The organism is Planococcus sp. NCCP-2050 (assembly GCF_023708025.1).
Taxonomy (GTDB): Bacteria; Bacillota; Bacilli; order Bacillales_A; family Planococcaceae; genus Planococcus.
In genome coordinates this window covers 114,288-171,958 of sequence record NZ_BRCX01000003.1, presented here as the reverse complement: position 1 = coordinate 171,958, position 57,671 = coordinate 114,288, and the positions used below count along the sequence as shown (strand labels likewise).

At 44.8% G+C, this 57,671-nt stretch carries 56 protein-coding genes, 1 riboswitch and 2 other annotated features (2 of these 59 cut by a window edge); of the genes, 3 read left to right on the top strand and 53 right to left on the bottom strand.

Annotated features, from left to right (window positions below):
- Both sdhA and NFU07_RS12395 read right to left on the bottom strand, forming a co-directional pair.
- A protein-coding gene (gene sdhA / locus NFU07_RS12400; RefSeq protein ID WP_235198952.1) for a succinate dehydrogenase flavoprotein subunit crosses the window boundary here: on the bottom strand, positions 1 to 801 show its start. Its footprint begins 948 nt before the window's first position; 801 of the gene's 1,749 nt are visible here — the first part of the coding sequence; it begins with the start codon at positions 799 to 801; its stop codon lies off the left edge, out of view.
- Between the two features lie 45 nt (positions 802 to 846).
- Positions 847 to 1,437, bottom strand: a complete 591-nt coding sequence (locus NFU07_RS12395) for a succinate dehydrogenase cytochrome b558 subunit (RefSeq protein WP_285835962.1) — start codon at positions 1,435 to 1,437, stop codon at positions 847 to 849.
- Between the two features lie 222 nt (positions 1,438 to 1,659).
- Between NFU07_RS12395 and NFU07_RS12390 the strand changes: the two genes are divergently transcribed.
- Entirely contained in the window at positions 1,660 to 2,061 is a 402-nt protein-coding gene (locus NFU07_RS12390; protein WP_251478583.1) for a YslB family protein, read from the top strand.
- A 71-nt stretch (positions 2,062 to 2,132) separates the two neighbouring features.
- Here the strand turns inward: NFU07_RS12390 and NFU07_RS12385 are convergent, their stop codons facing one another.
- The 13 genes from NFU07_RS12385 to zapA all read right to left on the bottom strand — a co-directional run bounded on the left by NFU07_RS12385 (position 2,133) and on the right by zapA (position 16,976).
- Complete coding sequence (locus NFU07_RS12385) at positions 2,133 to 3,347, bottom strand: aspartate kinase (RefSeq protein ID WP_251478581.1); 1,215 nt, start codon at positions 3,345 to 3,347, stop codon at positions 2,133 to 2,135.
- A 144-nt stretch (positions 3,348 to 3,491) separates the two neighbouring features.
- Positions 3,492 to 3,665, bottom strand: a riboswitch (Lysine riboswitch).
- 40 nt (positions 3,666 to 3,705) lie between these two features.
- The gene (gene uvrC / locus NFU07_RS12380; RefSeq protein WP_251478579.1) at positions 3,706 to 5,499 is read right to left on the bottom strand and encodes an excinuclease ABC subunit UvrC; all 1,794 of its coding nucleotides are present in this window, start codon (positions 5,497 to 5,499) and stop codon (positions 3,706 to 3,708) included.
- A gap of 49 nt (positions 5,500 to 5,548) precedes the next feature.
- Positions 5,549 to 5,863 carry a thioredoxin gene (gene trxA / locus NFU07_RS12375; RefSeq protein WP_036806063.1) on the bottom strand — a complete coding sequence of 105 codons (315 nt, stop codon included), beginning with the start codon at positions 5,861 to 5,863 and terminating at the stop codon, positions 5,549 to 5,551.
- Positions 5,864 to 6,261: 398 nt separating this feature from the next.
- Positions 6,262 to 7,227 carry an electron transfer flavoprotein subunit alpha/FixB family protein gene (locus NFU07_RS12370; RefSeq protein ID WP_251478577.1) on the bottom strand — a complete coding sequence of 322 codons (966 nt, stop codon included), beginning with the start codon at positions 7,225 to 7,227 and terminating at the stop codon, positions 6,262 to 6,264.
- A gap of 124 nt (positions 7,228 to 7,351) precedes the next feature.
- A complete protein-coding gene (locus tag NFU07_RS12365) occupies positions 7,352 to 8,125 on the bottom strand; it encodes an electron transfer flavoprotein subunit beta/FixA family protein (RefSeq protein ID WP_251478575.1) in 774 nt (257 codons plus the stop codon).
- A gap of 20 nt (positions 8,126 to 8,145) precedes the next feature.
- Positions 8,146 to 8,919, bottom strand: coding sequence for an enoyl-CoA hydratase (locus tag NFU07_RS12360; protein WP_251478573.1), 774 nt, complete (start codon positions 8,917 to 8,919; stop codon positions 8,146 to 8,148).
- A 16-nt stretch (positions 8,920 to 8,935) separates the two neighbouring features.
- Positions 8,936 to 9,520 (bottom strand): fatty acid metabolism transcriptional regulator FadR, encoded by a 585-nt coding sequence (locus tag NFU07_RS12355; RefSeq protein ID WP_251478571.1) that lies wholly within the window; start codon positions 9,518 to 9,520, stop codon positions 8,936 to 8,938.
- A gap of 146 nt (positions 9,521 to 9,666) precedes the next feature.
- Positions 9,667 to 11,358, bottom strand: coding sequence for an AMP-binding protein (locus NFU07_RS12350; protein ID WP_251478569.1), 1,692 nt, complete (start codon positions 11,356 to 11,358; stop codon positions 9,667 to 9,669).
- Positions 11,359 to 11,598: 240 nt separating this feature from the next.
- The gene (locus NFU07_RS12345; protein ID WP_235198942.1) at positions 11,599 to 12,012 is read right to left on the bottom strand and encodes a DUF350 domain-containing protein; all 414 of its coding nucleotides are present in this window, start codon (positions 12,010 to 12,012) and stop codon (positions 11,599 to 11,601) included.
- 22 nt (positions 12,013 to 12,034) lie between these two features.
- Entirely contained in the window at positions 12,035 to 14,395 is a 2,361-nt protein-coding gene (locus tag NFU07_RS12340; protein WP_251478567.1) for an endonuclease MutS2, read from the bottom strand.
- A 12-nt stretch (positions 14,396 to 14,407) separates the two neighbouring features.
- On the bottom strand, positions 14,408 to 16,111 hold the full coding sequence (polX, locus tag NFU07_RS12335; protein WP_251478565.1) for a DNA polymerase/3'-5' exonuclease PolX: 1,704 nt from the start codon (positions 16,109 to 16,111) through the stop codon (positions 14,408 to 14,410).
- 62 nt (positions 16,112 to 16,173) lie between these two features.
- A complete protein-coding gene (locus tag NFU07_RS12330) occupies positions 16,174 to 16,710 on the bottom strand; it encodes a CvpA family protein (protein ID WP_251478563.1) in 537 nt (178 codons plus the stop codon).
- A 5-nt stretch (positions 16,711 to 16,715) separates the two neighbouring features.
- Complete coding sequence (gene zapA, locus NFU07_RS12325) at positions 16,716 to 16,976, bottom strand: cell division protein ZapA (protein WP_235198939.1); 261 nt, start codon at positions 16,974 to 16,976, stop codon at positions 16,716 to 16,718.
- 84 nt (positions 16,977 to 17,060) lie between these two features.
- On the opposite strand from zapA, the gene rnhC reads away from it, so the two are divergent.
- Positions 17,061 to 17,993: a ribonuclease HIII gene (rnhC, locus tag NFU07_RS12320; protein ID WP_251478561.1), complete on the top strand. Its 933-nt coding sequence runs from the start codon at positions 17,061 to 17,063 to the stop codon at positions 17,991 to 17,993.
- Positions 17,994 to 18,145: 152 nt separating this feature from the next.
- Here the strand turns inward: rnhC and pheT are convergent, their stop codons facing one another.
- From pheT to NFU07_RS12275, 9 genes are all read right to left on the bottom strand, one after another.
- Positions 18,146 to 20,548, bottom strand: coding sequence for a phenylalanine--tRNA ligase subunit beta (gene pheT / locus NFU07_RS12315; protein WP_251478559.1), 2,403 nt, complete (start codon positions 20,546 to 20,548; stop codon positions 18,146 to 18,148).
- Between the two features lie 14 nt (positions 20,549 to 20,562).
- A complete protein-coding gene (pheS, locus tag NFU07_RS12310; protein ID WP_235198933.1) occupies positions 20,563 to 21,600 on the bottom strand; it encodes a phenylalanine--tRNA ligase subunit alpha in 1,038 nt (345 codons plus the stop codon).
- A 37-nt stretch (positions 21,601 to 21,637) separates the two neighbouring features.
- Positions 21,638 to 21,866: a binding site (T-box leader), on the bottom strand.
- 43 nt (positions 21,867 to 21,909) lie between these two features.
- Positions 21,910 to 22,677 carry a TrmH family RNA methyltransferase gene (locus NFU07_RS12305; RefSeq protein WP_251478557.1) on the bottom strand — a complete coding sequence of 256 codons (768 nt, stop codon included), beginning with the start codon at positions 22,675 to 22,677 and terminating at the stop codon, positions 21,910 to 21,912.
- Between the two features lie 190 nt (positions 22,678 to 22,867).
- Positions 22,868 to 23,317 carry a small multi-drug export protein gene (locus tag NFU07_RS12300; protein ID WP_251478556.1) on the bottom strand — a complete coding sequence of 150 codons (450 nt, stop codon included), beginning with the start codon at positions 23,315 to 23,317 and terminating at the stop codon, positions 22,868 to 22,870.
- Entirely contained in the window at positions 23,314 to 23,814 is a 501-nt protein-coding gene (locus tag NFU07_RS12295; RefSeq protein WP_251478554.1) for a hypothetical protein, read from the bottom strand. The genes NFU07_RS12300 and NFU07_RS12295 overlap by 4 nt, the downstream gene beginning before the upstream one ends.
- Complete coding sequence (locus NFU07_RS12290) at positions 23,804 to 24,019, bottom strand: helix-turn-helix transcriptional regulator (protein ID WP_235198929.1); 216 nt, start codon at positions 24,017 to 24,019, stop codon at positions 23,804 to 23,806. Before NFU07_RS12290 ends, NFU07_RS12295 begins: the two co-directional genes overlap by 11 nt.
- Positions 24,020 to 24,265: 246 nt before the next feature.
- Positions 24,266 to 25,222 carry a nuclease-related domain-containing protein gene (locus NFU07_RS12285; protein WP_251478552.1) on the bottom strand — a complete coding sequence of 319 codons (957 nt, stop codon included), beginning with the start codon at positions 25,220 to 25,222 and terminating at the stop codon, positions 24,266 to 24,268.
- Positions 25,223 to 25,437: 215 nt separating this feature from the next.
- The gene (locus tag NFU07_RS12280; RefSeq protein ID WP_251478550.1) at positions 25,438 to 26,526 is read right to left on the bottom strand and encodes a M42 family metallopeptidase; all 1,089 of its coding nucleotides are present in this window, start codon (positions 26,524 to 26,526) and stop codon (positions 25,438 to 25,440) included.
- Positions 26,527 to 26,597: 71 nt separating this feature from the next.
- Positions 26,598 to 27,083 carry a dUTP diphosphatase gene (locus tag NFU07_RS12275; protein WP_251478548.1) on the bottom strand — a complete coding sequence of 162 codons (486 nt, stop codon included), beginning with the start codon at positions 27,081 to 27,083 and terminating at the stop codon, positions 26,598 to 26,600.
- Between the two features lie 90 nt (positions 27,084 to 27,173).
- Here NFU07_RS12275 and NFU07_RS12270 point away from each other — a divergent pair, with 90 nt between their 5' ends.
- Positions 27,174 to 27,554, top strand: coding sequence for a sigma-w pathway protein ysdB (locus tag NFU07_RS12270; RefSeq protein ID WP_251478546.1), 381 nt, complete (start codon positions 27,174 to 27,176; stop codon positions 27,552 to 27,554).
- A 1-nt stretch (position 27,555) separates the two neighbouring features.
- On the opposite strand, the gene NFU07_RS12265 is transcribed toward NFU07_RS12270, so the two are convergent.
- The 29 genes from NFU07_RS12265 to dnaE form a co-directional block, all read right to left on the bottom strand.
- Positions 27,556 to 27,828 (bottom strand): DUF1294 domain-containing protein, encoded by a 273-nt coding sequence (locus tag NFU07_RS12265; protein WP_251478544.1) that lies wholly within the window; start codon positions 27,826 to 27,828, stop codon positions 27,556 to 27,558.
- A gap of 57 nt (positions 27,829 to 27,885) precedes the next feature.
- Positions 27,886 to 28,245 carry a 50S ribosomal protein L20 gene (rplT, locus tag NFU07_RS12260; protein WP_052651989.1) on the bottom strand — a complete coding sequence of 120 codons (360 nt, stop codon included), beginning with the start codon at positions 28,243 to 28,245 and terminating at the stop codon, positions 27,886 to 27,888.
- Between the two features lie 92 nt (positions 28,246 to 28,337).
- Positions 28,338 to 28,538 (bottom strand): 50S ribosomal protein L35, encoded by a 201-nt coding sequence (gene rpmI, locus NFU07_RS12255; protein WP_033541514.1) that lies wholly within the window; start codon positions 28,536 to 28,538, stop codon positions 28,338 to 28,340.
- 28 nt (positions 28,539 to 28,566) lie between these two features.
- Positions 28,567 to 29,073, bottom strand: coding sequence for a translation initiation factor IF-3 (gene infC / locus NFU07_RS12250; RefSeq protein ID WP_235199282.1), 507 nt, complete (start codon positions 29,071 to 29,073; stop codon positions 28,567 to 28,569).
- Positions 29,074 to 29,352: 279 nt separating this feature from the next.
- Positions 29,353 to 31,281 (bottom strand): threonine--tRNA ligase, encoded by a 1,929-nt coding sequence (thrS, locus tag NFU07_RS12245; protein ID WP_235198923.1) that lies wholly within the window; start codon positions 31,279 to 31,281, stop codon positions 29,353 to 29,355.
- 102 nt (positions 31,282 to 31,383) lie between these two features.
- Positions 31,384 to 31,620, bottom strand: a binding site (T-box leader).
- A 58-nt stretch (positions 31,621 to 31,678) separates the two neighbouring features.
- Positions 31,679 to 32,614 (bottom strand): primosomal protein DnaI, encoded by a 936-nt coding sequence (gene dnaI, locus NFU07_RS12240; protein ID WP_251478542.1) that lies wholly within the window; start codon positions 32,612 to 32,614, stop codon positions 31,679 to 31,681.
- On the bottom strand, positions 32,615 to 33,976 hold the full coding sequence (locus NFU07_RS12235; protein WP_251478540.1) for a replication initiation and membrane attachment family protein: 1,362 nt from the start codon (positions 33,974 to 33,976) through the stop codon (positions 32,615 to 32,617).
- A gap of 11 nt (positions 33,977 to 33,987) precedes the next feature.
- Positions 33,988 to 34,464, bottom strand: a complete 477-nt coding sequence (gene nrdR, locus NFU07_RS12230; protein ID WP_235198920.1) for a transcriptional regulator NrdR — start codon at positions 34,462 to 34,464, stop codon at positions 33,988 to 33,990.
- 114 nt (positions 34,465 to 34,578) lie between these two features.
- Positions 34,579 to 34,962, bottom strand: coding sequence for an adenosylmethionine decarboxylase (speD, locus tag NFU07_RS12225; RefSeq protein WP_235198919.1), 384 nt, complete (start codon positions 34,960 to 34,962; stop codon positions 34,579 to 34,581).
- Between the two features lie 315 nt (positions 34,963 to 35,277).
- Complete coding sequence (locus NFU07_RS12220; protein ID WP_251478538.1) at positions 35,278 to 36,297, bottom strand: glyceraldehyde-3-phosphate dehydrogenase; 1,020 nt, start codon at positions 36,295 to 36,297, stop codon at positions 35,278 to 35,280.
- A 221-nt stretch (positions 36,298 to 36,518) separates the two neighbouring features.
- Positions 36,519 to 37,124 carry a dephospho-CoA kinase gene (gene coaE, locus NFU07_RS12215; protein WP_251478536.1) on the bottom strand — a complete coding sequence of 202 codons (606 nt, stop codon included), beginning with the start codon at positions 37,122 to 37,124 and terminating at the stop codon, positions 36,519 to 36,521.
- Positions 37,125 to 37,134: 10 nt separating this feature from the next.
- Positions 37,135 to 38,004, bottom strand: coding sequence for a bifunctional DNA-formamidopyrimidine glycosylase/DNA-(apurinic or apyrimidinic site) lyase (gene mutM / locus NFU07_RS12210; RefSeq protein WP_251478534.1), 870 nt, complete (start codon positions 38,002 to 38,004; stop codon positions 37,135 to 37,137).
- A gap of 14 nt (positions 38,005 to 38,018) precedes the next feature.
- Positions 38,019 to 40,640, bottom strand: coding sequence for a DNA polymerase I (gene polA, locus NFU07_RS12205; protein ID WP_251478791.1), 2,622 nt, complete (start codon positions 40,638 to 40,640; stop codon positions 38,019 to 38,021).
- Positions 40,641 to 40,793: 153 nt separating this feature from the next.
- The gene (gene hflC, locus NFU07_RS12200) at positions 40,794 to 41,774 is read right to left on the bottom strand and encodes a protease modulator HflC (protein WP_251478533.1); all 981 of its coding nucleotides are present in this window, start codon (positions 41,772 to 41,774) and stop codon (positions 40,794 to 40,796) included.
- Positions 41,774 to 42,742 (bottom strand): FtsH protease activity modulator HflK, encoded by a 969-nt coding sequence (hflK, locus tag NFU07_RS12195; RefSeq protein WP_251478531.1) that lies wholly within the window; start codon positions 42,740 to 42,742, stop codon positions 41,774 to 41,776. The genes hflC and hflK overlap by 1 nt, the downstream gene beginning before the upstream one ends.
- Before the next feature lie 219 nt (positions 42,743 to 42,961).
- Positions 42,962 to 44,176, bottom strand: coding sequence for a carboxylate--amine ligase (locus NFU07_RS12190; protein WP_251478529.1), 1,215 nt, complete (start codon positions 44,174 to 44,176; stop codon positions 42,962 to 42,964).
- 14 nt (positions 44,177 to 44,190) lie between these two features.
- Positions 44,191 to 45,588, bottom strand: a complete 1,398-nt coding sequence (gene pnpS, locus NFU07_RS12185) for a two-component system histidine kinase PnpS (RefSeq protein ID WP_251478527.1) — start codon at positions 45,586 to 45,588, stop codon at positions 44,191 to 44,193.
- Positions 45,585 to 46,292, bottom strand: coding sequence for a response regulator transcription factor (locus NFU07_RS12180; protein ID WP_251478525.1), 708 nt, complete (start codon positions 46,290 to 46,292; stop codon positions 45,585 to 45,587). The genes pnpS and NFU07_RS12180 overlap by 4 nt, the downstream gene beginning before the upstream one ends.
- Before the next feature lie 59 nt (positions 46,293 to 46,351).
- Entirely contained in the window at positions 46,352 to 46,810 is a 459-nt protein-coding gene (locus NFU07_RS12175; protein ID WP_251478523.1) for a MaoC/PaaZ C-terminal domain-containing protein, read from the bottom strand.
- Positions 46,811 to 46,976: 166 nt separating this feature from the next.
- Positions 46,977 to 47,915 carry a malate dehydrogenase gene (gene mdh / locus NFU07_RS12170; RefSeq protein WP_251478521.1) on the bottom strand — a complete coding sequence of 313 codons (939 nt, stop codon included), beginning with the start codon at positions 47,913 to 47,915 and terminating at the stop codon, positions 46,977 to 46,979.
- Between the two features lie 65 nt (positions 47,916 to 47,980).
- Complete coding sequence (gene icd, locus NFU07_RS12165) at positions 47,981 to 49,249, bottom strand: NADP-dependent isocitrate dehydrogenase (RefSeq protein WP_251478519.1); 1,269 nt, start codon at positions 49,247 to 49,249, stop codon at positions 47,981 to 47,983.
- Between the two features lie 80 nt (positions 49,250 to 49,329).
- Positions 49,330 to 50,445 (bottom strand): citrate synthase, encoded by a 1,116-nt coding sequence (citZ, locus tag NFU07_RS12160; RefSeq protein ID WP_251478518.1) that lies wholly within the window; start codon positions 50,443 to 50,445, stop codon positions 49,330 to 49,332.
- Positions 50,446 to 50,632: 187 nt separating this feature from the next.
- Complete coding sequence (locus NFU07_RS12155; protein WP_251478516.1) at positions 50,633 to 51,016, bottom strand: FxsA family protein; 384 nt, start codon at positions 51,014 to 51,016, stop codon at positions 50,633 to 50,635.
- 148 nt (positions 51,017 to 51,164) lie between these two features.
- Positions 51,165 to 52,925 (bottom strand): pyruvate kinase, encoded by a 1,761-nt coding sequence (gene pyk / locus NFU07_RS12150; protein ID WP_251478514.1) that lies wholly within the window; start codon positions 52,923 to 52,925, stop codon positions 51,165 to 51,167.
- A gap of 22 nt (positions 52,926 to 52,947) precedes the next feature.
- Complete coding sequence (gene pfkA, locus NFU07_RS12145; protein ID WP_251478512.1) at positions 52,948 to 53,907, bottom strand: 6-phosphofructokinase; 960 nt, start codon at positions 53,905 to 53,907, stop codon at positions 52,948 to 52,950.
- 208 nt (positions 53,908 to 54,115) lie between these two features.
- A complete protein-coding gene (gene accA, locus NFU07_RS12140) occupies positions 54,116 to 55,087 on the bottom strand; it encodes an acetyl-CoA carboxylase carboxyl transferase subunit alpha (RefSeq protein ID WP_251478510.1) in 972 nt (323 codons plus the stop codon).
- Positions 55,080 to 55,952, bottom strand: a complete 873-nt coding sequence (gene accD, locus NFU07_RS12135) for an acetyl-CoA carboxylase, carboxyltransferase subunit beta (RefSeq protein ID WP_285835961.1) — start codon at positions 55,950 to 55,952, stop codon at positions 55,080 to 55,082. The genes accA and accD overlap by 8 nt, the downstream gene beginning before the upstream one ends.
- On the bottom strand, positions 55,927 to 56,589 hold the full coding sequence (locus NFU07_RS12130; protein WP_251478508.1) for a FadR/GntR family transcriptional regulator: 663 nt from the start codon (positions 56,587 to 56,589) through the stop codon (positions 55,927 to 55,929). Before NFU07_RS12130 ends, accD begins: the two co-directional genes overlap by 26 nt.
- Positions 56,590 to 56,702: 113 nt before the next feature.
- Positions 56,703 to 57,671 carry the end of a DNA polymerase III subunit alpha gene (gene dnaE, locus NFU07_RS12125; protein WP_251478787.1) on the bottom strand. It continues 2,088 nt past the right edge of the window, so 969 of the gene's 3,057 nt are visible here — the last part of the coding sequence; its start codon lies beyond the right edge, outside the window; the stop codon is at positions 56,703 to 56,705.

Here is a 57,671-nt window from a genome sequence, read left to right as displayed (position 1 = left end):
TTTGCCGTCTTTGTATGTCCAGATACGACCGCCTTCACCACGAGCCGATTCAGACATCAAACGAAGTTTGTCGTCTCCTGGAATCGCTGTCGGATGAATCTGGATAAACTCACCATTTGCATAGTAAGCGCCTTGCTGATAAACGATCGAAGCAGCAGACCCTGTATTGATAACAGAGTTTGTCGACTTTCCGAAAATGATCCCAGGTCCGCCAGTTGCCATAATCACTGCATCTGCACGGAACGCACGGATTTCCATTGTCGTCATGTTCTGGGCAGTGATTCCTTTGCCGACGCCGTTGTCATCTAAAACTAAGCCAAGGAATTCCCAGCCTTCGTATTTCGTGATCAATCCAGCCACTTCGTGGCGGCGAACTTGCTCATCTAGTGCATAAAGCAATTGCTGGCCAGTTGTTGCACCGGCAAAAGCCGTTCTGTGGTGCATCGTTCCGCCGAAACGACGGAAATCAAGAAGACCTTCTGGCGTACGGTTGAACATAACGCCCATGCGGTCGAACATGCGAATAATTCCTGGTGCCGCATCTGTCATTGCTTTAACAGGTTTTTGGTTGGCCAGGAAGTCACCGCCGTAAACGGTGTCATCAAGGTGAATCGCCGGGGAATCCCCTTCACCTTTTGTATTTACCGCTCCGTTGATCCCGCCCTGTGCACAAACTGAGTGAGATCTTTTAACTGGAACGATTGAAAACAGGTCAACGGGTGAACCAGCTTCTGCAGCTTTAATTGCTGCCATCAAACCGGCAAGGCCGCCGCCTACGATAGAAATTTTGCCTCTCGCCATTTTGGTATTCACTCCTCTTTTAGTTCACCAATAATCAAAACGTTCTTAAACGAACGCAAACAAAGCTCTGATACCAATGATAGTTAGCACCACAAACACTAGAAGCGTGAAGTAAGATGCCATTCGTTGAGATTTTTCGGATTGCGTGATTCCCCAAGTGACTAAGAATGACCAGAAGCCGTTAGCCAAGTGGAAAGTCGCTGCTGTAACACCCACAATATAAAACGCTAACATTAATGGGTTGCTCAAGATATTTTCCATCATATTGAAATCTGCTTCCGCTGCATTGCCGATCGCAACTTGGAAACGAGTTTCAAAGACGTGCCATGCAATGAAGATCACTAGGAAAACACCTGTGTAACGCTGAGCAACAAACAAAATGTTGCGCATGTAGCTGTACTTACCTGGGTTATGCTTAGACGTGAACGCTATGTATACACCGTAGAATGCATGATACATCAACGGCAAATAAATAACGAAGATCTCTAAGAAAATAACAAACGGCAAGTTCGCCATGAAGTGAGAAGCTTTGTTGAAAGAAGCTTCACCTTGTGTAGCAAAATGGTTGACGATTAGATGCTGCGTCAAGAACAGCCCTACTGGAATGATTCCTAGTAATGAGTGTAACCTGCGCATTAAAAATTCACGATTGTCCAAAACTTTTACCTCCCTCAAGCAATAATACGCAGAAAAAAGAGCAAACGATATGTTACGAAAGCATCCATTGACTGCAACCAACATCATGATACAATAATATGACATATTTATTGTACTCCGCCCCAATTGGAGCGTCAAGGCAACTAGCATATTTCTAAGTGATTCTTACTATTAATTTATTATACTGAAAGTGGGTTTGACATGACTGTAAAAGATGCTGAAACCGATCAGGAGTTCGGTTATGAAATTATACGGGACTATGTATTATCAGAAGTTCTAGGGCAGCACGAAGCCGATATCCTTTACTGGGCCGGGAAATCGCTTGCCCGCAAATTCCCTCTTTTCGCGATGGAAGAAGCACCTGATTTTTTTAGCCAAGCGAATTTTGGCCAATTGTCCTTGGAAAAGGCCGGCAAGGATGAAACCACCTATACACTCCACCCCAACAAAATCGAAAATCGTTGCTTTAAGCTTGAAGCCGGATTTCTGGCTGAACAAAAACAGAAATTGGGCGGTTTTTTGACAGAAGCCTACGAAGAAGTCCTTCCAAAAAAGAATTTAGTGCGGATTACTTTGAAAACGGATCTGCGGGAAAAAGCATAATCTCACTTTTCGAACATTCACTTAATCTTTCCATGAGAAAACCCCGATTCCATTTATCGGGGTTTTCTTTTTTATTCATCTAAACCAAAGGCTCTGTGCAAAGCATTGGCTGATTTTTGCATTTCAACAAGCGGCACAACGACCGATACTTTAATCTCTGAGGTGCTGACCATCTTCACTGGAATTTCTTCCAGGCGCAGAATATCGAACATTTGCGCTGCAACCCCCGGATTTGAAACCATGCCAGAACCGACGATGGAGACTTTCGAGAGGCCTAATTCAAATTCGCAAGAGACAAAACCGATTTCCTCTTTGTATTGTTCGAGCACACGGCGCGCTTCTTCCAGACTTTCTTCTTTGATGGAAAAAGAAACGGACGGCGGGAACGCATCCGTGATGCTTTGGACGATGATGTCTACATCGATGTGATGTTCAGCAAGCTTTGTAAAGATATTTGCCAATGATCCATTGAACGGTTTTTTATATGTGACTGTCACACGTGCAATTCCTTTTTCGAATGCGACGCCTCTGACAATAAGATTTTTTTCCACAGTGACCACCTCTTGTATAATTGTGCCGGGTTCATCGGAATAACTTGCTCTGACCGATAGGGAAACCTGGTTGTTTTTCGCAAATTCAACTGCCCGAGGGTGCAAGACGCCAGCACCAAGATTGGCCAGTTCCAGCATTTCATCATATGAAATCTGCTCGAGCTTCCGGGCACCGCTGACAAAACGCGGATCAGATGTATAAACACCGTCGACATCCGTGTAAATATCGCAGCGGTCTGCCTTTAATGCAGCTGCCAGCGCCACCGCTGTCGTATCCGACCCTCCGCGCCCGAGTGTCGTAATGTTGCCGATTTTATCAACGCCTTGGAATCCGGCAACTACACAGAAATAGCCATTGTCCAACACCTTTTCCAACCGATCTGTATGGATCTGTTCAATGCGTGCATTGCGCGGCACTGATTCTGTTTCAATGCCCGCTTGCCAACCGGTAAACGACAAAGCTTCATGGCCAAGCGCTTTAAATGCCATGGCGAGCAGTGAAATGGTCACCTGTTCCCCTGTAGCTAGCAGCATGTCCATCTCCCGCTTCGGCGGTTCTGCTGATATCTCACTTGCCAATCCCAGCAATGTATCGGTCGTTTTCCCCATCGCAGATACGACGATTACGACTCTACTGCCTTTCTCTTTTTCAGCAATAGCTCTTTCCGCGACTCCGATAATTTTTTCCGGAGTTGCGACTGATGTTCCTCCAAATTTCATGACTACCGTTTTCATTCCATTCACTCCCACATTTTTTCGATGTGGCCCTCAACATGAAAAGCAAAGACTGAATATAGCTTTGCCTGCCAATAAAAAAAGGCAGCTCACCGAGTTACCGGCAAACTACCTCTTTAGCATGTACGAATACGAAAAACGTCCATGTGAGATAGCCCTCCAGAGATAAACTCTGACAGCCCTGCACTTATTAAATGCAGGACCAGCATGCGAGTTGCAAACTTCAACACACTTCGGCGGGCGTCCCTTTCCCCATCCTTCATCGATTTTGCAAATCTCCGAATGGCTACTATTGACGTCCGCACCTCTATCATCACTTTTCCAAGTGATTCAATTATTCTTCTACGATAACATGTTACTACTCGGTTGACAATGTCTCATTTTGAAAATGCTGATAAATCGTTTGAGACAAGCCTTCCGGCATCCCCGCCTCTTTTAACTCTTCAATTGACGCTTCTTTGATGCGTTTGACGGAGCCGAAATGCTTCAGCAATTGCTGTTTGCGCTTAGGTCCGACGCCTTGCAGCCCATCAAGCGCTGACTGAATCGAGTTTTTGCCGCGCAGCTGCCGGTGGAAAGTTATGACGAAACGGTGAACTTCGTCCTGAATTCGCTGCAGCAGATAAAAAGCTTCGCTCGTACGTTTCAGCGGCACGACTTCGACTGGATTTCCGTAGAGAAGCTGTGAAGTTTGGTGCTTTGCATCTTTTGCAAGGCCCGCAATTGGAATAGACAAGCCCAGTTCGTCTTCGATAATTTCCCGAGCCGATTCCATCTGCCCTTTCCCTCCATCGATCACGATCAAATCAGGAAGCGGCAGCCCGTCCCGTAAAACTCGCGTATAGCGCCGGCGAATAACTTCACGCATTGCTGCATAGTCATCCGGCTTTGAAGCGCTTCTGGTTTTGTATTTGCGATAATCTTTTTTAGACGGTTTCCCGTCCACAAATGCCACCATGGCAGAAACTGCATCCGCTCCTTGGATATGGGAGTTATCGAATGCTTCAATGCGAAGCGGCGTTTCAATATTCATCGCCTCGCCAAGTTCTACGCAAGCACCGACTGTGCGTTCTTCCTGGCGTTCAAGCAATTGGAATTTCTCTTTGATGGCGATTTCCGCATTTTTCTTTGCCAAAGCCACCAAATCTTTTTTCTTGCCGCGCTGCGGAATAAGGACACGCATATCCAGCCATTCACGCACCAATTCAGCATCTTCGCCTTCCGGCAATAAAATTTCATTCGGCTTTACATGGTTCGATTGTTCATAAAATTGACCGAGGAAAGTCATGAACTCTTCTTTAGGGTCCCGGTAAAGCGGAAATAAAGAAACATCCCGTTCAATCAGCTTGCCTTGGCGGACGAAAAAGACCTGTACACACATCCAGCCTTTATCAATTGCATAGCCAAAGACATCCCGGTTCGTAAAGTCATTCATCGTCATTTTCTGTTTTTCCATGACTGTTTCAATATGGGAAATTTGATCACGGTATTCCTTCGCCCGCTCAAACTCCAAATTTTCAGCAGCTTCGGACATTTTTTCAACGAGGTCTTGCTTCACTTCGCGGAATCCGCCATTTAAAAAGCGTGAAATATCATCGATCATTTCCTGGTAAGTTTCTTTTTCAACCGGTTTTACACACGGTGCCAAGCATTGCCCCATATGATAGTACAGGCAAGCACGGTCCGGCATCGTATGGCATTTGCGAAGCGGATACAGCCGGTCGAGCAATTTCTTTGTTGCACTCGCTGCATACGCATTCGGATAAGGGCCAAAATACTTTCCTTTATCGCGCTTTACTTGCCGCGTAATAATCAATTTTGGATGGCGTTCACTTGTGATTTTTAAATACGGATAAGTTTTATCATCTTTTAACATGATATTGTATTTCGGATCATGCTTTTTGATCAAGTTCAATTCCAAGATCAACGCTTCTTTTTCCGAATTTGTCACAATGTATTCGAAGTCGACAATTTCTCCGACTAAGCGTTGGGTTTTCGCATCATGGCTTCCGGTAAAGTAAGAACGCACACGATTTTTCAGCACTTTCGCTTTGCCCACGTAAATGATTGTGTCTTGCCGGTCTTTCATCAAGTAACAGCCCGGCTGATCGGGAAGAATTGCTAATTTATGTTGGATCAATTCATTTGCCATTATCTCACCCTATTAAAAAACCGGGGCCATCACTGGACCCGGTTAAGAATTATGCGTGTTGGTTAACTAATTCAGCCAAAGCTTCTTTTGGTCTGAAGCCAACAACTTTATCAACTGTTTCTCCGTCTTTCATCAATAGAAGAGTCGGGATTGACATGATGCCGTATTTGCCTGCAGTTTCTTGGTTTTCATCAACGTCTACTTTTACGATTTTAACTTTATCGCTCATTTCAGCGTCTAATTCTTCAAGAACTGGAGCAATCATTTTACAAGGCCCGCACCAAGTAGCCCAAAAATCTACTAATACTAAACCTTCTGAGATTTCTTGTGAAAAGTTCTGATCTGTACCGTGTACTATTGCCATGAATAATTCCTCCTTATAATGTAACCAAACTATGTTCTGATTATAGCATGCGTGAAAAACTGTAGCTATTTATTTGCCTACTTCTTATCTACCCCGTACTCAGGAGAATAAACGGTGGATAAATGCGGCTTCTTTTGTCCAATTTAATACAAAATTTTACGAGGTGCGGAAAAACCGATTTTGGGTGCGAAACTTTCACACCGAGGTGCTTTCGTGTTAATTCCCATAAAAAAACGGACCTCACTTTCGCAAGGTCCGTCGCTTTCGCTTTTCTTTGTCCAGACTCCAGCGGGCAACTCCTCGGGTTATAAGCCAGCCCAGCTATGCGGCCAAGTGCGCCGCTTCGCTGTTCTGTCTTATGCCTTTCGGAGCTGAACGCCCGCTTTCGCTTTTCTTAATTACATTACTTTCTTGAATTCTTCTGTCAGCATTGGGATGACTTCAAACAAGTCTCCGACAATGCCGTAATCCGCTACTTTGAAAATGTTTGCTTCTGGGTCTTTGTTGATCGCAACAATGACTTTTGAGTTGGACATACCCGCTAAGTGCTGGATCGCTCCTGAAATTCCTGCTGCGATGTAAAGGTCAGGTGTTACAACTTTACCTGTTTGGCCGATCTGCAATGAATAATCGCAATAATCCGCATCACATGCTCCACGAGAAGCACCGACAGCGCCTCCAAGAAGATTTGCTAATTCTTGCAAAGGCTCGAAGCCTTCTGTGCTTTTCACGCCGCGTCCGCCAGCAACGATCACTTTCGCTTCCGAAAGGTCAACGCCTTCAGCTGATTTACGGACAACATCTTTGATGATTGTGCGCAAGTTTGTAATATCCACTGAAAGTGAACTTACATCGCCTGAGCGCTCTTCTTTTGCTAATGGTGGAATGTTATTCGGGCGAACTGTGATAAATGTAAGGCCTTCTTTTGATTTTACTTTTTCGAATGCTTTACCAGAATAGATTGGGCGGACAAATACAGCATCATCGCCTTCTCCTTCGATATTTGTCACATCCGAAATTAAACCGGATTGCAATTTTGATGCGATTTTAGGCGATAAATCTTTTCCGACCGCCGTGTGGCCGAAAACGATGCCTTCTGGGCTTTCTTGTTCGATGACAGCCATGAATGCTTGCCCGTAGCCATCTGAAGTATAAGATTTCAAATGAGGGTGCTCCACCGTGATGACACGGTCTGCTCCATAATTTACAAGTTCTGCGCCAAAGTCAGCGACTGAATCACCGATTAAAACGCCTACTACTTCTCCACCGCCAGAGATTTTCTTCGCAGCGGCAATCGCTTCAAACGTTACGTTGCGCAATGCGCCTTCACGCGTTTCGCCCAATACCAATACTTTTTTCGACATAGTCTGTTTACCCCCTAAGTAGATGTGAAAATTTATCGTTCAGTTATTTTTAGTTTCCAGACTCCGGCTGCCAGCTCCTCTAGTCGCTTGTCGGAGCTAAACGGCAGCCTTCGCTTTTCTTGTTTTATATGACTTTCGCTTCGTTGCGCAATAATCCGACCAATTCCGATACTTGTGCTGAAATGTCGCCTTCTAGCACACGGCCAGCTTCTTTTTTCGGCGGCAAGTAAATTTCGATTGTTTCAGTTTTCGGTTCCACATCATCTTCTTCAATATCCAAATCATCGAGTTCCAACTCTTCAAGCGGCTTTTTCTTCGCTTTCATGATTCCAGGAAGTGATGGGTAACGAGGTTCGTTCAAACCTTGCTGAGCCGTTACAAGCAATGGCAATGACGTTTCAAGCTCTTCTGCATCCCCTTCGATGTCTCTCACGATTGTAGCAGTTGTGCCATCGATTTTAAGGCTCGTGATTGTTGTTACGTAGTTGATGCCAAGCAAATCAGCAACACGTGGCCCTACTTGGCCAGATCCGCCATCGATTGCTACGTTTCCTGCTAAAATCAAGTCTGCATCTTTGTCTTTCAAGTATTCAGCTAATATGTAGGAAGTCGTGAACTCATCCATTTCTTCCAAATCGTCTTCTGTGTTGATCAATACTGCTTTATCCGCACCCATTGCAAGAGCCGTACGAAGTTGCTTTTCAGCTTCTTCTCCGCCGATTGTGATAACGGTTACTTCCCCGCCGTGTTCGTCACGGACAGTGATCGCTTCTTCAATCGCATACTCATCATATGGATTAATGATGAATTCTGCGCCGTCGTCCTGGATTTTGCCACCAGAGATGACTAATTTTTCTTCTGTGTCAAAAGTACGTTTTACCAATACATAAATGTTCATGAACGTAAACCTCCCAAGTATTATTTCCCTTTAAATTGTGCTTCGCGTTTTTCCAGGAAAGCCTGGATTCCTTCTTTAGCGTCTTCTGAAACAAAAACTGTTCCAAAGGAAGCCGCTTCTGCTTTCACGCCTTCATGATAGCTTGCAGATTTTGAATACTGCAGCATTTCAATGGCCGCTTTGACCGATACCGGACTTTTCTTCGCAATTTTCTTTGCAATTGAAAGCGTTTCCGAAAGTAGGTCCACTTCTGCATAAGCACGGTTGGCTAATCCCAACTGAGCTGCTTCTGCTCCTGTAATCGGATCGCTTGTCAAAAGCATTTCTGCTGCCTTTGCGACACCTACATACCTCGGCAAGCGCTGCGTTCCCGCAAATCCTGGAATCAAGCCAAGCTGAAGTTCCGGCAATCCTAGTTTAGCATTTTCAGATACAAAACGCATATGGCAGCTCATCGCCAATTCCAAACCGCCGCCTAAAGCTGCTCCATGGATGGCTGCAATCACAGGTTTATGAAATGTTTCGACTCGTTCAAATACTGACTGTCCGCTTGCTGCAAGTTTTGAAAACTCTTCGCCGCTTGTTACTTCTGTAAATTCCTTGATATCGGCTCCTGCAGAAAAGAATCTTCCTTCGCCATGCAAAACGATTGCACGGACTTCTTCATCATGCTCTACTTCATCAAGCAGACTGTTCACTTCCATGATCAATGCACGAGATAAAGCGTTTGCCGGCGGACGATTGATTGTGGCAATCGCAACACCGTCTTCTTTTTTCCAACTGATAAATTCCATTCGAAGAGCCCCTTCCCTAAGCGCGAATCCCCTTCATCAAAAGACGGTGGACTTTCGGCGCCAATTCGACTAAATCATATTTATGATCGTTCATCACCCAAGTGGTGATGGTCTCATCCATTGTACCAAAAACCATTTGCCGAGCTAAACGGATATCCATTTTTTCATCGAATTCTCCGTCTTCCATCCCTTTGACAAGGATTTTATCAAGCAGCAATAAATATTCTCTTAACACGCCATTTATTTTCATTCGAATCTCAGTATTCGATTGTCTGAGTTCCAGTTGGGTCACAATGGCGAGATGCAGATCACTTGCCAGCAAACTAAAATGGCTTTCGATCATCAGGCCTAATTTATCCACTGCCGAAATATCCCGAACCAAAATCTGTTCGAGTTTCTCGACAAATACTGCCATCTTTTCTTCGAAAACAGAAATTAGAATATCTTCTTTGTTTTTGAAGTAAAGATAAATTGTGCCGTCAGCCACTCCTGCCTGCTTCGCAATTTTCGATACTTGCGCTTGATGGTAACCATTTTCTGCGATTACCACGACCGCAGCATCTACGATCTGTTTGTATTTTGGTTTGTCCTTTTTTACCAAATCATCACCACCCAAAAAAAATATGAAAATATGAATGGCGCTTCATTCATATTTTCATATTATAGTTTATCTATTGACGTGTCAAGCTTTTATCAATTGCCAGCTTTACTCTGCGGCGATAGGCAATAATTTTGTCGCTCTTATAGTTAAGACGGCACCGCTTCATTTTGCTTAGCGACTTCTTCGTCCACTAATGAGCGGCGAAGGATTTTTCCGACTGCGGTTTTCGGCAGCTCTTTGCGGAATTCATAAACGCGTGGAACTTTGAACGCTGCTAAATGTTCACGGCAATATTTATTAAATTCTTCCTCAGAAACAGTATACCCTTCTTTTTGTACAATGTATGCCTTTACTGTTTCACCGCGGTAAGGATCCGGTATTCCAGCAACAACACATTCCTGGACTGCTTCATGCTCATACAGTACTTCTTCAATTTCACGAGGATAAATATTGAATCCACCTGCAATGATCATGTCTTTTTTGCGGTCGACGATAAAGAAATGGCCTTTTTCATCCATATAGCCAAGATCTCCAGTCAGCAGCCAGCCGTTAACGATGGTTGCAGCTGTATCATCTGGTCGGTTCCAGTAGCCTTTCATCACTTGAGGACCTGAAATCGCAATTTCGCCGATTTCTCCTGCCGGCACTTCATCTGTCGTTCCAGGAAGGAAAATTTTGCAGTCCGTGTCGGGATACGGGAAGCCGATAGAGCCTTTAACGCGTTCTCCCCAAATCAGATTCGAATGGGTAACCGGCGAAGTTTCCGTTAAACCATAGCCTTCAACCAGTTTGCCTCCTGTAATTTCCTCGAATTTCTCTTGGACATCGACAGGCAGCGGTGCAGATCCGCTCAAGCAGGCATCAATGGAAGACAAATCGTATTTCCCGATATCCGGATGGTTCATCAGACCGATATAAAGGGTCGGAGCTCCAGGGAATAAAGTCGGCTTTTGTTTATTGATCGTTTTCAATGCCGTTTCTGCATCAAATTTCGGAAGCAGCACCATTCGGTTGCCTTGCATCACGGATAGGATCAGCACCGTCGTCAAGCCGTATACATGGAAAAGCGGGATGATGCCAAGAACCGTCTCTTCGCCATCCTTGCATTTGTAGAGCCATGTATCACACATCGTCGCATTCGAGATCAAGTTCTTGTGGGTCAGCATAACCCCTTTAGGCGAACCTGTCGTCCCTCCAGTATATTGAAGCAATGCGAGGTCTTCATTGAAATCAAATTCAGTTGGCTCCACTTCTTTTGATGCAGTTTTCAACACTTCAGTAAACAAATGATTGACGCCGCGATGCTCCACTTTCACCGATAATCCGGTCTGGCGTTTTTGAATAAATGGATAAATCATATTTTTCGGGAAAGGAAGATAGTCTTTGATCCCGGTAATAATGACATTTTCCAGTTTTGTATCTTTCACGACTTTTGAAATCCGAGGGAATAAAATATCTAACGAGACAATGGCTTTTGCACCGGAATCATTCATTTGGTACGCGATTTCCCGTTCTGTATAAAGCGGATTCGTCATGACCACTACGCCGCCTGCGTATAGAACGCCATAAAAACTGATGACTGCCTGCGGACAGTTTGGCAGCATGACAGACACCCGGTCGCCCTTTTTGATGCCGAGACCTTGCAAATAATTGGCAAACTTCATCGATGATTCATACAGTTCTTCGTAGCTCACATCTCTTCCCATGAAATGGATGGCTGTTTTCTTCGGGAATTGTTCGTAGGCATGCGTCAAGTATTCCTGCACCGGCATACTTTTGTACTCTAAAGTTTTCGGGACTTCTGGCGGATAATGGGCGAGCCATGGCTTTTCTGTCATTCTTTATTCCTCCTTTTGATTTTCAAATCGTGTGAATATTCCTATTTTTAATTATATCGGTAAATGATAACGCTTTCAACAGCAAATAAAATCTGAAACCTGGAAGGAATAAAAAAGCAGCCCGCCTTTTCGGCAGACTGCTGAATTTTAAATAACAAACAGAAAAACGATTCCTACGATGATGAACAATGCACAGCATACGAATAGGATCTTGATCAGATTCTCCATAGTTTACAACTCCTAAGAAATACTTGCGCCGATGACGAAAGACAGTCCGACTGAGATGGTCAACGAAACGAAGCCGACGGAACGGTTGTCATTTTCAATTTCTTCATCCACTTTGAATTTCGGAGTAAGAAATTCAAATAAAAGATAAGCAAAAATCAATAAAGCAAATCCATACAATCCCCAACCGATCATTTCCAGCAAGGTATTATGGCGTTCGATGGAAAACCGGAAAATATTCGTGACACCGAAAATTTTCCCGCCGGTCGCCATCGCTACCGCCAGATTCCCTTTTTTGATTTCTTCCCAGTTTTTATACTTCGTCACCAATTCAAAAATTACCATTGAGACGATTAAACATAAAACGACAACGCTGAAATATCCCGCCGTTTCCACTAACGGATGCGTCCAAAACCCAGTCTCTGACATGTCAATTCTCCCCTATACGAAATCACTTTAGCTCAGCGACCGTTACGCCTGAGCCGCCTTCCCCTGCTTCCCCGAAACGATAGCTTTTGACTCTCGGATGTTTTTTCAAATACTGCTGGACTCCTGTGCGCAGTGCACCGGTTCCTTTGCCGTGAATGATTGATACTTGATGATAATTAGATAGTAACGCATCATCGATATACTTTTCAACACGGGCAAGTGCATCTTCGTACCGTTCCCCGCGTAAATCGAGTTCCAATTTCACGTGGCTGTCCCGATTTTTCAAAGTGGCCATCGCCCGTGTTTCTTTTTGTTTTTCCGGTTTTGTATAAGACAAATCGGATTCCGGCAGCTTCATCTTCAAAATGCCGATTTGGACGGTCCATTCATCTTTAGACACTTTTTCAATCAGTGTCCCTTTTTGGCCGAATGAAATCACTTTCACTTCATCGCCTGGTTTCAACGGCTTCGCCTGGTTGGCTTTTGCCGCTCGTTTCAAAATGCGGTTTTCCGGCATCGCTGCCTCCAACCGTTTTTTCGCATCGATCAACTGGTGCTCTTTAACGGAAGAAGCTTGATCCATCTGCATTTTACGAAGTTCAGACATGACGCCTTCTGCTTCACGGGTTGCCTGTTCCACAATTTTCCGTGCTTTTTCTTTCGCTTTTTCCTGCAGCTTCTCTTTTTGTTCTTCGTATTCTTTTAGCTGGTTTTCCAGTTCCCGTTTCAAGCGCTCGGACTCTTCCAACACTTCGCTCGAACGTTCTGCATCCTGTTCCGCTTCCCTGCGGCTTTTCTCAAGCGAGGCGATCATTGAATCCACTTCACGCCGGTCAGTGCCGGTAAAACTTTTCGCGTGGCTGATAATATGCTCTGGCAATCCGAGGCGTTTCGAAATTTCAAAAGCGTTGCTTCGCCCTGGAACACCGATCAATAACCGGTAAGTAGGACTTAAGGTTTCCACATTAAATTCTACGCTGGCGTTTGCCACACCTGGCCGGTTATAGCCGTATGCCTTCAATTCCGGATAGTGGGTTGTAGCGATGACTCTAGCGCCGCGTCCGTGGACTTCATCCAATAACGAAATCGCAAGGGCTGCCCCTTCTTGAGGGTCTGTTCCTGCACCCAACTCATCAAAAATCACCAACGAATTTTCATCGAATTTCGTCAGGATATCGACAATATTGACCATATGGGAAGAGAACGTACTTAAGCTTTGTTCGATCGACTGCTCATCGCCGATATCAGCAAATACTTGATCAAACACCGCCAACTCCGAACCTTCCAGCGCTGGAACCGGCAAGCCCGATTGAGCCATTAACGTGCTTAGCCCGACCGTTTTCAAGGTCACCGTTTTCCCCCCGGTATTCGGTCCGGTAATGACGATCGCCGTGATCTCGCGCCCAAACTCGATATCATTCGGTATCACTTCGTCAATCGGAATCAATGGATGGCGTGCTTTTTTCAAATTGATATAGCCTTCTGTGTTCATTTCAGGTTTCGTGCATTTATTGGCTGCGCCGTATTTCGCTTTCGCAAAAATCATATCGATTTCACCGAGCACTTCGACCAATAAAAACAATTCATGCGCCACTTCCTGCACCTGGGCAGAAAGCATTTGGAGAATGCGGTCGATTTCTTCTTTTTCCTTCATCTTCAAACGGCGAACTTCATTGTTTGCTTGGACAACTGCATCCGGTTCGATGAATAAAGTCTGGCCAGATGAAGACTGATCGTGCACGATGCCGCCGTAATGGCTGCGGTATTCCTGCTTTACGGGAATAACGAAACGGTCATTGCGGATCGTCACAATTGAATCTGACAGCATTTTGGATGCATTTTTGCCGCGCACTAAACTTTCCAACCGTTCGCGCACACGGCTTTCCTGCGCCCGGAGCTGCTGGCGGATGGTGCGAAGTGCGGAACTCGCACTATCCAAGACGCCCCCGTTGTCATCGATGCACATATTGATGTCGTGTTCGAGCTGCGTCAAAATCGGCATCGATTCTTTCATTTCCAGGAAAAGAGGGATCTGGATTGTCCCTTCTTCCCGAATGCCTTCAAAAAACTGGCGGAGAATCCGGCTCGCCCGGATGGTTGATGACACTTCCATCAATTCCATCGGGCTAAGAGAACCGCCGATTTGTGCGCGCTTCGTATGCATGCGGATATCGAAAATGCCGCCCATCGGCACATTCCCTTTTACCCGTATGATGCTTGCCCCTTCGTCCATCTGTTCCAACAAACGGTTGACTTCGTTGATATCTGTTGAAGGAAGCAATTTTTCAATATGGGCTTTCCCGAGCGAAGAAGTGCAATAGCGAGCCACTTCTTCGCGGATTTTATAATATTCAAGTGTTCTCAATGCGCGTTCTGCGATCAAACGAGACACCTCCTACTTTTTCAAAAATTCTTTAAAGCGTTCAAGCGGCCATGTATTGACTACATGGTCCCTTTTCAGCCAAGCTTTTTGCGCATGCTTGACCCCTGTTTCCATAACATCCAATCCTTCAATGGCATGGGCGTCTGTATTGATGGCAACCGGCACACCTTTTTCCTGCGCCATTTCCAAATGTTCCACTGCCAAATCAAGCCGGTAAGGACTTGCATTCAATTCGACGATTTTGCCGTATTCTTTCGCCCAGTCCAATAGCTGTTCGATATCCGGGTCGTAGCCGCTCCGTTGGCCAATGATGCGGCCAGTCGGATGGGCGATCATATCCACATGCGGATTTTTCATTGCCGTTAACAGGCGTGCCATGATTTGCTCCTGCGGCTGCTGAAAACTGGAATGGATGCTCGCAATGACAAAATCCAGCTGTTCGAGTACTTCATCGTCAAAATCCAGCGAACCATCCGGCAATATATCCATTTCTGTACCGGATAAGACTTCAATATCATTGTAGTTTTTATTCAGCTCACGGATCTCCGCATTTTGTTTTAACAGGCGTTCAGGCGTCAAGCCATTCGCCACTTTCAAGTATTCAGAATGGTCGGTGATGACCATGTATTCATAGCCTTTTGCGCGGCAGCCATCAATCATTTCAGGCAGCGAATGCGCGCCGTCCGACCAAGTGGTGTGCATATGCAAATCCGATTTGATGTCCTTTAGCTCCACAAGATCCGGCAATTCTTCGAGGCGATCTAATTCCCGGCCGTCTTCCCGGACGGAAGGCGGAATGAAAGGCAAACCGAAATGGGCATAGAAATCCGTTTCGGAAGTGAAGGTCGCGATTGAACCGTCTTCCTGCTCAACGCCGTACTCACTGATTTTCTTGTTCTGTGATTTTGCCAGTTGGCGCATTTTCACGTTATGGTCTTTCGATCCGGTGAAATGGTGCAGTGCAGTAGTGAATTCTTCCGGCGCTACCAAACGGAAATCGATATCGATCAAATCCTGGAATTCCACTGTCACCGAAACTTTTGTGTCTCCAGACGCAATGGTTTCCTGGACCGGCAAAGCTTCAAGCAATTGCTCTTTGACGATTAACGGAGCAGATGTGGCTACGATAAAATCCAGATCCTTGCTCGTTTCTTTTGTCCGGCGGAAACTGCCTGCCACAGAGAATTCCGTGACTTCCTGGATTTTCGACAAAATATCCTGGATAAATTCGACGGCTTCTTCCGTTTTCCAGATCGGATGTCTGCCTGGACGCGATTCAAAATCGGTCAATTCTTTCAGGATCTTCTCTTCCGATTTCGGCCCAAAACCCGGAAGCTTCTGGATTTCATGGTCCAGGCATGCCTGTTTCAAGCTTTCCGCTGAATCGATGCCTAGTTCCTTATAGAGCTTCGCGATTTTCTTGCCGCCCAAGCCCTGCAATTTCATCAACGGAATGAGCCCTTTTGGCACCTCTTCCTGCAATTCTTCAAGAACCGTGGATTTTCCAGTGTCCATCAATTCCAAAATGACATCTCCTGTTCCTTTGCCGATGCCTTTCAGTTTCGTTACGTCTTCTAACTCATCCAAGCTCCGTTGGTCGAGCTCAAGAGCTTGCGCGGCTTTTCTGAAAGCCGATACTTTAAACGGGTTTTCCCCTTTTAATTCCATATATAACGCAATTTTTTCGAGTGTTCTGATGATGATTTTCTTATTCATGCAGACAGACCTCCAGATTTAGACTTAAAAAAACTTCCCTCCAGTAAGAGAGAAGTTACTGCTTACATATAAATATACCACCATTCTTTTACTTTCTCAGAGAAATAAGGCGTATGCTCCAGCATCATTTGAGCGATTCCGGAATTCTCGAGCTGGTTTTGGACCGCATCCATCGGAAGCAGTGCAAACACATAGATAAAGATAAATAGGAGTATGTATACTTCGATAAAGCCTAGTATTGCCCCGAGCACTTTGCTGATAAACCCGAGCACAGGCAAATACTTCAAGAAATCGAACATTGAAGCAAGCAGCTGCAGGCCGAATTTCGCCACAAAGAAAATCAAGGCAAAAGCAAATAGCTGATAAAAAGTCTGATCCAGGTCCAGCTGTTCGATGGCCATCGTGAAACGGGATTCATCGTTGACAGCCGGATACGGGATCCACAGCACAAAATATTCCGAGAGCGGTTTATAATAGAGATAAGCGACAACGAGCGCCACGATAAAGCCAACCATGTGGATCAGCTGAAGAACCAGCCCCCGTTTAGCGCCAACAATTAAGCCGCCAATCAATAAAATCAATAAAATAATATCAAGCATCTACGTCAACCCTTCAACTTTCTCAATTCATTTTCTAATTGTTCTACCCGCTCTTTCAGTTTAAGATATTCATGTGCCGTATTGACGGCGGTCAAAACTGCCAGCTTCGAACTATCGAGAGATGGATTCATCGCATGGAACTCACGCATACTTTCATCCACCATCGAGGCCACTTGCCGCATATGACCGGATGTTTCCGTACCGACAATTTTATAGGTATAGCCGTAGATTTCGACTGAAGTCGTTATTTTATGTTCATCCGACAATGCTCCACCCCTCCTTAGAAATGCTATAGATAATCATAACATGAACACGCGTACAATGTGAATCATAAGAAAGGAGGCGCCTTCATGTCAAATATTGTGTTGAAACTGCCGGAGGAAAGTCTCCTCCAAATCATTGCCCATTATAAGCCGAAACAAGTGGCCGCGAAAGCGCCTTACGTCCGCTATACAGCCAAATTAACGGATGCAGTCGTCACGGTCTACACGTCCGGAAAAGTGATGTTCCAAGGTGCCGGTGCCGAACGGGAAGCTGCGCGTTGGGGAGAAGTTGAAGCCGCATCCGCAAAAACATCCACAGCCAAAGGCGATCAGCTGCCTCCGAATTTCGCCAGACTTTCCGTACTCGGTTCAGATGAAACCGGGACCGGCGATTTCTTTGGTCCGATCACTGTCGCTGCCTGCTACGTTCCGGCGGATAAAGTGGCTCTTGCCCACGAGCTCGGCGTAAAAGATTCCAAACAGCTGACTGACGCCTGGATGCGCAGCGTTGCTCCAGACTTAAAAGCGGCGTTTGCCCATAGCGTATTGACCTTAAAAAATGAAAAATACAACCGCGTGCAGGAACAAGGCTGGTCGCAAGGAAAAATCAAAGCATTGATGCACAACCAAGCATTAAAACATGTACTCCGTAAAATCGCACCGGAAAAGCCGGATGCCATTTTGATCGACCAATTTGCCGAACGCGGCATTTATTATAAACACATAAAAGATGAAAAAGAAATCATCCAAGAAAATGTCCTGTTCTCGACAAAAGCGGAAGGCCTCCACGTTTCCGTTGCCTGCGCATCCATCATTGCGCGAGTCGCTTTCTTGGAAGAAATGGACCGCATGAGCAGCGAAACCGGTGTCACTTTGCCAAAAGGCGCTGGAAAAATCGTGGATGAAGCTGCTGCCAAGATTTTATTGAAGCACGGCGAGAGCTATTTAAAAAACATCACAAAAGCCCATTTTGCGAACACGAAGAAAGCCCAAGCATTGGCGAATAAAAAACGCTACTAAGATTCTTTTGGAATATTCTTATTTTATCATTCTTAGGAAAGATTACTAGCACATTTTGATTACAAAATGATTACTTGAACCCTTATAATGATGGACAGAAAAAAGCAGAATCCCGAGATTCTGCTTTTTTAGCCTGCTATTTTACTAGTTTCTTAACTCCGAAGTTCCGCTCCAACTTCTGTTAAAGCCTTCAATACTTTATCATGGACGGCTACGACTTCTTCGTCCGTCAAGGTTTTCTCTGGATCAAAGTACGTTAAAGTGAACGCTACTGATTTTTTGCCTGCTTCCATCTTGTCGCCTTCGTACAAGTCAAAGACGCGGACATCTTTCAGCAATTTGCCGCCAGCGCCTCGGATGACTTTTTCAATCGTGCCCGCTTCCACAATCTTCGACAATACAAGTGCTACGTCGCGTGTGATGGATGGATAGCGCGGTACCGGCGTGTAAAGCAATGGATCCGCTGCTAAATTCAATAGTTCAGCTAAATTCAATTCGAGAACGACCGTTGTTTTCAAATCACGTTCTTTTTGTTCTGTTGGATGCAATTGGCCAATGACGCCGATCCGCTGTCCGTCATGAATGATGAATGCCGTTCTTCCCGGATGGAGGTCGTCCATTTGTCCACGTTCGAAGGACAATTCAACACCCAATTTTTCACCAAGCCCTTCAACGATGCCTTTTAGCACGAAGAAATCGACTGGTTTCTTCTCGCCTTGCCAGCTATTGTCGAGCCATAAGCCCGTCATGGCAATTGCCAAATGCTCTTCTTCGTTCAATAATTCATCCTCTGTTTTTAAGAACACAGCGCCTGTTTCATACAGCGCCACTGAATCGATGCGGCGAGCTGTATTGTGTGTCACTGAATCCAATAAATGCGGCAACAAGCTCTGGCGCAGAATGCTGCGTTCTTCGCTCATCGGCATCAATAATCTTGTCGAATCCGTTTCCGTCAAAGCAAATTGCTTCGCCGACTTCTCAGATGTCAATGAATACGTCGTCGCTTGCAATAACCCTGCACCTTCAAGGAAATGTCGGACAATGCGGCGCTTCGCTTGATACGGCGTCAAACCGCCTGGGCGCGCTTCCGTTTGAGGCAAAGTGGCAGGGATTTCGTCGTAGCCGTATAGGCGTGCGATTTCTTCCACAACATCTTCTTCAATTTGAATATCCTGTCGACGAGTCGGCACTGAAATAATCAATTGGTTGTTTGCCGCTTCCGTTTTAAACTTCAAACGCTCCAAAATTTCAAGCATGTCTTCAAATGGAATTTTCATTCCAAGACGGGTGTTAATGAAATCCGGGCTTACTTTCACGATTTTCTCTTCGCGCTCAAGCTCATCAAAAATGACGGATCCTGCGAGCACTTCCCCGCCTGCAAGTTCTGCGATCAAGCTTGCAGCACGTTCTGCTGCAGGAATGACACGGTTCGGATCAACGCCTTTTTCGTAGCGTGAACTCGCATCGCTGCGTAGACCATGGTCTTTGGAAGTTTGGCGAATCGATCCGGATGCGAAATAAGCAGATTCGATGACAATCGTTGTTGTTGAATCGCTCACCTCTGAATTCGCGCCGCCCATAACACCTGCTAAGGCAACCGGCTCTTCGCCGTTTGTAATCACTAAATGATGAGGCGATAATTTGCGTTCTGCATCGTCCAAAGTCGTAATCAATTCGTCCTGCTTCGCATGGCGAACTGTGATATTTCCAGTCTTCAAAGAATCATAATCAAACGCATGAAGCGGCTGGCCGTATTCCATCAAGACAAAGTTCGTCACGTCGACGACGTTGTTATGCGGACGGACGCCTGCTGCCATTAACCGCTGCTGCAGCCACATCGGCGACTCTTTCACTTCGATATTGCGGATGACTTTCGCCACATAAAGGGGATTCGCTTCCGGTGCATCAATGTTCAATGTCAGCATTGACGCTGCCGTATCCGCTGCTTCTGTGTATATTGCTTCCGGCAGTTTTACTTCTTCTGATAAAATAGCGCCTACTTCATAAGCCACACCTAGCATGCTCATCGCATCTGCACGGTTTGGCGTCAAGCCAAGTTCAAGTACGGTGTCATCCAGGTCAAAATTCGTTACAACATCAGAACCGATTTCTGCGTTTTCCGGAAGCACGTAAATGCCTTCCGCATATGCTTTAGGAACCAATTTTCCTTCAATGCCCAGTTCTTGAAGTGAGCAGATCATCCCGTTTGAAACTTCACCGCGAAGCTTCGCTTTTTTGATTTTCACGCCGCCTGGCAATTTAGCGCCAGGGCGGGCAACGATGACTTTTTGGCCAGCCGCAATATTCGGTGCGCCGCAGATGATTTGTTCAATGCCATCTTCTCCGACATTTACTTGGCAAATCGATAATTTATCCGCTTCCGGATGTTTCTCGCATGATTCAACGTAACCGACTACGACGTTCGTCATGCCGTGTGAACGGTCGATGACTGCGTCCACTTCGATGCCGGAACGGGTAATTTTCTCGCCCAGTTCAGCCGGGTCTAACTCTTGTGTATTTACATATTCTTTCAACCATTTAATGGATACGAGCATGTTTTATTTCCTCCTTAAACTTCAGTGCGCTGGAATTGGGATAAAAAGCGGACATCATTGGTATAGAAATGGCGGATGTCTTCTACGCCGTATTTCAGCATTGCAATTCGCTCCGGCCCCATGCCGAAAGCAAATCCTGTCAGGCGTTTTGAATCATAGCCGGCCATTTCAAGTACGTTCGGATGCACCATTCCGGCTCCAAGAATTTCAATCCATCCGGTTTTTTTGCAGACGTTGCAGCCAGATCCTCCGCATTTAAAGCACGAGATATCCATTTCAACAGAAGGCTCTGTGAATGGGAAGAAACTTGGGCGAAGGCGGATTTCACGGTCGTCTCCGAACATTTTCTTCGCGAATACGGATAGCGTTCCTTTAAGATCACTCATGCGGATGTCTTCACCGATGACCAATCCTTCGATTTGCGTGAATTGGTGGGAATGCGTCGCATCGTCATTATCGCGGCGGTATACTTTCCCTGGGCAGATGATCTTAATCGGCTCGCCGCCTTTTGCTTCCATCGTACGGGCTTGTACCGGCGATGTATGCGTACGAAGCAGAATGTCTTCCGTAATATAGAAGGAATCCTGCATATCACGGGCTGGATGGCCTTTCGGCAAATTCAAAGCTTCGAAGTTGTAATAATCTTTTTCCACTTCCGGGCCTTCAGCAATCTCATAACCCATCGATACGAATAAATCCTCGATTTCTTCGATAACGCGCGTTAATGGATGCGGGTTTCCTGTACGAACAGGACGCCCTGGCAATGTGATATCGATCGTTTCACTTTGCAATTTCAGATTGATCGCTTCTTCTTCCAGGATCACCATGCGTTCTTCAAGCGAAGTTGTGACTTCTTCACGAACTACGTTGACTAGTGCGCCCATTTTCGGACGTTCTTCAGCCGGCAATTTCCCCATGCCTTTTAATAGATCGGTAATTGGCCCTTTTTTCCCTAAATAAGCGACACGGACGTCATTCAATTCTTTTACATTCGCCGCTGATGCAATTTTTTCAAGCGCTTCTGTTTTCAATGCCTGCAATTGTGCTTCCATTTTTTCTCCTCCTTAAACGTAAAAAAGCCCCGTCCCAAAAAGGGACGAGGCATTATTCGCGGTACCACCCTAGTTATCGCCAAAATAGGCAATCACTCATTTACGTAACGGCTCTTCACCGGCCCATCTTTACAGCATTCAGCTGGTCCCGACAGGCAGCTCGCGGGGTGAACTTCTGAAGTTTCTTGCATATCCGCGCTTCCAGCCAAGGCGCAGACTCTCTTGATGCAACGGCACAACGTACTTTTCCCGGTCACAGCTTTTCTTATTTACCCTTTAAGTATACGAAATTGCGTTCATTTAATCAAATTAGTTTTTTGGCACTAAACTATAAAGCAGGATTCCGGTAGCAACAGCAACGTTCAGCGATTCCGCTTCGCCGTATAACGGCACCATTAAATTGCGGTCCGTCTTCTGCAGCAAGACCGGATCTACGCCGCTTCCTTCATTGCCGACGATCAAAGCGAACGCTTCCTGGCTTTCCACTTCGTGCACCGGCGTTGAATTGATCAGCGCTGTGCCGAATAAAGGAATAATGCGTTCTTTCAGCTGCGCGGTCCATTCTTCCAATTCGCCTCTGACAACCGGAATTTGGAAATGGGAGCCTTGCGCTGAACGAACCGTTTTCGGATTGAACGGATCCGCACAGCCTTTCCCTAAAATGACCGCGTCGATGCCGCTTGCAGATGCTGTACGGATCATCGTGCCGATATTGCCGGGATCTTGGACTGCATCGACCAACAACAGTTTACTCCATTGCTGCTGGTCAGCTTCTGTGAATTCCGGCTGCGCACAATGCGCGAAAATACCTTGGGAATGCTCCGTTTCGGAAATTTCTTTCGCTACAGCTGCCGTCACGGAATACATCGGCACATCGTCTACATTCCAGCCAGCGGGAATATCGACGCCTTCCCGGACGATCAAGGATTTGATGGATTCTTTTTTCTTCAGCGCCTCTTCCGTCAAATGAAAGCCTTCCACTAGAAATTCCGTGAATTTATCCCGTTCTTTCCGAGTAGTGACAAGCTTCTTCCAATGCTTCACAAGCGAGTTTTGTGTTGATTCAATTCTTTTCATTTACAGTTCACGCCTTTATTTCAGAATAGCTCAAGTATAGCATATTGAGAAAAGCGGAGGCGGCCGTTTAGATTCGACAGGCATAAGATGAGCTGGCAAAGCGGCGTCCTTTGCCGTGTAGCCAGCTCGGCTTATGACCCGAGAATCTGGCAGCTGGAGTCTGGACACCAGAAAAGCGGAGGCAGCCGGGTTAAAGTTCACGCGTAAAAAAGTCGAAGCCGAAAGCTGTCGCTAGGCCGAAAACAAGTGTCCATAAGCCGATGCTGATAGTGAGCCAAATGGTCGTGTTTCGTTTTGTGGCGCCGAGCGTCATGCCGATAAATGCCGCGATATGTGTACCGATGAGAATCGGACCTAAAAGGGCAAGTCCAGGCAATCCGTATTTATTCCATATATTCTTTGCCCGTTCGTTTTTCTTCGAATCGGTTTTGCCTTTTGCTTCTTGGCGTTTAATATACCAATCCTTGAATTTATCAAAGCCGATGATTAATGCGAGCACCGTCAGCATATTGCCGACAAACGCCATAACCATCACCCAAAAAGGCGACAAGCCCCAGACGATGCCGAGCGGTATGACCAATGCGATTTCGAACCAGGGTATGGCTGCTCCTAGAAAAACAAGAAAGTATTCATAAATCATTCAGCTTCCTCCTTGAAATGTTTTCGGACTTCGAGGTAATAAATCAAGTATTGGCCGAAAGCGATGGCCAAAATTCCATAAATGAGCGCAAGTTTTGGTAAAGGAAACACAATGGCGACCGTTGCTAAAAATGGCAGTGCTAAGGTGATAAAGCTATAAACTTTCTGAACCGCTTTTCGTGTGATGTACGTCATGCCTTCGTCCTGTTCCAAATATTCAGGAGGGCGAATAGCCAGCGGCGAAATCTTTTGAGTCGGATTTTCCTTATTGTGCTTTTTGAGCCGTACCATGAAAATCACAAGTAAAGCAAAATAAAGGATGATCGAACAAAACACGATAAAGCCTTCCAACGCCTCTAACTTAATGGTAAAGCTCGTTTCATTCTCGGTATTGACGAATTCCGTTATCGGCGAATTCAAGCCGAACGCCAATACCCCTAACAATAAAATAAATGCCATCATCCATAACGGATAGTTTAAACGGAAATCATTTTTCATTGTGCTCCTCCCCTTCGAGCCAAAATAAGTCGTCCACCTTTGTTTCCAACGTGCTAGCGAGTTTCAAAGCGAGCGTAATCGAAGGCGAAAATTCCCCTTTCTCAATAAACGCAATCGTCTGCCGCGTCACATCCACCCGTTTGCCGAGATCGCTTTGCGTAAATCCATAGCGCGCCCGCAATTCCTTCACGCGGTTTCTAAGCATCCACTTCATCCTCCCTACGTAGATGTTCGGTTTATATAACATAATGTATAGTATACTTAACATTAAGTCAAGTATGGTTAACATTCCGAATTAAAAAAGGATTGCCATATAAATGGCAATCCTTTTTATTTCTATGAGCAGATTGTGAAGTTCTATGAGCACTTTTCGAAATTCTATGAGCACCTTCTGAAACACTATGATCAGAATCCGAAATTCTATGAGCATAAATCCGGTTTCTATGATCATTCACTCTATAATTTCAGCTGCATCCAGAGAATATTTACTATGCCGCTTGTTTCCGTGTTTCAAAATACTGTTTTTGGACAGCAACCGTTTAACAAGATGGCGATCGTCGATTTTTAAAAACTGGCGAATCGCTTCATTTTTTGCTTGGTTGCCAAATATGGCGAAGTAATCCAATACTGCTTCATCAGCTGCACTTTTTGACTTGTTTCCGCACTTTAAACATCGCCATGCACCACTTTCTCTCAAAACATTTAAAGTTTCACAAGCTTCACAATGAATGCCTTGTTCAAAAAGAAGGGGATGAAAAGAATATTGCTGAGCAATAGGTTTTTGATGAAATGGTGTATTTTCATTTTCAATCATATGTTTAATTTCTTTAAGTGACTGTTTATGAAGTTGGGGGCTGGATGAATATCCTCTAAGGATTCTAAAGGCAAATTCAATCATCTGGTGGTGACGACACGTGTGAATAGCATGAGGAATTGTACAAAGTTCAGCTTGCACGGCGGTAAAAACGAGCAAACCGTCTACAGCTAAATGGATATGTTTTTCTGCAAACCAGTTTTGCATAAAGCGGATATGTTTTTCTACTTGAATGGCCGGATTATCCATGACCGTTTTAACTCCGTTTGAATCAATGCGATAAAATTCACCTGTGTCATTGTCAAAATGTAATTCGCCGCTTATATTTTTCGACTCCATGATAAGGGCTACTTTCGACGTCAACAGCAGACCATCAATTTGCACTGGCCATTTGCCCAATGTCAGACTCGTATTCCAAAGTATTTCATAAGGCTCTGTAGAATAAAACTCAACAAATTTTTTTCGGAGCCTTGTTTCGCCTCGAATACCAGCTTCCGTATTAAATAACTCTTTCTCCAGAAAAATTCGTTCCTGTGAATAAAGCGGCAATCTGCGAATTGCTCTTTTCAGCATATCGATTCTCGTTAATTTCATTGCTTCCCCCTTTCAGCTTAATCGGATTATAGCACTTCAACCTATGTTTTGTTATTTTATTTGCTATGAGCGCTTCTTGGAGTTCTATGAGCGGTCTCCTACTTTCTATGAGCCTTTTCGAAATTCTATGAGCAATTTTCTATTCTCAATGCTCACTCCTTCTTTTTTCCACACAAAAAAATCCCCTCCCGCGAAATGCGGAAAGGGAAAATCATTTATTCAAACGTAATGCGCGCTACTGTGTCTTTGTCTAATTTCTTGATGACTTCGACAATTAGTTTCACTGCATTTTCGTAATCGTCGCGGTGCAGGATGCCTGCGTGCGAGTGAATATAGCGAGTTGCGACGCCGATTGCAAGAGCCGGTACGCCGTTTGCAGTCAGATGGATCGAACCTGCATCTGTTCCGCCGCCTGCAATCGTTTCGAATTGGTAAGGGATGCCGGCTTCTTCCGCCGTATCAACAACCAATTCACGCAAGCCGCGGTGTGAAACCATCGATGCGTCGAATAAAAGAATTTGCGGGCCAGCGCCCATTTTGCTTGTCGATTCTTGTGCCGTGATTCCAGGCGTATCACCTGCAACGCCCACATCAACTGCGAAGCCGATATCCGGCTGAATTTTAGCTGTTGCGGTTTTAGCTCCGCGAAGACCCACTTCTTCCTGGATCGTACCGACGCCGTAAACCACGTTCGGATGTTCCTGGCCATGCAGGTTTTTCAAAACATCGATGGCGATTGCACAGCCGATGCGGTTGTCCCATGCTTTTGCCATCATCAGTTTTTCGTTGTTCATCACAGTGAATTCGAAATACGGAGTGACCATATCTCCAGGAGCTACTCCCCACTCTTTTACTTCGTCGCGTGAAGATGCACCGATATCGATAAACATGTCTTTGATTTCGACCGGTTTCTTGCGGGCTTCCGGCGATAGAATATGCGGCGGTTTCGAGCCGATGACGCCGGTTACTTCTTTTCCGCTGCGCGTCGTGATTGTCACACGCTGCGCCAGCATCACTTGGTTCCACCAGCCGCCCAGCGGTTGGAATTTCAAGAAGCCTTTATCATCGATTTGAGAAATCATGAAGCCGACTTCATCTAAATGTCCAGCAACCATGATTTTGGGTCCGTCTGCCAAACCTTCTTTACGCGCGATCAAACTGCCGAGACCGTCTGTTTCAATCGAGTCAGCATAAGGCTCTATGTATTTTTTCATCACTTCGCGGGATTGGCGCTCATTGCCTGGCACCCCGTTAGCGTCAGTTAGTTCTTTCAGCATCAATACGGTTTCATCCATTTTAGCCATTATTTCGACCTCCTAAATAATTTGTACTTGTTTATTATAATAGATGAGCTTTCATTTATCAAAAAATTCGTTTAATACCCTTCTCTCTGCCGTCGGTAATTCTTTTCGTTTTTTGCAAAATATGCTTCTAACACATCCTCGTAGCTAAAGCCGAGCGCTGAAGCTATCCCGCCGTACCAGCTCCAAACTTCCTGATACGCCGACATCGAATGGTTGTCCATGAACTTCAAGATTTTTTCTTGGGTACCCAAAAAAAGCTCCGTTAAATCTTTGTGATTTACTGCACTTGGCCAACTTTCCAACATATTCAGGTTCTTTTCAATGCCCAGCGATAAAAGAAAGTGGATCGAATCCACATATTCTTCCAATAGCACCTCCTGAGCTGAAGGCCCTTTTGTGCTCCAGAACTTAAAGCAGCGCGTTTCATTTGCAAGCTCCGCCAATTCGATCAAGAGCGCCAACCCTTTTTTGCGGAATACATCTTCTTCGATTCCATGGTTAGACTGGATAAAACGGTCCAATTCTTCCTGCATTTCGAATAATTGATGTAAGTTCATAAAAACCCTCCTTTTTTCAATAAAATCTTGAAACCAAAGTACTTTTCGTCCGTATTATATAATAGAACCTATAGAGATGGGGGATTTCTCATGGCTTTTTTTATACGCCTCATTGTCATCGCACTTATCATTTATTTATTTTATCGATTGATCCGCTATGTAGTGGACCCAAAACGGAAGTTAGATGCTGCCATTGAAGCGAACACGTATTACTTCTACGATGATGTAAAAAATGTCCGCAAGAATTTTTTCATTACGCTTAGAGGCGCGGTGTTTGAAGGTGAAAAATATTTAGGGACGACCGAAGATGCTTTTGAAGTCGTTTCCATTTTCGTATGGGCTGAAAACCCGGACATGCTGCAGGGCTTTACGAGAGAAGACTTTTATTTCCTCGAAAAAGAAATTCAAATGAATTACCCTGCTGCCAAGATCAATTGGAAAAACCCGATCGAACAGCTAATGAAACAGTGAATCAAACGAAATTTAGGTAGCTCCACATTAATGCGGCTGCATCAATTACAGCCAGCATCAAAAAGCCTACGCGGAAATTGGTATGTTTTGTTTTATGGCGAAACATCATCATGCCGATGTAGGCGCCGATGCCGCCGCCAAGAATGGCGACTGACCATAAATTTTTCTCAGGTATCCGCTGGCCGCGCCGCTGTGCCTGAGTTTTATCCACTTTCATCATAATGAGTGCAAGCAGTGACAGCACAGTGAAATACCCGGCAATTATCAAGAACAAAAGAATCCCTCCATGAAAAAAAGACTGACGAAATTCGTCAGTCTTTTATTTTCAATATTATTTAGCTACTGCTTTTTTTGCAGCATCTACAAGTGCTGTGAAAGCTGCTGCATCAGATACAGCGATTTCAGCTAGCATTTTGCGGTTGATGTCGATTCCAGCAACTTTAAGACCGTGCATTAGACGGCTGTATGAAATGTCGTTCATACGAGCTGCTGCGTTGATGCGCGTGATCCATAGTTTACGGAAATCACGTTTTTTGTTGCGACGGTCACGGTAAGCATAGTTACCTGACTTCATTACCTGCTGGTTTGCTACTTTGAAAAGGATGTGCTTTGCACCATAATAACCTTTTGCTAATTTAATGACCTTTTTACGACGCTGGCGCGTCACTGTTCCACCTTTTACGCGTGGCATATCACATTACCTCCTGCTTGAATATATAAAATTCGAATTTTTGTTCGTGTGTTTGGCGAAGCCTGTCTCTTACTAGACGAGCGCTTTCGCTATTATTTCATGTTATAGATAAGAGATTTGATGCGTTTCAAGTCGCCTGCAGAAACAAGTTTCCCTTTACGTAGGTGACGTTTTTGCTTAGTCGATTTGTTTGCAAATAAGTGGCTTGTGTGTGAACGGTTGCGTTTTACTTTACCAGTTCCAGTTTTCTTGAAACGTTTCATCGCACCGCGGTGGCTTTTCATTTTCGGCATTTCGAGTTCCTCCTAAACAATTGATCTGTTATTCTTTTTCGTTAACTGGCGCAAGCATCAAGAACATGCTGCGGCCATCCATTTTAGGGCGCTGTTCAACCGTCGCAACTTCCTTGCATGCTTCTGCGAAGCGTTCAAGGACGCGCTGTCCGATTTCTTTGTGCGTGATCGCACGGCCTTTAAAGCGGATTGAAGCTTTGACTTTGTCCCCTTTTTCAAGGAACTTAATCGCATTGCGAAGTTTCGTGTTAAAATCGTGTTCGTCGATTGAAGGGCTCAAACGCACTTCTTTCACTACGATCACTTTTTGATTTTTACGAATTTCACGGTCTTTCTTTTGCTGTTCGAACTTGAATTTACCATGGTCCATGATACGTGCGACCGGCGGCTTAGCTTGAGGAGCCACTAGTACAAGATCCAAGTTGACACGTGCAGCAATTTCAAGTGCTTCGTTACGTGTTTTAATACCGAGTTGCTCACCGTTCTGATCAATAACCCGTAACTCACGTGCACGAATACCTTCATTTACATTGATGTCTTTGCTAATATTAATCCACCTCCGGATAGTGTCGCGAATAGCTTAACATGTGTAACCGACCATGTCGGCTTACAGGTCCGATCCAAAACAAAAGCGGATGGGCCTCGTTCGGCCCACCCGCAATTTATGACAGCACGCCGCAGCGTGATAAAGTCAAAATCGTGTCTACCTGCCAACAACTGGTCGATCAGGTGAGAAGCGGGTGCTCCTGCTTGCACATATAAGTATTCTATAACCTTATTCATAATACCATGCACCTAAAGGCATGTCAACACTTTAGCGAAGTTCACCTTGAATCATTTTCAAGAAATCGTCAAACGGCATGCTTTCGGATTTCTGTTCGCCGTATTTGCGGACGTTGACCGAACCGTTTTCAACTTCCTGGTCTCCAAGAACCAGCATATAAGGAACTTTTTGCATCTGCGCTTCGCGGATTTTGTAGCCAAGCTTCTCATCACGTTCGTCGATATCGACGCGCAATCGATGAGATTGCAATTTCTCTTGGACGTTTTTCGCGTAGTCGCTGTGTGCATCGAGCGATACCGGAATCACTTCCACTTGAACTGGAGCCAGCCAAGTCGGGAATGCCCCTTTGTATTCTTCGATCAAGAAAGCAACAAAACGTTCCATAGTCGAAACAACGCCGCGGTGGATAACGACTGGACGGTGCTGTTTGCCATCTTCTCCGATATAAGTCAGGTCGAAGCGCTCAGGAAGCAAGAAATCCAGCTGGACAGTTGAAAGTGTTTCTTCTTTGCCTAGAGCTGTTTTGACTTGGACATCAAGTTTCGGACCGTAGAATGCTGCTTCGCCTTCTACTTCCACGTAATCCAGTCCAAGATCGTCCATTGCTTCTTTCAGCATGGATTGCGCACGTTCCCACATTGCATCGTCGTCAAAGTATTTCTCTTTGTCTGCCGGGTCGCGGTAGGAAACGCGGAAAGAATAATCTTTAAGATCAAAGTCTTTATAAACATCGATCACTAAGTTGACAACGCGTTTAAATTCTTCTTTGATTTGGTCCGGGCGTACAAAAATGTGTGCGTCGTTCAATGTCATGCCGCGAACACGCTGCAATCCAGACAATGCACCAGACATTTCGTAGCGGTGCATCAAGCCTAGTTCCGCGATGCGGATCGGCAGCTGGCGATATGAATGGATGCCTTGTTTGAAAATCATCATATGGTGCGGGCAGTTCATTGGGCGAAGAACCAATTCCTCGTTGTCCATTTGCATGACCGGGAACATATCATCCTGGTAATGGTCCCAGTGGCCGCTTGTTTTATAAAGATCCACGCTTCCCATAACCGGAGTATAAACATGGTCATATCCTAAGCTTTCTTCTTTATCAACGATATAGCGTTCGATGATGCGACGGATAGTCGCGCCTTTTGGCAGCCACATCGGCAAGCCTTGGCCCACTTTTTGAGAATTCATGAATAAGTTCAATTCTTTCCCGATTTTGCGGTGGTCGCGTTCTTTCGCTTCTTCAAGCATTTCAAGATGCGCTTTCAAATCCTCTTTTTTGAAGAAAGCAGTGCCGTAGATGCGCTGCAGCATTTTATTGTCGCTGTCGCCTCTCCAGTATGCACCCGCCACGCTCAGCAATTTGAATTCTTTTAATTTGCCAGTTGATGGCACATGGATTCCGCGGCAAAGATCGAAAAATTCGCCTTGCTCATAGATCGATACTTGCTCATCTTCAGGAATCGCTTCTAAAAGCTCCAATTTATACGGATCTTCGATCGCAGCAAAGCGTTTTTGAGCTTCTGCGCGCGAAACGTCATGGCGGACGATTTCAATGTTTTCGTTAATGATTTTCTTCATTTCTTTTTCGATAGCCGGCAAGTCTTCTGCTGAAATCGATTCTGCTGTATCGATATCGTAGTAGAAGCCGTTTTCGATGACCGGACCGACTCCAAGTTTCGCATCTTTGTAAATGCGTTTGATCGCTTGTGCCAGTAGGTGCGCAGATGAATGGCGAAGGATTTCCAAAGCTTCATCCGATTCCGGCGTGATGATCGCAATGCTGCCGTCTTCTGCAATCGGTGATTTCAAATCAACCAGATGCTCGCCTACTTTACCAGCAAGTGCTTTCTTGCGAAGGCCTGGGCTGATTGACTGAGCAATTTCTTCAGTTGTTGTGCCTTTTGGAAACTCCTTTACTGCACCGTCTGGGAATGTTAATTGAATCATGTCTGACATTCTGCTCTCTCCTTTTTTATGTTCTAGGCCGAACATCTAGCCTTAGTTCGCGGCTTCCAAGATGTTTGCCCTAAATGAAACCAATAAAAAAAAGCCTCATCCCAAAGGGACGAAGCTTAAGTTCGTGGTTCCACCCTTCTTCTATCTTGAACGGACGAATCCAATTCAAAATGAAGCTCTGCATCGGCTAACGGGCCGGTACCGTCAATTGCTACTGAAGAATTTCACAATTGCTGCTCAAAGGTGGTAAGTGTGTTTGCCGTACTAAGAAGCTTTCAGCCGGGGCTTCTCTCTCTATAAGCCGTACAAATCCACTCTTGTCCTTGTCAACGCATTATTTAGTATCGATTGTTTTTACTATACGACGAAAACTTTAAAAAGACAACACCTTGTTTGATTAAATTCGTCGGTTTCGTCCGTCCAACATAACCGGAGCCGTCAAGGCACGTATGCGCTCCATTACACGCGCCGCTTTTAAATCTTCTTTTTCGCCGCGCTGTGAATACGTCAAATGATGCTGAAGTTCCGAATAACTGAAATTCGATGTCATGAAAGTCGGCAGCTTTTCAGCCATCCGGTAATGGAGAATCGTGCCGAGCACTTCATCGCGCGTCCAGCTCGACATCGCTTCTGCTCCGATATCATCCAACATCAAGACATCCGCCTTTTTGACATAATCCACTTTTTCCTGCAAGGTCTGGTCGCCGATTGCCTGTTTCATTTCACGCATGAATTCAGGGACGAACACCAAAACCGATTTAATGTTCTTTTCGGCTAACGCATTTGCCACCGCACTCAACAAATAGGATTTGCCGATGCCGAACTTGCCGTAAATGTACAAACCTTTTTCCGGCAGCTCCCCGGGACCCTTGGTAGCATCCAGGAAGGAATCGACGGCATTAAACGCTTCTAAGCGGCTCGCATCCAATTCAAAACCGGACAACGTCGCTTCCATGACTTCTTTCGGCATATACATGCTGTGGATCAATGATGACGCCCGGCGTTTGTTGTCGTGCTCGTTTTTCAGGCGACACGGCGTGTACGAAATGCCGATATTGCTGCGCTCAAGAACCAAATTCGGTTCAAAGCCTTTCAGGTGGTTGATGCAGGCACCAAGGCTCGGGCATTTATTGCAGTCATGGGATTGGTCGATGTATTCATAGAGTTTGCCCATGCCTTTGTCGACGATGCTTTTATCAATTTCCGAAGAATGTTCATCTAAAAAATGCTGAACGCCTGGATGCTCCAATACTTCCTGCCGCATCGCATTATAGCGCTCGGAAAAAGCAGGGGCATTTACGACACGTTTTAAGGTCTCCCGGATCGGTTCCATTTAATCACCCTTACCTTTCTTCATCGCATATTTCGCTAATAGTTTTTGTTTTGCCGCTTCGAGGTCTTCCGTGTTCTCCGCCTCTTTCGCTGGCTGAACATCGTCTTTCTTATAAAACCATTCCGGCAGTTTCTCTTCCCTTACCGGTTTCCGGCTGGAAGAAGAGCTTCTCGTTTTCGCTGCCGGAGATCCTTCCGATTTCCATTTCAAATACTGTTCGTGTTCGATACGCGCAAGATCCATCGCTTCCTTCGCCGTTTTAACGTTCTTACGGAGCCAATGGGACGCGAGCTTTTCAACGTACGCCTTTGTCAATTTCATATCCGTCCGCAACAGGACATACTGCAGGAGGACATTGACGACAGCAGGCTCCATGCCGTGCTGGATGACGAGTTGATTCGCCAACTGGACATCTGCCGGCAATGGCTCCTTGCCATTCGCAATGTCTCTTAACACTTCAACCGGAGAAGCCGATTCGAGGTAATCGATCAACTCATCTTCTTTTGTTTTCGGTGCTTCCTTTTTCGGAGCTTCCTGTTTCTTCACTTGAACCAATTGAGGGGCCGTCGTAGCTACGGTCAATTTATAATAATCAGCTGCCGCTTTCTTTAAACTCTCAAGCGTCAATTTATAATCATCGTCAATTGCGAGCAAAATGACTTTCTGCATTTCGAGGGGACCCCAGCTATACAGGAATGCGAGTTTCGCGATGAGTTCCCGGATGCTCGCCGTCAGCACTTTATGCGGCACCAACTGTTCAGACAGACCTTGGCGCAATAATGAAAAATCAAATTCCCCTTCAGCTTCATAAGAACCTTTTTTGCGTTCCTGCAAATTATCCGTTTGGGACGGATAGCCCGCTTTCGCATGGACCGGCTGGAAAATATCCGTAAATGTCCGGGATACTTCCGCATAGCCTTCCATGATTTCCCGATGGACCACAAACCGGTCTCTTACTTTGCGGTACGTCGTTTCCCCCACTTTACTGAAAAGGAACATGGACAGCAGCGGATCTGCAAAAAAACTTTTCGGATCGAGCGGCGGACAAAGCTCGTAGACAAATGAACGGTTTTCTTGGTCTTTGCGGTACGTTTTCAATAAGCCGATCGCTTCCAATTGGATCCGCGATTCGAAAATCCGCGAAATGGAGACACCGAGCGTATTCATTAACATATAATGCGTCGCTTCATCCGCGCTTTCTTCCCCTTCCGCCCAAAGCGTCAAGTAAAAAGCGATGGCTTCTGCACCGACAAGCGGCTGATAGAGGAGCGTCAGCAGCTGACGGTCATAATTCGAAAACGGATACGGCATAAGAATTCGGAAAGAATCTGCAGGCTGGAGTTCTTTATACATAGCTGTCATGATTCACCGCCTTACTCGGACTTCTTATCATCCGGACTCTTTTTTAATAAATCCTTCAACTCATCGATAAATACAGTAATGTCTTTAAACTGGCGATAGACCGATGCAAATCGAACATAAGCGACTTCATCGATGCCAGCTAAACGGTCCATGACCAACTCACCGACTTCTTCTGATTTTACTTCAGCATTTCCCTGGCGCCGAAGGTCTTTTTCAATATCGAATACAACGCTTTCAAGCACTTCAAGCGGCACTGGACGTTTTTCACAAGCACGGATCAAGCCTCGTAGAACTTTCTCGCGGCTAAATTCTTCACGCGACCCGTCTTTTTTCACAACAATCAACGGCATCTCTTCCACTTTTTCGAACGTCGTATAACGATAGCCGCAAGCTTCACATTCCCTGCGCCTTCTTATGGACTTCATATCATCAACTGGCCGCGAATCAACTACGCGTGTACCATTGTGCTGGCAAGCCGGACATTTCATTTCGACATCTCCCTAAACTTTCTATCTGTTTTTTCTAGTATAACAAAATTTCTTTGGGAAAATAGAAAAAGCAGAGGAATTTATCCCCTGCTTGATGTTTTTCAAAATAATGGATTATACAGTTACTGAAACTTTTGTTTCTCCAGTACCAACTGGACCCATGCCGCGTGGCAATTCGGTAACTTCACTCGCTTGTGAGTTAAGCGCCTTAGCGATATACTCCGCTGCAATAGTCGGATCAAGATCGCCGCAAGTATAAACATCTACACTTGCATAACCGTGTTCCGGAAAACTGTGGATTGTCAAATGCGATTCAGAAATGATTACAACTCCGCTTACACCTTGAGGTGCAAATTTGTGAAAAGCTACTTCTCTAATTTCCGCTCCGGATTTCAGTGCTGCATCAACAAAAGTTTGTTCGATATAATCCATATCGTTTAATTTGTCAAAATCACACTGCCAAAGTTCTGCAATTACGTGACGTCCCATTGTTTCCATGGTTCGTTTCCCCCTTTGATATCATTTTGTTTTCGTGCTCAAAATATTCAAAGTTGACTACCACGGGGGAAAGTTAGTCCAAAGAGGTCCTAACCCTTTAAGCAGTCATGTGAATAAAACACATGCTCCCTAATGCCTTCATCAAGTTTCCTGAAAACATAGAAGCTGGTAGTTAATTTTTCAACTACGAATGTTAGTATAAGGTGTATCTGTTCTAAATGCAATAAATTTAACGCAAGTTTTTTTCGGTGATTCCTAGACTGGCCAAAGACAAAGAAATACCGCGTTTCTGAAGCAGAAACGCGGTATTTTCAATCAAGCTTCAGCGAAGACCAATGCATCGGCCACTTTTTTTGTTAAGTCGATGACGCGGGCTGAATAGCCCCACTCGTTATCATACCAAGCTAAAACTTTCACTTTTCGTTTGCCGATCACCATTGTGGAAAGACCATCAATCACAGCAGATTTCGGGTTCGTGTTGAAGTCCACGGATACCAATGGTTCCATTGTCAAAGCCAAAATCCCATCCAAACCTTCTTCTGAAGCTTTGATAAAGGCTTCGTTCACTTCGTCCACCGTCACATCCCGCTCTAAATCTACGACTAAATCCACTAGCGAAACGTTTGGAGTCGGTACACGAAGCGCCATTCCATGAAGTTTCCCTTCAAGTTCCGGCAATACTAATGACAGCGCTTTCGCAGCGCCTGTAGAAGTAGGGATAATCGACTGGCTGCACGCACGCGCACGTCTCAAATCTTTATGCGGATTGTCTAAATTTTTCTGGTCATTCGTAAAAGAATGGACGGTAGTCATAAGGCCATTTTCGATGCCAAATGCATCATTCAATACTTTTGCGACAGGCGCAAGGCAGTTGGTTGTGCAACTTGCATTCGAGATGATGCTATGTTCGTCGACGTTGAATTTGTCTTCATTGACACCCATCACGATGGTAATGTCTTCATCTTTTCCTGGTGCAGTCAATATGACTTTACGAGCTCCCGCATCTAAATGAAGTGCCGCTTTTTCACGGGAATTGAATTTTCCAGTTGCTTCGATAACGATGTCGATGTCCATTTCTTTCCACGGGAGATTCAAAGGATCTCTTTCGTTAACGAGTTGAACTCGTTTGCCGTTAACGATTAATGCGTCTTCCTCGGAAGAGACGTCACCCGCAAAGGTGCCGTGATTTGTGTCATACTTAATGAGATGCGCGAGAGTTTCAGCAGGGTAACCAGCGTTTACAGCACTGATTTTAATGTCATCCATTAAAATTGCCTGTCTGAAAACCATGCGGCCAATACGGCCAAATCCGTTAATCGCAATAGAAATTGTCATTTTATGAGACCCCCATTTAAATAAGTCATACTGTTAATTTTTAATTTCTTATATAGTATAACACATTTACTGTTTTATGGAACCTTTAAATCTATCCCAATAAAAAAAGCCGGGCGACAGGCACCCGGTTTAGATCTTTCACGCTTATAGCGTGGTTTTCAGCATGTAGAAGAGCCGTAGAACGGCTGCTTAGATGCAATTTAAACATATCTGTTTCCTCATTACTCTCCTGACAATTCCTCGCGCCAAATGTCCAAGATGCGGTTCAGCTGCCATTTCGTTTCATCGAACGTGCCGTTATTATAAATTACGGCATCAGCCCCTTCTTCTTTCACCGACATTGGCAACTGAGAAGCGATGCGCGCACGCGCTTCTTTTTCGGTCAAACTATTCCGTTCCATCAACCGCTTCAGCTGATTTTCTTCAGTAACACTGACGACCAGAATCTTATCGACGAAATGCTGGAGCCTGCTTTCAAACAGCAAAGGGATATCCATAATGATGGTTTTATGCCCTTGTTCCAGAAGTTCGCTGCGCTGCCGAAGCATTTCTTGCCGGATAGCTGGATGGATAACATCGTTCAAACTTTTGCGGCTAGCCGGGTCGTTGAAAATCAATTCACCGACTTTGGCCCGGTCCATCGTCCCATCTTCTTTGATCACACCTTCTCCGAATAAAGCAGCGATCTTCACCAAGGTCTCTTGCCCTGGCTCTACCACTAAACGCGCCACTTGATCGGCATCAATAATAGGATACCCTAATTCTTCGAGCATTTTCGAGACGGTGCTTTTTCCACTCGCAATACTGCCAGTCAGTCCTATAATCATCTTCTTGCCCTCACTTTTGGCAGGTCGGACAGTAGACCGAAGTTCTTCCGCCAATCTGCAGAGATTTGGTCATACTGCCGCATTCCATGCATTGTTTTTTGCCGTACATGCCGAACCGGTTCTGCATATTGCCAGATTCCCCGTTGACATTGCGATAGTCGGAAATCGTGCTTCCCCCTGCTTCGATGCTTTCAAGCAAAATCGCGACAATCGTTTGGAACAGCTCCACTTTACGCGTTCTGCTGATTCGCTTTGCTGCCCGATTGGGATGGATTTTCATTTTAAACAAGGCTTCAGTTGCGTATATATTGCCGCAGCCTGATATCACTTGTCCGTCCATGATCACTTCTTTGATCGGTTTGTTCTGGTATTTCGGACTTTCGGCCATTTGAAGAAAATGCGCCAATGCACTTTCTTCAAATGGTTCCGGAGCCATTAAAAGCAGCGGAGGAAATTCCGCTTCTTCCTTTAATACCCGCATTTCGCCAAAGCGGCGAATATCGGAGAAGGCCAATAAATTGCCGTCGCTCAAGCTAAGCACCACATGGACATGCTTGCGGAATTTCTCTTCGCCGATCGACAGCAGGCTATCCACATAAAACCAGGCCCCGGACATGCCAAGGTGATTGACCAGCAAAAATTCGCCTTCTTTTTTTAACGTGAAATAAATGTATTTGCTGCGCCGTTCTACACTGATGATCTGTGCGCCCAACAAACGGCTGATGAACATGTCGGTCTCCATCCGTTTGATGATTGCTTCCTTGCCGCTCGTCTTTGAAATCCGAATCGTATCTGAAACAAAGACTTCTTCAATTTTCTTGCCGATTGCGGCAGGACGGATCTGGCGGACGACGCCTTCAACTTCTGGAAGTTCAGGCATTCATAAGCCTCCTGTTATTTTGTATCGTACCATGTATCGCCAAATGCAAAATCCACTTTCAACGGGACATTCAGCTCTACTGCATGTTCCATTACTTGCGGTACCAATTCCTTCAATTTTTCCAATTCTTCCGGCGGAGCTTCAAAAATCAGTTCATCGTGCACTTGCAGCAACATACGTGTTTTCAGCCCTTCGCGCTCCAAGGCATCGGCCATATCAATCATCGCTTTTTTAATGATATCAGCAGCACTGCCTTGGATCGGCGTATTCATCGCTGTACGTTCTGCAAAACTGCGCAAATTGAAATTCGAGCTTGTTATATCCGGCAAATAGCGCCGGCGATTCATGAGCGTTGTCACGAAGCCGTTTTTCTTGGCACCCGCTACGATATCGTTCATGTATCCTTTAACTCCCGGGAAGCTTGCAAAATACCGGTCAATAAAAGCTTGGGCTTCTTTACGGGTGATGTTCAAGTTCTGGGAAAGGCCATAATCGCTGATGCCGTAAACAATGCCGAAGTTAACCGCTTTTGCCGCACGGCGCATATCGCCGGTCACTTCCTCAGCCGGCACATGGAACACATCCATCGCCGTCGTTGTATGGATATCTCGGTCGTTTTTGAAAGCCTCGATCAGCCGCTCGTCTTTCGACATTTCAGCCAGGACGCGCAATTCAATCTGTGAATAATCGGCTGCTACCATTACCCAATCAGGGAAAGAAGGAATAAAGGCTTTGCGGATTTTCCGTCCCTCTTCCAAACGCACAGGAATATTCTGGAGGTTCGGATTAATGGAACTCAAACGCCCTGTCGTCGTCAAGGCTTGCTGGAAGCGCGTATGCACTTTGCCGTCTTCATGGATTTCTTTCAATAGCCCTTCAATATAAGTAGAAAGGATTTTCCCGAGCTGGCGGTATAAAAGGATATGCGAAATGATTTCATGCTGGCCATTCAGCTTCTCTAACACATCGGCAGCTGTCGAATAGCCGGTTTTTGTTTTCTTAAGAACTGGCAGCCCCAGTTTTTCAAAAAGGACCACACCTAATTGCTTCGGTGAATTGATATTGAATTCTTCTCCAGCCAAACTGTGGATCTCCGATTCGATTTTCACGAGTTTACCGGATAGCTCCTCGCCCATCGCCACTAATTGCTCTTTATCCACGGTGACGCCAAGCGATTCCATTGCACCTAGAATGGTTGCAAGCGGCAACTCCAAATTGCGGTACAAATCGTATTGCTCGTTTTCTTTTAATTTATTCAGCACCAAGGGCCGCACTGCCCAGATTGTACGCGCTTTTCTCGCAATGTGCTCATGCAGGATCGCGTCGTTCGGCACCGCTTTTTTTGCGCCTTTTCCGTAAACCTGTTCGTTTTGCGAGACCTCCGTATAGCCGTATTCTTGAACGATATTCGCCAAATCGGTATAGGTCAGCGAAGGATTGACGATGTAAGCACCCAGCATCAAATCGAAGTCGACGCCGTCTACTTCGACGCCGCATCGGAAAAAGGCGGCAGTAGACGCTTTGGAATCGGACATGTACTTCTTCTTCGTATCATCTTTGAACCAATCTTTGAACGCTTGCGATTCTTTGATGACATCCATTGGAATCACGTACGTTTTTTCGGCTGTTGCCAAAGAAACGCCGAGCAAGTCGCATGTATGGTACTGTTCATCATACAGCTCCAGGTGGACAGCCATTTCATCTTCAAGAATTGAGGGATCGATTTCACTCAGCACTTCGAAGACCAATTCTTCTTTTTCGGTTTCTTCAGCGGTGTATTCCATCTTTTCCAGCAATGATTTAAACGCTAATTCATTCCAGACTTTCACCAATTCATCTTGATCTGGCCCATCATAAGAAAGGTCATCAATCGCTATTTCAATCGGTGCCTGGCGTTCAATGGTTGCCAGTTTTTTGCTGATCAATGCCAAATCCTCATTGGCTTCCAGCTTTTCCTTCAACTTGCCTTTTTGCTGGTCAATGGCTTCATAGACGCCTTCTACTGAACCGTGGGCAGCGAGCAATTTGATCGCTGTTTTTTCTCCTACACCCGGTACGCCCGGGATATTATCTGAAGCGTCCCCCATCAAACCCTTCATATCGATGATCTGCGCTGGAGTCAGCCCATACTTTTCTTTAATGTGTTCTACCGTGTATTTCTCAATATCTGTAATGCCTTTACGGGTGATGTAAACAGTCGTCGACGGAGAAGCAAGCTGCGTCAAATCCTTGTCGCCGGAAATCACGATCACTTCATCGCCTGCTTGTTCAGCTTCTAAGCTCAATGTGCCGATAATGTCATCTGCCTCATAATTCGGCAATTCATACCGTTTAATGCGGTAGGCGTCGATCAACTTTCTCAAATAAGGGAATTGCTCGGATAACTCAGGCGGCGTCTTTTGGCGCCCTCCTTTGTATTCGCTGAACGTTTCATGCCGGAACGTCGTTTTCCCTGCATCGAACGCTACGATCATATGCGTCGGCTGCTCTTCTTCGAGGATTTTCTGCAGCATCATCGTAAACCCATAAACAGCGTTTGTGTGGATGCCGTGTTCGTTCGTAAGCAATGGCAGCGCAAAAAACGCGCGGTACGCCAAACTGTTTCCGTCCAATAAAAGAATTTTCTTCGCCACAATATTACCCCTCTCACTACTGACGATCTTCAAAAAGAATCGTTCTCTGCTTCGCCAAAACATTTGGCGGCTTCAATGTCTTCGATGAAAATAAATAAGCCATCATTCCTATCATTTTACCATGCAGGCAAAAAGAATAGAAATGACGGCTCTGTTTTATTCCAAATTCCCTGTTAAGATATTTGCGTAAGGGGAATCTGACGGCAAGATGATGACTGTATCCTCGCCAATAGTTTTCGTATAGGACTCCAAAGACCGGTACAGCTGATAAAAATCAGGGTCTTTCGAGAACGACTGATTGTAGATTTTAGCCGCTTCAGATTCGCCTTCTGCCTGGATCAATGCTGCTTCTTTACGGGCAGTTGCGATCAATTCTTGGGCTTCGCGGTCTGCCTGGGCTTCGATTTCGCGTTTTTTCGCATCGCCTTGCGACAAATAGTCCTGGGCTGTGGAATCGCGTTCAGAAATCATCCGCGTATAGACGGACTGCTCGTTTTCTTCCGGCAAGTCGGTGCGTTTAATGCGAACGTCGATGACTTGTATGCCGTATTTGTCTTTCTCTAACAATTCATTCACTTTTTTTGTGACATTGTCATTCACGCTGCCGCGTGATGAGTTTTCATCGTTGATGATATCCTCGTAATTCAATTGGCCAAGTTCCGCTCGGACAACTGAGTAGATAAACTCTTCCATACGGGATTCTGCGTTAATGATCGTTCCAGCATTGGAGATCAGATCGATCGGATTTACAACTTCCCATACCGCGTAATTATCGATAATAATTCGTTTTTTATCTTTTGTATTGATTTCGGCTTCTGAAACATCATAGGTCATTTGGTAATTCGGCAAAGTAGTCACGCTTTGAATAAAAGGAATCTTCATTTTTATGCCGGGTTTTTCATGAATATCGACGACTTCACCGAATTGGCGCACTACGCGGTATTCGTTTTCTTTTACAACATATACATTTGTCAAGATGATGAGCAATGCCGCGAGTACGACAACTGCGCCGACAATAAGTTTCCAATGCTTTTTAAAATTGATCGGTTCTTTCGGTTCTTTTTTCTTTTTTGGCTTTTTGGGGTTTTCCCATGGATTCGGCTTCGGAGATCCCGATATCGGTTTGTTCGGCTCCATTAGTTTCCACTCCCTTCTTCTTCAGCTTCAGCAGCTGGCGGCACGACAGACTGCATGCTCTCAAGCGGCAAATATTTCATCGTTCCGCCTTCATCATTCATGATATAAAGTTTTGCGTTCGGCAACACCGTTTCCAATGTTTCAATGATCAGGCGCTGCTGTGTAACTTCAGGATTTGTACGGTATTCAGCATAAAGTTTGTCGAATACTGCGACGTCACCCCGCGCTTGTTCAACACGCGACACTTTTTGCCCTTCAGCGCGTGAATTAATAGCCGCTTTTTCACCAAGCGCTTCATTGCGTTTCTGATTTTCATATTTTTTAGCTTCATTAATTTTTGTGTTCATCGTTTCTCTGGCATCCGTCACATTGGTGAATGCAGCACGCACTTCTTCATTCGGCAATTCCACGTCTTGGAGTTTAACTGCCAAAACAGATATGCCGATATCGTATTTATCGATGAGCGATGCCAACAAATCACGTGTTTCCGATTCGATTTCTGCTTTCCCTGAAGTCAGGGCATCGTCGATCAATGAGCTGCCGATGATGGAACGGATGGAAGCGGAAGTGGCATCATGAAGGATTTCCCGAGGCGCTTCTGAACTGAACAAGTATTTTTTAGGATCTGTAATTTTCCACTGGACAATCAAATCCGCAAGGACGATATTTTCATCTCCGGTAATCATTTTGGTCTCTGCATCGTAAGAAGTGATTTCCCCTTGTTCGTTCTGGCTATAACCGAATTGCAAGCTGTAGGTTTCTTTTGAAAGGACTTCAGCTTTTTGGATTGGCCATGGCAATTTAAAATGCAGCCCCGATTCTGTAACGGTTTCATTCGCTACCCCGAATGTGATGATGACGGCTTGTTCGGATTCATCTACTGTATACCATGAAGTGAAAACTGCGATTAATAGGACGATTCCTAAAACAGCCAAACCGATGACGCTTAGCATTTTTTTCGTAGTCATGTAATGACCCCCTTTTTATTATGTATACTTATTCTACGAAGCAATATTAAAATAGTTTCATAAAATTAAGCGTTCTCTCATGAATCTCTTTAGCTTTTTGAATTGCACACGAAAAAGAGCCCCGGGTTAGAGGGCTCTTTTTCTATTTATGCGGTTTAAAGGGGGTTCTTAGTAACCATAACACTCTATTGTGAAGGCAGTATTAACGTTTTGTAAATATTACCACTGATTATTTTTATATTTCTTATAATAATTGATTTGCCGTGCAAACAAATACAGCTTCCGCTTTAAATGCGTATCCTTTTTATAAAATAGCGGATTTCCGTATTTGCCTTTTTTCAATAGCTCTTTAATATCTCGCTGTACGGCTTTATTGTCTACAAATTTTTTCAAGACGATTTTCGGCACGACCGTGAATAGGAAATCTTCATTTAAATAAGTAACCGGTTTTTCAACGTGATAAATGAGGTCATCGACGAAATAAGAAGCCATATTATGACCGAGCGCCGTGACGTAATAACTCGAACGCCCTTGGCGGATGTTCACTTCGAAGACTTTAAATTTCCCGTCGCGTTCATCGTACTTCAAATCGAAATTCGCAAATCCAGTATAGCCTACCGCTTCAAGGAAATTCTGGAGCTTCACCATCATTTCTTTATCGAAGCGTGTAATCAATGCTGTATAATTGCCGATTGCCGTAACCGTATGTTCCTGCAGCACCACTTGGGCAAATGTAACGAGCTGTGTTTTGCCTTTTGAACTTGCATAGATAACTGAATCCCACATATACGTATCATCGCCAGGAATGAAATCCTGGATAATCAGCTCGTCATCATAGCCGCTCGCAATGATTGTATCGATGACTTTATTCAGCTCTTGCGGCGTTTCAACCTTATATACTTTTTGCTGTCCTGCAAATTTATTGAGATTGTATTGGATTCCGTTGCTCGGCTTGATAATGACTGGATACATCATCTGTTCTTCGAACGGCACACCTGACCGGCAATCATAAAAGAACGTAGTCGGTGTTTCAATGCCATGTTCTTTGCAAAGCTTATAGAAATTCGCTTTTACTTGAAGTTGATTCATCAGATCTTCATTGATGTAATTGAAAACAAAATGCTCTTTTAAAACTGAAGCATTCTCAATGATCAGCCTAACATATAAATCGTTCGTGCCGATCAGCAATAATGTCTTGCCCGGCGTTCTGTATTTACGTGCAATATCGGTTAGAATTGATGCAAATTGAGCAGAATCAGCCAAGCCGGAGCGCAATTCGATCGTCTCTGTAATATTGCTCATTGATGTAAATGATAAAGGTTCTTTGCCGACTAAAATCGGCTTAATCCCATAAGCTTCGTGAAATGAAATCGCCATATTGTAGGCATTCATATCCGTTCCTACAATGATTGGCAAAAAAGGTAATGTATCCATGCTTTCCTCCTAAATTAACTCCCTAAAGGCAATTGAACAGTAAATTTGGTCCCCACTCCTACAGTGCTTTCCACCTCTACTTTTCCATGATGCGCCTCTATTAAATGTTTTACAATTGATAACCCTAATCCGGTGCCGCCGGAATTCCGGCTTCGTGCCCGGTCAACCCGATAAAAACGTTCAAACAAGCGTCCAATTTCAGAAGCTTCAATCCCAATTCCTTGGTCTTCCACTTCAATTAGGGCGGACTTGCCTTTTGTATATAGCCTTACAGTAATCGTGGTTTCAGAAGATGAGTAAGTAATCGCATTGACTAAAAGATTCATCATGACCTGCAGCAGGCGGTCCGGATCTCCTTGCAGAATAACCGGCTCGAGCTGAAGATCCAGTTTGATGTTCTTTTCTTCGATTCTTCTGCTCACCATTTCTTCTGCCCGTTTAATCACTTTTTCCATATCTGTCGGAAGCGCATTGACTTGGAATCCGGCTTGTTCCACTTTCGACAGATCCAACAAATCGTTGATCAGCATTTCAAGTCGATTGCTTTCCGTATGGATGATTTCAAGAAATGACAGCAATGTCGCTTCGTCCGCATGGGCGCCGTCAATCAAGGTTTCGGAAAAACCTTTTATAGAAGTTACTGGCGTACGCAGCTCGTGAGAGACGTTCGCCACAAAATCTTTGCGGACTTGTTCAAGCCGTTTTAATTCGGTGATGTCATGCGAAACGATCACAATCCCAAGCCATTGTTCGTGGTCTCCGAGCACCGGTGCACCATATACGTCAATATTCTTTGTATGGATGCCCTGATTAAATTCCAACTGATCTCTTGCCGCCTGCTCTGTCATGAAAACTTGTTCGATAAATCGCTCGAACACTTCCGGCAGCGGAATTTCTTTGTAAAACTTTTGATGGATTTGTTCTTCTTTCAAATTGAACTCATCCATAAAAGATTTATTGACCAATGCCACACCGCCTTGCCGGTCAATCATGATCAAGGCACTTCCCATGTTCTCAATCAAGGTTTTTAGGCGTTCCTGCTCCATTTCACGGACGGCCGTGATTTCCTGCAGATTCCGCGCCAATATATTGATCGTGGAACTTAATTGAACCGCTCCGACATTGCCATATTCAAAAGCCCGGGCCCGGTAATTTCCTTTAACGAGCTCCAAAGCGGTTTGAGTAACATTTTCAATTGGAAGAGCTTGTACCTTAATGATCCGATAACCGACAAGAGCCGAAAACAATAAAGCACCGATAAAAATCAGCGCCAAAATGATCCATACTTCCGTTTTGTCTTCAGCTTCTGCATACATTGGAAAAAGTTGGATGACTATAATAAGAAGACATGCTAAAAGCAAGCCAATCCACGCGAGTATAGTCAGCAGAAGGCGATGCCTGAATGACTTCATCCTGCTTTTGGCTCCTCGAATTTATACCCGAGCCCTCGAATTGTCTTTATAAAAACGGGTTTCCGGCTATTTTCTTCTATTTTTTCACGTAAATGGCTAATATGTACATCTACAATCCGCGTGTCTCCCGCAAAATCGTATTTCCAAACGGCACTTAATAACTGGTCTCTCGTCAATACCCGGTTTTTATTTTCCATCAAATATACAAGAAGTTCAAACTCTTTTGGGGTAAATTCAATTTGTTCGTCATTTAAGAATACTTCGAACCGTTCTGGATAAACACTTAAATTCCCCAATATTAAAGGAGCAGATGAATCATGCACTTCTGCCGGCGTCGTCTGGACTCTCCGCAGAACCGCTTTAATACGGGCTACGACTTCACGCGGACTGAAAGGTTTTGTCATGTAATCGTCAGCACCTAGTTCCAAGCCCAGCACTTTATCAAATTCATCGCCTTTAGCCGTCAGCATAATGATTGGTGTATTGATTTTTTGCTGGCGTAGCGACTTGCAGACTTCGACTCCATCCATAGAAGGCAGCATCAAATCAAGGACTATGAGAGAAGGTTTTTCACTCATCGCCATCTCATAGCCTTCTTTCCCGTCATAAGCGACAATCGTTTCGTAGCCTGCCTGCACCAAGTTGTAAGATAATAAAGTCGCAATCGAATGTTCATCTTCAATGATCAATATTTTGTTCAGCATTTAACATCCTCCACATTCAGTTTGAAACCCCCATTTCAAACCGCTTTACTGCTCACTTTTTAATGCTGTGCCACCTGGTTCTCCAGTTTGGGCGGATTGACGAGAACTGTTCCCGAAATCAATAAATTGCCTTTTTCATCTGATGCTTCGATTTTTATGGTGACCTCGTTGTCTTCTATATCAATTTCCGCTAATTCCAAAAAGAAATTAAAGGTGGAATAGTGATAGACAGGTCGATGAAATTTTATTCGCTGTTCATTAATATAAGATCCAGGGCCTGGTAAATATTTTGAAATGGCCGAAGTGATAATTCCCGTCAACATGATGGTGGGCACGACCGGTTTTTCGAAAGCCGTTTGTGCAGCAAAATCATGCTGGATGTATAGTGGGTTTCCATCGTTGGTAAGTCCGAGGTAAAGAAGAAGATCTTTGTCTTCAATCGTTTCTGTCAACTGCAGATTTTCTCCTATTTTCAGGTCTTCTATTCTACGGCCTAGTTCACGCTTTTTTCCAAGCAATAATAAGTTCCCTCCCCAATCTTAATACTCTTATAGTATCAATTATGTGATGAAAAGTGCAAGCGCCTAGACAATCATTGCGCCTAAGGCCTTTACGACTATTGCAGAAAAATTTTAGAGAATAGAAAACCGGGCTCGGATTTCTCCTGCCCGGTTCAAAATGGCGTTAAGCCAGAACATTCATGACCGCTTTGACTGATTCTGCGGATTTGTTTAATAAAGTTTTTTCTTCTTCATTTAAATCGATTTCAAGAATTTTTTCAATGCCTCCCGCACCTAGAATGGTCGGCACACCTAAATAGATGCCATCCATGCCGTACTCGCCTTCTAAATAAGCAATGGTAGGCAAAATGCGCCGTTGGTCTTTCAATATGGCTTCAGCCATTTCAACCAATGATGCAGCGGGTGCATAATAGGCGGAACCGTTCCCTAGCAGGTTGACGATTTCTGCGCCCCCTTTACGGGTGCGGTCGACAATTTCCGACAGCCGTGCTTCCGGTATCAAAGTTTCCAAAGGAATTCCGCCCGCATAGGAATAGCGGACTAGGGGCACCATATCATCTCCATGTCCGCCTAGAACAAATCCGGTAACATCTTTGACTGATACATCCAATTCTTCAGCAACAAAAGTCCGGAAACGTGCTGAATCCAAAACACCGGATTGGCCAATCACACGTTCTTTTGGAAATCCTGATTCTTTAAAAACGGTATAAGTCATCGCATCAACCGGATTGGTCAAAACGATAATTGTTGTTTGAGGTGAGTATTTTACGATATCTGCCGTAACAGCTTTCATGACTTTCTGGTTCGTTTGTACAAGGTCATCTCGGCTCATTCCCGGTTTACGTGCAATTCCCGCCGTAATGATGACCAAATCCGAGTCTTTCGTATCTTCATAATTGGATGTCCCGCTCACATGCGCATCAAAACCTTGTACAGGAGATGCTTCGGCCATATCGAGCGCTTTTCCTTTGGCTGGATCCTCCATTTGGGGAATATCCACCAATACGACGTCACCTAATTCTTTTTGGGCCAATAAAAAAGCCGTAGTCGAACCTGTAAAGCCTGAACCGATAACTGAAATCTTTTTACGCTTCAATGTCATAAAAACTCTCCTTTATGGTTAAAGTAGGTATAAAAAAAGAGAGGGATAGCCTCCCTCTCTTTATCTTATAGGTTTTTGATCAATTCGTCAGCAAACTCAGAGCATTTCACTTCTGTAGCGCCGTCCATTAGGCGGGCAAAGTCATAAGTTACAACTTTAGAAGCGATTGTTTTCTCCATTGAGTTTGTGATCAATTTAGCTGCTTCGTTCCATCCTAAGTGTTCAAGCATTAATACGCCTGACAAAATGACAGATGAAGGGTTTACTTTATCTTGTCCAGCATATTTCGGAGCAGTACCATGAGTCGCTTCGAAAATTGCGTGGCCAGTGATGTAGTTGATGTTCGCACCAGGTGCGATACCAATTCCGCCAACTTGTGCAGCCAAAGCATCAGAGATGTAATCTCCGTTCAAGTTCATTGTTGCAACCACATCGAACTCGCTTGGACGTGTAAGGATCTGCTGTAAGAAGATATCAGCGATTGAATCTTTAACAAGGATTTTTCCAGAAGCAAGAGCTTCTTCCTGTGCTTTGTTTGCAGCGTCAGTACCTTGCTCATCTTTAATCGCATCGTATTGGTTCCAAGTGAATACTTTATCGCCGAATTCTTGCTCAGCCACTTCGTAGCCCCAGTTTTTGAAAGCTCCTTCAGTGAACTTCATGATGTTCCCTTTGTGAACCAATGTCAATGATTCACGGCCTTCAGTGATTGCGTAGTTGATCGCAGCACGTACTAAGCGTTTTGTTCCCTCTTCTGAAATTGGTTTGATTCCGATTCCTGAAGTTTCAGGGAAGCGGATTTTGTTAACGCCCATTTCGTCTTTAAGGAATGAAATCAATTTTTCAACTTCTTCAGTACCTTTAGCGTATTCGATACCTGCATAGATATCTTCAGTGTTTTCACGGAAGATGACCATGTCAGTGTCTTCAGGACGTTTAACCGGTGAAGGTACGCCTTCGAAGTAACGAACTGGACGCAAGCAAGTGTAAAGATCCAATTCTTGGCGAAGAGCCACGTTCAATGAACGGATACCGCCGCCGATTGGCGTTGTAAGAGGTCCTTTGATCGCGATCAAGTATTCGCGGATTACGTCAAGTGTTTCTTGTGGAAGCCATTCGCCAGTTTCGTCGAATGCTTTTTGGCCAGCAAGAACTTCTTTCCATACAATCGCTTTTTCACCATTATAAGCTTTGTTTACTGCTTCTTCTAAAACGCGTGAAGCTGCATTCCAGATATCTGGTCCAGTACCGTCACCGATAATGAATGGAATAACTGCTTGGTTTGGAACGTTCAATACGCCGTTTTCAACTGTAATTTTTTCGCCGTTTGTCATGTGTAATTGCCTCCTGAGTTCAAATTGATAGGGCTGCACAAGGTGCAAGCCCTATTGTTTATGATACTTTTACGCTAATCTTATCGTTCTTCAACTGGGATGTATTTCTGCATGCCAGGTCCGATGTATTCTGCGCGCGGACGGATCAAGCGGTTGTTTGAATACTGCTCAAGGATATGAGCCAACCAGCCTGAAGTACGTGAAACAGCAAAAATCGGTGTAAATAAGTCGTGTTCAATGTTCAATGAATGGTAAACCGATGCAGAATAGAAATCAACGTTCGGTGGAAGGTTTTTCTGTCCAGTTACAATTTCATCGATTTTGACTGACATATCGTACCATTTTTCTTCGCCACGGATTTTTGTCAGCTTTTGAGACATTTCACGCAAGTGTTTGGCACGAGGATCACCTTTGCGGTATACGCGGTGTCCAAAGCCCATGATTTTTTCTTTGTTAGCAAGTTTTTCAGTGATAACAGATTCTACGTTCTCTACAGAACCGATTTCTGTCAACATTTTCATTACTTGTTCGTTTGCTCCACCATGCAACGGCCCTTTTAAAGCTCCGATTGCAGCAGTGATGCCTGAATATACATCAGATAAAGTCGCAACCGCAACGCGAGCTGTGAAAGTCGATGCATTCAATTCGTGGTCAGCATGAAGAACAAGCGCTTTGTTGAAAGCTTCCACTTCGATGTCTTCTGGCATTGTGCCAGACAACATATAAAGGAAGTTAGCTGCAAAGCTTAAATCTGTTTTAGGAGCTACCGGCTCTTGGCCATTGCGGATGCGGCCGAAAGCAGTTACAAGCGTCGAAATCTTCGCTTGGATTTTAATCGCTTTACGGTAGTTCGCTTCAGGTTCCATTACTTCCGCTTCTTCATCGAATAAGCCAAGCATTGAAACGGCTGTGCGAAGAGCAGCCATAGGATGTACTTTTTTAATATCGTATGTTTTGAAATGATCAAGAACTGCTTGCGGCACCGCCATGTTGTCTGCTAATTGCTGCTTAAGCTCTGCCAATTCATCAGCTTTTGGCAAACGTTGATGCCAAAGCAAATAAATCACTTCTTCAAAACTCGCGTTGACTGCTAAATCATCGATATCGTAGCCAACATATGTAAGTGTGTCATCAATAATTGAACTGATGGCAGATTGTGTAGCTACTACACCTTCTAAACCTTTTGCCGATGTCATATAATTCGCTCCTTCTCCAGTATATTTCATCACTCCAAAAAAAAAGCCCGAAATGATGGGTTATCTGTCTTTTTGTAGACTTCCGCTGAATGCCTTACTAGACCATTATAATCAATGTTGAAGAATTTGTGAATGAAAACGCTTGTTTTTATTAGAAATTCCTTTAAAACGATGAATTCACTCGGAATTATCGTACGATAATCCGAGCGTTTTTCATCTTATTGTTCAAAAGTTTCATTATAAATGGTTTGTAGATTTTCTGAGTCGGAGCAAACAATAAAGAGAAACCGACCGCATCCGAGATAAACCCAGGAGTCAGCAGCATTACACCGCCTACCAAGACAAAGGCCGCTTTCAGCAATTGTTCGCCCGGCGGCTCGAATCTATTGAAGCTCTCTTGAATATCCCTTATGGCTTTTAAGCCTTGTTTTTTCGCTAAAAAAGCTCCCAGCAAACCTGTTCCCAAAATCATTAATAATGTCGGGAAAAACCCAATAGCTCCCCCGGCCCAAATCAAAATGGCCAATTCCAGTGTCGGTACAATGATCAGAGCTAAGAAAATCCATTTCATCGTTTGACTAGTCCCCCTATTTTGTTCGATTCCGATTTTCCTGCCAACAAGCATTTAATGGATGCTTGCCGGCTTTCTGAAATCGGAAACCCAGGCCGCACTCCAGCTAGAAAAGCAGGTGAGCGAGGTAGCTGATTTTAACTCCGTTTTATAGGACGCTCGCGTGGCCATCGTAAATAATGCCTGATGCAGCATCAATTGTAATATCGTAATTGTTTTTGATCAAAGATGTTGCATCTTTCACTCCAACAATAACCGGAATCCCAAGGCTCAAACCAACAACAGCCGCATGGCTTGTCAATCCGCCTTCTTCCGTAATGATTCCTGCACATTTTTCGATAGCCGGCATCATTTCGCGGTCTGTTCCAATTGTCACGATAATTTTCCCAGTTGTGTCGTAAGCTAATGCTTCTTCTGAATTTCTCACGACAAGCGTATTTCCGAAAGCAACAGATTTGCCGATCCCTTGCCCTTGAGCGATGCTGTCCCCGATCAAATGGACTTTCATCAAGTTTGTTGTACCCGCTTGTCCAACTGGAACACCTGCTGTGATTACGACAAGGTCTCCGTGTTTCACGTAATGATGCTTCAAGCTTTCTTCTACAGCATTTTCAAGCAATTCATCCGTTGAATGGACTTTCGTTCCGACAATCGGCTGAACTCCCCATACAAGCGTCAATTTTCTTGACGGAATATCAGAAGAAGTAACAGCGATAATTGGCGCACCTGGGCGATATTTCGAAATCATTTTCGCTGTATGGCCGCTTTCTGTTGGGGCGATAATTGCTTTAACTTTCAAGTTTAATGCCGTATAAGCGACAGCTTGGCCAATTGCTTCTGTCATATTCGACTCTTTTTCTTTTCTTCTATTCGAAACGATTTGTTTGTAGTTCAACGCATCTTCCGTTGTCATCGCAATGCGGTGCATCGTTTCTACGGATTCTACCGGGTAAATACCTGCTGCAGTTTCACCTGACAACATGATTGCATCTGTTCCGTCAAAAATCGCATTCGCAACATCACTAGCTTCCGCACGCGTCGGACGCGGGTTGCGCTGCATGGAATCGAGCATCTGAGTCGCTGTAATGACCGGCTTACCGGCGCTATTGCATTTTTCGATCAAGGATTTTTGAACAAGCGGCACTTCTTCCGCTGGAATTTCTACGCCAAGATCTCCACGGGCTACCATTAAGCCATCAGACACTACGATGATTTCATCAATATTGTCGACGCCTTCCTGGTTCTCGATTTTAGGGATGATCTGGATATGAGATCCGCCATTATTTTCTAGCAAGCTGCGGATTTCCATTACATCAGAAGCTCTTCTAACAAATGATGCAGCTACAAAGTCGACGCCTTGCTCAATTCCGAAAAGAATATCTTGTGCATCTTTTTCCGTAATCCCCGGCAATTGCACAGAAACGCCTGGAACGTTTACGCCTTTTTTCGTTTTTAACGTTCCTGCATTTTCAACAAAAGTATGGATTAATCCATTCGCTTTATCAATGCTCTTCACGCGCAGCTCAATCAAGCCGTCATCAAGCAGGATAATTGATCCCTCTTGCACATCTTCGATCAGCTGTTCATAAGTGATAGAGAACATTTCGCTTGTCCCGACAACTTCTGTCATGGAAATCGCGATGTCCTGTCCCGTCACCAATTCAATCGAATCATTTTCCATCTTATGCGTGCGGATTTCAGGGCCTTTCGTATCCAATAGAATCCCTACGATTTTACCTGTTTTAGCCGCAGCATCCCGGATGCGCTGAATACGCATAGCATGTTCTTCATGGCTTCCGTGCGAAAAGTTTAAACGGGCCACATTCATGCCTGCCTCGATCAACGATTCGAGTAATTCCGGTGATTCACTTGCAGGTCCGATCGTACATACGATTTTTGTTTTTCTCAATATACTCACTCCATTTGCCGTATTAAATTGATAGTTCTTTGGATAAGGTGTACAAACTCATATCTGTCTCATGTTTCGTCGTAAATGCCTTAGTCATATCATAGTCTACCACTAGGTGATTTTTCATGCCAACTGCCCGGCCTCCAATGTTTTGAAGGAGAACTTCCACTGCGTGGGCTCCGAACAAGCTGCCAAGCACACGGTCTCTTGCTGTCGGTGAACCGCCTCGCTGGATATGGCCTAGAACCGAAACGCGTGTTTCAATATCCGCTTTAGATGTGATTAAATCAGCTAATGCATTGCCGTTCATGACGCCTTCGGCCACGATGATGATACTGTGTCGCTTGCCGCGTTTTCTGCCTTTTTCCAAACGATCAATGATTTCATCAAGATCGAAATCATCTTCTGGAATTAAAATGGTTTCCGCTCCGCCTGCAAGACCTGCCCAAAGGGCCAAATCTCCTGCATCGCGTCCCATCACTTCTATAATGAAAGTCCGTTCATGGCTTGTTGCGGTATCCCGGATTTTATCAATCGCTTCAATCACTGTATTTAAAGCCGTATCAAAACCGATGGTATAATCAGTGCCTGGAATATCATTATCAATCGTACCTGGAACACCAACGCACGGGAATCCGTGTTTTGTCAAAGCCATTGCACCTCGGTAAGAACCATCGCCCCCAATGACGACAAGCCCTTCCAAACCATGCTTTTTCATTTGTTCAATCGCTTTTAATTGGCCTTCTTCCGTTTTGAAAGCTTCGCATCTTGCAGAATACAACTTTGTACCGCCCCGTTGAATAATATCCCCTACATCTCTAGCTTCCAAGGTTTCAATTTTGCCTTCGATCAACCCTTGGTATCCTTGATAGATGCCAGCGACTTCTAACCCGTGGAAAATCCCCTTCCGAACAACTGCCCGTATGGCAGCATTCATTCCTGGAGAATCGCCTCCACTTGTTAATACACCAATTCGCTTCATTTGTTTCGCCTCCCACTAATCCTTGTACTCTTTTCACCTTACCATGCAAAGCCTTTACTGTCAGTCTCGAAACCATAATACTTCTATTAAGATTTGGTTTTTTTTATCTTTCAAAAACTGTAAGCGCTTATATTTTTTATTCATAGTAAATTTCCTGCAACACCTGAAACAGCCAGGCATTTTAAGCCTGGCTGTCAATTGTTTGGGTTTATTCGCTGAAAATGCCGATTGACCGGAATTTTTTATAGCGCTGGTCGATCAGTTCTTCGCCGGATAGCCCTTTTAACTCTTCGAACGATTTCCGGATAGCTTGTGCAATCATTTCGGCTTGCTTTTCGTAATTATGATGCGCACCTCCGCGAACCTCTGGAATGATCGCTTCGATGATTTGCATTCCCAGTAAATCGGGCGCCGTGATCTTCATCGCTTCGGCAGCTGTTTGCGCCAATGCAGAATCTTTCCATAAAATTGAGGCTGCCCCTTCAGGCGAAATTACGGAAAACGTGGAGTTTTCAAGCATCAAAATGTGATTGCCCACCCCGAGGGCTAGCGCTCCGCCGCTTCCGCCTTCGCCAATAACAATCGAAAGAACCGGCACTTCCAGACCAGCCATTTCAACCAAGTTTCTTGCAATCGCTTCGCTTTGCCCGCGTTCCTCTGCTGCTTTTCCAGGATACGCGCCTTTTGTATCGATCAAGCAAATGATGGGGCGATTAAATTTCTCGGCCTGCTTCATCAAACGAAGCGCTTTTCGATAGCCTTCCGGATGCGGCATTCCGAAGTTGCGGCGAATATTCTCTTTTGTATCTTTTCCGCGCTGATGGCCGATGATTGTGACCGGCTGTCCATCAAACGAACCGATGCCGCCGACAATGGCTTCGTCGTCTCCGTATGTACGGTCTCCGTGCAATTCGATAAAATCTTTAAAAATCAATGGAATGTAATCCAAAGTCGTCGGACGCTCTGGATGCCGAGCGACTTGGACGCGGTCCCAAGGCTTCATATTCTCGTAAATATCATTTTCCAGGCTGGCCAGACGCTCTTCCAAACTATCGATTTCTGAACTGAGATCGACATCCGCTGTTGCGGTATATTCTTTAAGCTCTTCGATTTTTTTTCGCAATTGGATAAGGGGTTCTTCAAAACCCAAAGTTTTTGGAGCTGAATTTTTTTTAGCCATTTTGGACAGCCCCCTTCGTATGCAAACGCACGATTGTGCTCATTTTTTCTTTCATATCCGCTCTATGGACAACGGCATCAAGCTGGCCATGCTCCAATAGAAACTCTGCGGTTTGAAAATCTTCCGGCAGCTTTTCGCGCACAGTCTGTTCAATGACCCGGCGCCCAGCAAAACCGATCAACGCTTTCGGCTCGGCAATATTAATATCCCCGACAGATGCAAAACTCGCAGATACGCCGCCAGTAGTAGGATGCGTAAGTACCGAAACAAACAGCAAACCTTCATTGCTATGGCGTTTTAGCGCGACACTTGTCTTGGCCATTTGCATTAAAGACAATACGCCTTCTTGCATACGGGCCCCGCCGCTTGCTGTAAAGATGATGAACGGTAGATTTTTAGCAGTTGCCGCTTCTACTGCGCGTGTAATTTTTTCCCCGACTACAGATCCCATCGATCCCATCCGGAAATGGGAATCCATGATAGCTACAACGATTTCTTGGTTGTTCAACTTCCCGGTTCCGGTCAAGACCGCTTCATTCAATCCTGTTTTCTCGCTATCTGAACGGATTTTATCCGTATATCCCGGAAACCCCAGCGGGTTTTCTGATTTAATATGGTCATCGATCGATTCGAAAGAACCTTCATCAAGTAAACTCTCAACTCGCTCATACGCCGTCATTTTAAAATGATGGTCGCATTTCGGGCAGACTTTATGGAGGTTCTTCAATTCTTTCGTTAACGTGATTTGTTTGCACGAAGGACATTTTGTCATCAATCCTTCCGGAATATCTTTTGAATCTTTGTTTGGCATGGTCGTTCCTTGTTTGTCTTTGTTGCGTTTAAAGATCTCGCGTATCATTGCCATTTTGCATTCTCCCCTTTTGTAACCAACTGCTCCAAGTTTTGAATAAGTCAATTGCTGAGTTCATATCTTGCTGCTCAAGCGCAGCCAATAATGGTAGTAACATTTCTTTTTCATCTTCTGTAACGGGCTCCTGATAAGGATTTCCGCTGTATTGCTGCAGCAAGAACCAAATTTTCAGTGATAATCGGTTCCCGGACAGAACCATCAGTTCGCGGACAAAATCCTCCCGGTATAAGCTTTCATTTTCATTCAGCCGATTTCTGAAACTATCCCAAACCTTCAAGCTTGCTAATTTGCTATTTTGGCAAATAGTCCGGATCGCGGATATTTCATGGATCAATCTGGTTTGCCAGACATCTTCCTGAGACTGGGTATCCTGTAAGATAAACGTCGATAAGACTTCCACCAATTGATGGTTCCGGTGATCAGAAAGAAAAGTACCTTCCCCTCTCCTCGTTTCAATCAAACCCAGAAGCTCCAAACTTCTCAGCGCTTCTCTTAGCGTCGACCTGCCAACTTGCAATTTCTCGGCCAGCTCTCTTTCGGATGGGATACGATTGCCCGGTTTGATCTTCTCGCGCCGAATCATGTCACGAATGTCTGTTACTATGTCTAAAAATCGTTTTGACTGATTCATGATAGCTCCTTACTTCCATAAATTTGAAAGTGGTCTGGCCACTCATATTTTCTAGAATACAAAACTTTTCGGCTGCCGTAAAGAAAAAACTGCCTTTCTAAGAAGAAAGGCAGTCAAGTATGAATAGATTTACAAATAATAGAAGTTTTATGGTTACGGTTTTCTACAGTCCCTTGTACTTCCAAGACGCTGTTAGACTCGAGCAAATGATTGTATTTGGCATATTCAGCTGGAAACAGCGTAACAGAAGCCTGGCCTGTATCATCTTGCAAGCTCACAAAAGCCATGGCATCACCTTTTTTGGTCCGTATTCGCTTGATGTCGTCGACCATCCCGAGAACTGTCACCGATTTTCTGTCTTGAGAATTCTTCAAACTCTTCAAATCGGCATAAGGTTTATTGCGCTGCTGCTTTTCTCTCGCTATCGGATGCGTCGACAAATAAAATCCGAGGGCCTCTTTTTCATAATCGAGTTTTAAGGTTTCTGGAATAGGAGAAGCTTTGATGTATTTCGGCTTCATAAAGCTCGACCCCATTTCATCAAACAACCCGGGGTCTTCATCGGGTTTTACCAATTCGGCATGCTTGACGGCACTATCGAGTGAGGCAAGCAGAGTTGCACGATCCAGTTCAAAATCATCCAAAGCCCCTGCTTTCACCAAAGGTTCAAATGCCTTCCGGGTAAAATGGATGGCAGAAATACGTTCTGCAATAGCGTAGAGGCTGGTAAATGGCCCTTCTTTGCGCGCTGATAACAGGGCTTTTATAGCGCTTCCCGGCACGCCTTTTACTGCGTTTAAGCCGACACGGATTTTGCCTTCTTCCACCGAGAACGAATAGCGGCTCTTTTGGATAGAAGGCGGAAGAACTGGTATACCTTTGTCTTTGATCTCCTGCAAGAGCTGGCCGGTCTTTTCAGCATTGCCCGAGCTGTTCGCGAGTATGGCCGCATAAAAGTAAACGGCGTAATGCGTTTTCATGTAGCTTAACTGATAAGAGATCATGCTATAGGCAACGGCATGGCTTTTCGGAAAGCCGTAATCTGCAAATCGGACGATCAAATCATAGACTTTGGAAGCTTC

What these genes read in the sequence shown, in the direction of transcription:
- icd (WP_251478519.1), bottom strand. Translation starts at nt 49,249, where the DNA reads ATGACAAACGGCGAAAAAATTACAGTTGAAAACGGCGTATTGAACGTT.
- NFU07_RS12350 (WP_251478569.1), bottom strand. Translation starts at nt 11,358, where the DNA reads ATGACAGAAAAGCCATGGCTCGCCCATTATCCGCCAGAAGTCCCGAAA.
- NFU07_RS12155 (WP_251478516.1), bottom strand. Translation starts at nt 51,016, where the DNA reads ATGAAATGGATTTTCTTAGCTCTGATCATTGTACCGACACTGGAATTG.
- trxA (WP_036806063.1), bottom strand. Translation starts at nt 5,863, where the DNA reads ATGGCAATAGTACACGGTACAGATCAGAACTTTTCACAAGAAATCTCA.
- NFU07_RS12300 (WP_251478556.1), bottom strand. Translation starts at nt 23,317, where the DNA reads ATGATTTATGAATACTTTCTTGTTTTTCTAGGAGCAGCCATACCCTGG.
- nrdR (WP_235198920.1), bottom strand. Translation starts at nt 34,464, where the DNA reads ATGAAATGTCCGGCTTGCCAGCACAATGGTACACGCGTAGTTGATTCG.
- thrS (WP_235198923.1), bottom strand. Translation starts at nt 31,281, where the DNA reads ATGTCAGACATGATTCAATTAACATTCCCAGACGGTGCAGTAAAGGAG.
- NFU07_RS12130 (WP_251478508.1), bottom strand. Translation starts at nt 56,589, where the DNA reads ATGAATCAGTCAAAACGATTTTTAGACATAGTAACAGACATTCGTGAC.
- NFU07_RS12270 (WP_251478546.1), top strand. Translation starts at nt 27,174, where the DNA reads ATGGCTTTTTTTATACGCCTCATTGTCATCGCACTTATCATTTATTTA.
- coaE (WP_251478536.1), bottom strand. Translation starts at nt 37,124, where the DNA reads ATGATTATAGGACTGACTGGCAGTATTGCGAGTGGAAAAAGCACCGTC.
- mdh (WP_251478521.1), bottom strand. Translation starts at nt 47,915, where the DNA reads ATGACATTGAAGCGTAAAAAGATTTCAGTTATCGGTTCAGGCTTTACA.
- speD (WP_235198919.1), bottom strand. Translation starts at nt 34,962, where the DNA reads ATGGAAACAATGGGACGTCACGTAATTGCAGAACTTTGGCAGTGTGAT.
- NFU07_RS12190 (WP_251478529.1), bottom strand. Translation starts at nt 44,176, where the DNA reads ATGGATACATTACCTTTTTTGCCAATCATTGTAGGAACGGATATGAAT.
- NFU07_RS12275 (WP_251478548.1), bottom strand. Translation starts at nt 27,083, where the DNA reads ATGAACTTACATCAATTATTCGAAATGCAGGAAGAATTGGACCGTTTT.
- hflC (WP_251478533.1), bottom strand. Translation starts at nt 41,774, where the DNA reads ATGGAGCCGAACAAACCGATATCGGGATCTCCGAAGCCGAATCCATGG.
- citZ (WP_251478518.1), bottom strand. Translation starts at nt 50,445, where the DNA reads ATGACATCGGCAAAAGGTTTAGAAGGTGTAGTAGCTACACAATCTGCC.
- NFU07_RS12180 (WP_251478525.1), bottom strand. Translation starts at nt 46,292, where the DNA reads ATGCTGAACAAAATATTGATCATTGAAGATGAACATTCGATTGCGACT.
- rpmI (WP_033541514.1), bottom strand. Translation starts at nt 28,538, where the DNA reads ATGCCGAAAATGAAAAGCCACCGCGGTGCGATGAAACGTTTCAAGAAA.
- uvrC (WP_251478579.1), bottom strand. Translation starts at nt 5,499, where the DNA reads ATGGCAAATGAATTGATCCAACATAAATTAGCAATTCTTCCCGATCAG.
- NFU07_RS12370 (WP_251478577.1), bottom strand. Translation starts at nt 7,227, where the DNA reads ATGTCGAAAAAAGTATTGGTATTGGGCGAAACGCGTGAAGGCGCATTG.
- rplT (WP_052651989.1), bottom strand. Translation starts at nt 28,245, where the DNA reads ATGCCACGCGTAAAAGGTGGAACAGTGACGCGCCAGCGTCGTAAAAAG.
- hflK (WP_251478531.1), bottom strand. Translation starts at nt 42,742, where the DNA reads ATGACTACGAAAAAAATGCTAAGCGTCATCGGTTTGGCTGTTTTAGGA.
- NFU07_RS12365 (WP_251478575.1), bottom strand. Translation starts at nt 8,125, where the DNA reads ATGAACATTTATGTATTGGTAAAACGTACTTTTGACACAGAAGAAAAA.
- accD (WP_285835961.1), bottom strand. Translation starts at nt 55,952, where the DNA reads ATGGCAATGATACGCGAGATCTTTAAACGCAACAAAGACAAACAAGGA.
- NFU07_RS12395 (WP_285835962.1), bottom strand. Translation starts at nt 1,437, where the DNA reads ATGCGCAGGTTACACTCATTACTAGGAATCATTCCAGTAGGGCTGTTC.
- rnhC (WP_251478561.1), top strand. Translation starts at nt 17,061, where the DNA reads ATGTCAAATATTGTGTTGAAACTGCCGGAGGAAAGTCTCCTCCAAATC.
- NFU07_RS12290 (WP_235198929.1), bottom strand. Translation starts at nt 24,019, where the DNA reads ATGCTTAGAAACCGCGTGAAGGAATTGCGGGCGCGCTATGGATTTACG.
- NFU07_RS12305 (WP_251478557.1), bottom strand. Translation starts at nt 22,677, where the DNA reads ATGAAAAGAATTGAATCAACACAAAACTCGCTTGTGAAGCATTGGAAG.
- NFU07_RS12385 (WP_251478581.1), bottom strand. Translation starts at nt 3,347, where the DNA reads ATGAAAACGGTAGTCATGAAATTTGGAGGAACATCAGTCGCAACTCCG.
- pnpS (WP_251478527.1), bottom strand. Translation starts at nt 45,588, where the DNA reads ATGAAGTCATTCAGGCATCGCCTTCTGCTGACTATACTCGCGTGGATT.
- dnaI (WP_251478542.1), bottom strand. Translation starts at nt 32,614, where the DNA reads ATGGAACCGATCCGGGAGACCTTAAAACGTGTCGTAAATGCCCCTGCT.
- NFU07_RS12390 (WP_251478583.1), top strand. Translation starts at nt 1,660, where the DNA reads ATGACTGTAAAAGATGCTGAAACCGATCAGGAGTTCGGTTATGAAATT.
- NFU07_RS12220 (WP_251478538.1), bottom strand. Translation starts at nt 36,297, where the DNA reads ATGACAATTTCTATTGCGATTAACGGATTTGGCCGTATTGGCCGCATG.
- NFU07_RS12330 (WP_251478563.1), bottom strand. Translation starts at nt 16,710, where the DNA reads ATGCTTGATATTATTTTATTGATTTTATTGATTGGCGGCTTAATTGTT.
- NFU07_RS12345 (WP_235198942.1), bottom strand. Translation starts at nt 12,012, where the DNA reads ATGTCAGAGACTGGGTTTTGGACGCATCCGTTAGTGGAAACGGCGGGA.
- accA (WP_251478510.1), bottom strand. Translation starts at nt 55,087, where the DNA reads ATGGCTAAAAAAAATTCAGCTCCAAAAACTTTGGGTTTTGAAGAACCC.
- mutM (WP_251478534.1), bottom strand. Translation starts at nt 38,004, where the DNA reads ATGCCTGAACTTCCAGAAGTTGAAGGCGTCGTCCGCCAGATCCGTCCT.
- pheT (WP_251478559.1), bottom strand. Translation starts at nt 20,548, where the DNA reads ATGCTCGTATCCATTAAATGGTTGAAAGAATATGTAAATACACAAGAG.
- polX (WP_251478565.1), bottom strand. Translation starts at nt 16,111, where the DNA reads ATGAATAAGAAAATCATCATCAGAACACTCGAAAAAATTGCGTTATAT.
- pheS (WP_235198933.1), bottom strand. Translation starts at nt 21,600, where the DNA reads ATGGAAGCACAATTGCAGGCATTGAAAACAGAAGCGCTTGAAAAAATT.
- NFU07_RS12360 (WP_251478573.1), bottom strand. Translation starts at nt 8,919, where the DNA reads ATGGAATTTATCAGTTGGAAAAAAGAAGACGGTGTTGCGATTGCCACA.
- NFU07_RS12280 (WP_251478550.1), bottom strand. Translation starts at nt 26,526, where the DNA reads ATGGCTAAAATGGATGAAACCGTATTGATGCTGAAAGAACTAACTGAC.
- pfkA (WP_251478512.1), bottom strand. Translation starts at nt 53,907, where the DNA reads ATGAAGCGAATTGGTGTATTAACAAGTGGAGGCGATTCTCCAGGAATG.
- NFU07_RS12235 (WP_251478540.1), bottom strand. Translation starts at nt 33,976, where the DNA reads ATGACAGCTATGTATAAAGAACTCCAGCCTGCAGATTCTTTCCGAATT.
- NFU07_RS12285 (WP_251478552.1), bottom strand. Translation starts at nt 25,222, where the DNA reads ATGAAATTAACGAGAATCGATATGCTGAAAAGAGCAATTCGCAGATTG.
- NFU07_RS12295 (WP_251478554.1), bottom strand. Translation starts at nt 23,814, where the DNA reads ATGAAAAATGATTTCCGTTTAAACTATCCGTTATGGATGATGGCATTT.